Below are 44717 nucleotides of genomic sequence, written 5' to 3' on the forward strand. Positions count from 1 at the left end.
CGGTCATCGACCGCCTCGCCGGCGGCAAACCGCTTCAACCAGACATAGCCCGTCTGGCGGCTGATGCCGAAGCGCTCGCAAAGGGCCGACACGTTCGCCCCCTCAAGCCCCGCCAGCCGACAGAATTCCAAACGCTCGTCCACAACCGACCTCGCCCGCCAAGCCATCGAAACCTCCCGGATCCAAATCCGAAAAGTGTCAGGCATGTCTCCGAACATCTGTCAGGTATGTATCAAGGCTGTACAACTAAGCCCGAGGATGACGTCGGAATGTTGGCGATCGCCCGTAACCCATTGAAATGTCGCGGCTTAAGTCGCCTCGGACACCTAGCCCCGTCTACCCCTTCACCGCCACCATGAATACTCGCGGGAACCTCAGCAGCACCCGCCCATCCGACATCTTGGGATAAACCTTCTCCACCCGCCCGAGATAATCCGCCAGAAACGCCTCGCGATGCTGATCGCCGGCATGGTCGAGATAGGGCCTCAGCCCGGTACCCTTGACCCATTCGACGATCGCCGTCGCGTCCGCCATCGGGTGGTTGTAGGCGGTGTGCCAGATGTCGACGCGCTTGGCCTTGCCGATCAGGCGGGAATAGTAGGTGGAGGGCGGTGGCAGAGGGTTGCGGCGCACACTTTTGGCCTCGAAGGCGGCCTTCCAGGGACCGGCATGGGCGGTCTCTTCCATCAAGAGATGCGTCGGCTCGGTCAGGTTGTCGGGCATCTGCACGGCAAGCGCGCCACCGGGCTTCAGGCCGTCCATCAGCCGGTCGAAGATGTCGAGATGATTGGGCAGCCATTGGAAGACGGCGTTGGCGAAGAGGAGATCGACCGGCTCCTTCGGCTGCCATGTCGCAAGATCGGCCTTGAGGAAATCGGTGCCGGGCAGCCGCTTGCGGGCTGCCTCCAGCATGTTGAGATCGCTGTCGAGGCCGCTGACGCCTGAAGCGCCGTAGCGGTCGATGATCAGCTCCGTCGAATTACCAGGGCCGCAGCCGAGGTCGATGGCGCGCTCGATGCGTTCCATCGGCACCTGCGCCAGAAGATCACGCGCCGGGCGCGTCCGTTCGTCCTCGAATTTCACATATTGGCTTGCCGACCATGCCATGGCGTCTCTCTCCCTTTTTCAATCCGCGTCTTCGATACGCTTGATCCTGATCTTGTCGATGTTGCGGCCATCGAGCGATACCACCTCGAATGTCAGTTCCTCGAAGCGGATCGTCTCGCCCTGATGCGGCAGATGCCCGAGCCGCCAGAGAATGAAGCCTGCCAACGTCGAGAAGCGGTCGCCTTCGTCCACCAGATCGACATCAACAAGCTTCGAAGCGTGGCGGATGTCGATCCAGCCGTCCACCGTCAGCGAGCCGTCCTCGCCGCGCTCGATCGAAAGCTTCTCCTCGTCCTCGTCGGGAAACTCGCCGGCGATGGCCTCGAGCAGATCGGTGGGCGTCACCATGCCTTCGAGATCGCCGTACTCGTCGAGCACGATGGCGACCGCTTCGCTGGAATGGCGCAGCTGCTCCATCAGCTTCAGCGCGCTGATGCTCTCATGCACCACGAAGGGCTCGCGGATCGAGCGTTCGACGTTGATCGATCCGTCGACGATCAGATCGCGCAACAGGTCGCGGGCGCTGGCCACGCCGATGAAATTGTCGAGGCTCCCGCGCGCGACGGGAAAGCGCGAATGGCCGAGATCGACGATGCGGCGCTGCAGCTCCGCCTCCGGCGCGTCGAGGTCCAGCCAGTCGATGTCGATGCGCGGCGTCATGATCGATTTGGCTGAGCGATCGGCCAGCGTCAGCACGCCCTGGATCATGTCCTTCTCCTCGTTGGAGAACACGTCCTCTTCGGCCGCCTGTTCGGCGATATGTTCCGCTGTCGGCCCGAGCGTCACCTGCGGCCGCCTGCCGCCGAGCAGGCCGAGCACGGCGTCGGCGGTGCGTTCGCGGATGTTGGTGGGCGTGATCAGCCGCTCGCGATTGTGCCGCGCCAGCTGGTTCAGCGATTCGATGATGACCGAGAAGCCGATCGCCGCGTAGAGATAGCCCTTAGGCAGGTGAACGCCGAAGCCCTCGATGATCAGCGAGAAGCCGATCATCATCAGGAAGCCCAGGCAGAGGATGACGACCGTCGGATGCTTGTTGACGAAGCTCGTCAGCGGCTTCGACAGAAGCAGCATGACGCCGATGGCGATGACGACGGCGATCATCATCACCGGCAGGTGCTGCACCATGCCGACGGCGGTGATCACGCTGTCGAGCGAAAAGATCGCATCGAGCACGACGATCTGCACGATCACCTGCCAGAAGACGGCATGCACCACCTTCTTCTCCGATGTCTCGACGTGGCCTTCCAGCCGCTCGTGCAGCTCCATCGTGCCCTTGAAGAGCAGGAAGACGCCGCCGATCAATAGAATGATGTCACGGCCGGAGAAACTGAACTCCATGACCGAGAAGATTGGCGTCGTCAGCGTCACGATCCAGGCGATCGAGGCGAGCAGTCCCAGCCGGATGAACAGTGCCAGGCCGAGGCCGACGAGGCGCGCGCGGTCACGCTGATGCGGCGGCAGCTTGTCGGCGAGAATGGCGATAAAGACGAGATTGTCGATGCCGAGAACGATCTCGAGCACGATCAGGGTTGCGAGACCCACCCAGGCGGAGGGGTCGGACATCCAGTCGAAGAACATCAATGGTGTAACGCGGCCACGTTGACGGGACCGCTCCTTTTGCGATGAAAATATGAAAGGCGGATGACGGCGGCTGCAAGCAGCCGGCGATCGAACTCCGCGATGGATAAGAAAAGAGCCGCCTTCAAAGCGGCTATATCAGGCCTGACGCCGATGCGGCGAACAGTGCGCCATCTACAGCCATCCCCATCGCCATCAGCGGACATATCGCTGGAAGACGGGGTGGAGCTGGTACTGGAAGGGTCACTGTCAGGCATGCTTCAATTTTGAAGGGTAATGCGCCCAAGCGCAAGAGGGGAGCATGGAAATACCTCGATCACCCCTCGCAAAGCGCAGCATGTTGGACCGGGATTTCCCCGATTGCCTCGATTCTTATCCATCTTCTACAGGAAGGCTTCATTGATCCTCAGGTAGCACTCGATGAGTATTCGTGCGGGGATTGTATCGATGCGGTGCTTTTCAGTGTATCTAGGTGGGTTGGCCGGCATCAGCCTTGGGGCAGGCGTGGCCTTTGCGCAGGCGGATGGCGAGGCGACCGGGTCGCGGCCGGCCGTTCTCCTCGACGGAATGCAGAACTATCGGGAAGCCTATCTGGCGCAGCTCCTCACCCCGTTTCGCATGCAGAGCGGGCCGGACCAGGTGTTGACCGCCGATGATGTGAGCCGCGCCGATGCGTTCACCCTGGCCGCCGCACGCGCCGGCATCCTGCAGGGCTTCTTCAGCCGTGATCTGAACGGTGACGGGCGTGTCACCGGCGATGAGCTGCAATCGAGCGATATCCGGGTTCCTGGCCGCGATGCAATCACGCGCATGGATGCCGATCGCGACGGCACCGTCACCTTCGAGGAGGCGACGGCCTACGCGGCACAGACCGCCACGAAGGCCGCCATGGGCTTCGGTCGACGGGGTTCGTTGAAGATGCTGCTCGATCTCGATCCCAACAAGGACGGGCGGCTGACTGCCGATGAGCTCGAACGCCTGGGACGTGCCGCCTTCGCCGTCTATGACACCGATGGCAACGGCGCCCTGTCGGAAACAGAGGTGGTGGCGCTGAACAAGGCAAGAGCCGCGAGGACTGCCGAGCTCGCCCTGGAGCGGCAGATAATGCAGTGCGATCTTCCGAAGCCCGGCAAGGCGGATCAGGTGCTTTACCTGAACGCCTATGAGGCGGGCGCGCTGTCCGACGTCACCGTCGCCGGCCAGGATGCGGAGACGGAAACGGCCGAGCTTGCCATCGAGGCCGGCACGACGCCGCTCTTCATCCTCGCCACCTCCTATACGCCGATGATCTGGCGGATGACCGGCCATGTCGAGCGCGTCAGCCACTTCGTGACGTCGAACCGAAACGGCGTCGGCGTGACCGGTTTGCCCAAGGACAAGGTCACTACGCTTACGAACTCCCCCTGCCTGCAGTACCGCTCGTTCGACGGCCCCGGCGGCGCGCAACATACAACGATGCTCGGCAAGCTGGTTGGAAAGCAGGTGGATGGCGTGGTGCTCGCCTATTCGCTGCCGCGAGCGGTCCTGCCCGCCGATGCCACGGCGCCAAAGGACTGGAAGCCTTCGCCGCGCCAGCGTGACCAGTTCTCCTCCGTCCCACTGTCTGAGGGCGGTCTGAAGAATGTCGACCAAGCCACCTATGAGGCTTTCCTCCGCTTCAACCCGGCCGGACTTGTGAACATCAAACCGGAGGAGGTCGTCGCGGCGGGCACGGCCGAGCGCTATCAAGTCCTGCCGCAGGAAGCCGGATTGTTGCAATTGCTGATGAATGGTTCGATCGAGACACCGCGCAGGGGTGCCTACCTGATCAAGCGGCCGGTCGCGCGGTTTCCCGCCGGGCTCGCCGGGGCGCATAGCGTGACGTTTCTGCTCGCCGATGGGGTTCCGCGCCCGGCTGGAAATCCCGGACATTCGCGGCTCGTCGCTCCGGGCGAATTCACTCTCGATGGCTCGCAGCTACGGCTGCGGCAACTGCCGCTAAAATAGAGGCTGGAAGTGTGGAGAGCAGGGACGGCCCGGGCTTGGCCCGCGCCGTCGTGGCCTGATCAGGCCGCCAGGATGCGTGTGCTGTCGCTGTTGGCAACGACGGTCAGCAAATCGCGGGTGCGCGATTCGGCGGCTTCGAAGAAGTCCGACATGTCGCTGTCGATCGTCGCCGAAAACCGTGCGGTTTCAGGGCCGCGATTGGAGTAGCCATGCGCCTGATCGGCCTCGATCCGGACGATATCGCCGGCGGTGGCTTCGAATTCTTCCAGTCCCTGGTCCGTCATCCGGCGGATGATCAGACAGCCTTCGATGATGCGCAGGATCTCGGGGCTTTCGTGGCGATGCAGCGGCGTGCGGCCGCCCGCGGGCACCGTGACGTCGAAGATGTTCAGCCAGGTTCCTTCAAGCCGCGTATGCCGCTCGAGCTGGCCTTCCGGCGCAAAGCCGGCCTGTACGCCCTCGGGCGCATGGGTGTTCACAAATGAGTTGGACATGATGTCTCGCTTTTTCTTTTTCTTAGCGGCGAGCGCGATAGACCTTTAGCCGGGCAATGGCAACCCGCTAAAACGCAAGGCTCCGATGCACAGATCGGCACCCCCGCGCTATCGGCGGGTTTTCAGCCCGCCGATCACCGCATCGTGTTTGGCTGTTATTGTTTGGCCAGGATGCGTTTGGCGATTTCGTCGAGCGCCGGCGCGTTGTCCTTGATGATTTGCGCGGCGATTTTCTGGAGTTGCTCGATGTTCTTGTCCTCGGTGTCGTCCAGTGCGTCGCTCTGCTCGTTCGTCAGTTGCTGGTCGAGCCGGAAGTAATTGAGCGTCGCCGCGTTTTGTTTGGTCACGACCGTCGAGAATTTTAGCTTCGTTCCGGGCGGATTGAGCAGCTTGTTGGCCTGGTAGGATGCGGTGCTCGCCTGTCCCTGCATGAGGATCGAGATCAAGGGCGTGTGGTGCGACACCTGCATCCAGCCGACGATGCCCCACTCCTTGGCTTCCTGATAAGGAACGGCTCGGTTCTGCTGGCCGGTGCCAAGCGACAGGAAGACGAGCTCATCATCCTGCCACGCCTGCTTGCGTGCCTCGACATAGGCAGCGAGGATAGGATCGTTGGCGAAGACACCGCCATCGATAAGGGCGACGTGTCGCTTCTGGCGATCTGTCTCACCGATCCGTTCGATCAGCGCCGGCGGGAAATAGGTGGGGGCCGCCGAGGTCGCACGCGCGGCCTCCCAGAAGCGGAACTTGCTGTTTTCGGCATCGGCATTCGACATGAAGAGAGCGGCGCGGTTCTCGATGTCGTAAGCCGTGATCACCACTTTCGACAGACCCTGGTCGAGCGTGGCTTTGCCGAGCGTTTCTTGCAGCCTGTTTTCAAGCACGTCGGGCTTATATCGCGGATCGTTTATCCCGAAGGGGTTCAATATCGCCGCCCCCAATGGCTTCTTGAAAATATCGGCGCCCTCATCGACGTAGAGCTTGAGAAGGTCGGCCGGCGTGCACGCTGCCTTCTTCTTGTCATCAGGATGCGGGCATGTCAGCCCGGCGGCGATGATGCCGCCGGTAGATGTCCCGGCGATCATGTCGAACGCTTGATGCAGCGGCAGTCCCTTCAACCGCGCGGCCAAGTCGACAAGTATGGCCGCCGGGATGATCCCGCGAATGCCGCCGCCATCGATCGAAAGAATGAAACGCTTTGCCATGCTCCCCTCCACGCCGGTTCATCCGGTTGAAGGGAGTATGTGATTTAAACCAAAGATTGCAACAAACTGAAAAGCTCGCTTTGGTTGAAGGCGGTTGTGTCGGCGCGCGCCTAGAAGCTGGTGATCACGCTGATCCCCGTCGTCTCCGCCTTGTCGAGCGTCATCAGCGCCGGGATGCCTTCTTCCAGGCTGATGCGTCGCGAGATCAGCTTCTGCGGCGCGATCTTGCCGGCGGCGAGCATCGACAGCATCGCATCGTAGCGCCAGGCCTGCATGCCGTGGCTGCCGTAGATCTCGAGCTCGTGGCCGATCACCTGCGCCATCGGGATCGAGGGCGTCGAATGCTCGCCCAGCATCAGCCCCACCTGCACATGGCGCCCACGGCGACGCAGGTTCTTGATCGAGTTGAAGCAGGTGACGGGATGGCCGAGCGCGTCGATCGAGACATGCGCGCCACCCTTGGTAATCTCGCGGACCGCCTCGGGCACATCGGCAACCGTTGTCGCGTTGATCGTCGCGACAGCCCCGCATTCCCGCGCGAAGGCCAGCTTCTCGTCCGACACGTCGATGGCGATCGCATTGGCCCCAAGCGCGGTGGCGATCATGATCGCCGAAAGCCCGACGCCGCCACAGCCATGCACGGCGATCCATTCGCCCGGGCCGGTGCGCGCCTGGTCGGCGACGGCGCGAAACGAGGTGGCGAAGCGGCAGCCAAGGCTGGCGGCCGTCGCGTCGTCGACCGTCTCGGGGAGGTGCACGAGATTGGTGTCGGCATAGTCGATCGCGACATATTCGGCGAATGAGCCCCAGTGGGTGAAGCCCGGCTGGAACTGGTCGGGGCAAACCTGCTGGTTGCTGGAATGGCATTCGCTGCAGCGGCCGCAGCCGGAAACGAAGGGCACCGTCACCCGGTCGCCCACCTTGTAGCGCATCACGCCCTTGCCCGTCGCCACCACCTTGCCGGCAAGCTCATGGCCCGGCACATGCGGCAGCTTGATATCGGGATCGTGGCCCATCCAGCCATGCCAGTCGCTGCGGCAAAGCCCGGTGGCGCCGACCGCGATCACGACGCCGTCTTCGGTGGGCGTCGGATCGGGCAGCGTGGCGATCTCCGGGGCCTTTTCGAAGGCGTCGTAGAACATGGCTTTCATTGGTCTTCACTCCTGCAGGGCGCGCTCAGTGCACGGGCATCCTCGTTGCCATACATAATGACACGCGGTCACGGCCGGCTCCAACCGGATTACCCATGATTTTCCCTGATGCATCCATCGCGCATGTTTTATCAAGCACGCATGAATATTGCCCTTGGCTCCGTCACCGCATGCCGTTTCTTGCTTAGCGTTCACCGCGCCATATTTCTCCTTGACCCGGTCTGCACGCGGGGTTTTGTCTCCCTGCAATTGATTGAAGGAGAGTCCCATGGCCGTCGATACATCGCCCCGTTCCAACACCTGGACTTATGTCGAGGGAGAGTGGCTGACCGGCAACCCGCCGCTGATCGGGCCGACCTCGCATGCCATGTGGCTGGCCTCCACCGTCTTCGACGGCGCCCGCTGGTTCGACGGCATCGCGCCCGATCTCGACCTGCATTGCCAGCGCATCAACCGCTCGGCCGTCAACATGGGCCTGAAACCTGTCAAGACCGCTGAAGAGATCCAAGCGCTCGCCTGGGAAGGCATCAAGAAGTTCGACGGCAAGACGCCGATCTACATCAAGCCGATGTACTGGGGCGAGCATGGCTCCGCCGGCAGCGTCGTCACCGTCGATGGTGACAGCACCCGCTTTGCGCTCTGCCTGTTCGAAGCCCCGCTCGGCAACAACAAGCCGAACTCGCTCACCGTCTCGCCCTTCCGCCGCCCGTCGCCGGAGACCGCGATGACCGACGCCAAGGCCGGCTCGCTCTACCCGAACAGCGGCCGTGCGATTGCCGAAGCGCGAGCCCGCGGCTTCGACAATGCCCTGATGCGCGACATGAACGGCAATGTCGCCGAAACCGCATCCTCCAACGTGTTCCTCGTCAAGGACGGCATCGTCAAGACGCCGGTCGCCAACCGCACCTTCCTCGCCGGCATCACCCGCGCCCGCGTCATCGGCCTGCTTCGCCAGGCCGGCTTCGAGGTTCGCGAGGAGACGCTCTCGGTCGACGATTTCATGGCGGCTGACGAGATCTTCACCTCGGGCAACTACTCCAAGGTCGTCGGCGTCAACCGTCTCGACGGCCGCGAACTGCAGGAAGGCCCTGTGACCCGCAAGGCGCTCGAAATCTACATGAACTGGGCATTTGGTCGCAGCGCAAGCGACAGCTGATCTGCTATTGAGGGAGGAGAGCGTGGCCCCCTCATCCGACCCTTCGGGCCACCTTCTCCCCGTGGGGGAGAAGGGGAGATGCCGCAGCGTAACCGATTCTCCTCTCCCCTCGGGGAGAGGGTGGCTGAGCGTAGCGGAGGCCGGGTGAGGGGGCCACACGCACCGCGTTAAACATCGTCCTCCGTTACCTCTTCACTCCCACCCCCACCTGGTCCCCCGCATCATGATCGTGCGCCCCCGCCCAACCCTCTTCAAGCTCTTCTTCATTCTTCGCGGCTCGATCATCAAGCGTGTCCTGCCGCAGATCATCCTCACCGCCGTGCTCTCGTCGCTGGTCGTGCTCTGTCACACGCTGTGGCCGGGCGTCCTGCCGGTCTTCAACGGCGCCCCCTTCGCGCTGCTAGGCATTGCGCTGTCGATCTTCCTCGGTTTCCGCAACAACGCCTGCTACGACCGCTGGTGGGAAGCGCGCCGGCAATGGGGCGTGATCGTCTTTTCCGCCCGCCATTTCGCCCGCCAGACCCTGATCCTCGAAACGATGTCGGGCGAAGCAGGAAAGGAAGCCCGCAAACGCGTGCTGACGCTCGTCATCGCCTTCGTCCAGTCGCTTGTCCCGCACCTGCGCAGCGGCATCTCCCGCCACAAGGTCGAACGACTGCTGCCTGACGATATCAACGCCCACTACGCCGCCAGCCGCAACCCGCCCGAAGCGCTGTCGCTGGAAATTGCCCGCGAACTCGCCGATCTCCGCGCCAAGGGCATGCTGACCGACATCAACTACCAGATGCTCGACCGCACGCTTGCCGATCTGACGCTCGCCCAGGCCTCCTGCGAGCGCATCCGCTGGACGCCGGTCCCCTTCGGCTACACGCTGCTCTTGCACCGCACGGCCCACCTCTTCTGCCTGATGCTGCCCTTCGGCTTCGACGACGTGCTCGGCTGGTTCATGCCCTTCGGCACCGCACTCGTCGCCTACACCTTCTTCGGTCTCGACGCGCTCGGCGACGAACTGGAAGAACCCTTCGGCAAGCAACCCAACGCGCTTCCCATCGAGGCGATCGCCGATACCGTCGAGATCAACATCCGCGAGGCGATGGGAGAGAAGGACCTGCCGCCGCTGCCGGTGGCGGTGGATTATTTGTTGATGTAGGTGCTGACTTGGGCGTGGCGATTGTCACGTTCGGAACCGGTCTACGCCGCTCCCCCTCAGGATGTTCGCCGAGACCACCCCACACTCGACGTCATCCTCGGCCGTCGTGCCGAGGATCTAAGCACGTCTCCACGAATGCAACGGTGCGGCTTCTACGGCAAAGGTCGCCGCAAACACCAGCCCACGCCCCCGGTCGATCCACCCACGTCGAGCACGCTGCTGCGTGCTTAGATCCTCGGGACAAGCCCGAGGAAGACGCCGGGAGCGTGGGCGCGTCGCCATTCCAACGGCTTACGAGCAGGCAGTCAGCGCTCGGCCCCATCCCCCCTCGGCCGCACCATCCACGAATACGCCGCCCCGGCGATCAACAGCACGCAGGTGCCGAGAAACACCGCCCGCATGCCGATATGCCCGCCGACGAAGCCGCCGAGGATCGGACCCGCCACCTGGCCGACATATTGCGAGGAGACCGACCATCCGAGGATGCTGCCGGCGGCGCTGTCGGGGACGCTGTGGCGGATCACGGCGGAGATGCAGGGGAGCAGGCCGCCGAGCGCCACGCCCATCAGGAAACGCAAGACGATCAGCTGCCACGAAGACGTCACGAAAGCCTGCGGGATCAGGAGCAGGCCGGCGATGCCGAGCGCGCCTGCGATGACAGGCCAGTGGCCGATCCGGTCCGCCAGCTTGCCCAGCCGCGAGGCAGAAAGGATGCTGCCGAGGGCGGCTGCCGACATGACGATGCCGGCGATGATGGTCACCCGCGCCGCGTCGTCCACCAGCTGCGCGACATAGACGGTGATGATCGGCTCGATCGACATGTTGGCGAGCATCAGCAGCATGCCGGTGAAGAGCATGGCGATGACGGGCCGCTTGTCCGGTATCGAGGCCCAGCCGCCGCTCTGCTTGGCGGCCTTCTTGCGGGCAGGGGACTTCTCCTCCTTGATGAGAAACAGCGTCGCCAGAAAGGCGAGGAAGATCATCGCGCCGGCGGCGAGAAACGTGCCGCGAATGCCGATCAAGGGCGGCAGCACGCCGCCAATCAGCGGCCCGACCAGATTGCCGGCCATGATGCCTGAGGCCAGCGTTCCCAGTGCCCAGGCCGAACGGTCCTTCGGCGTCTGCGTCGCCACCAGCACCATCGAGCCGGAGGAATAGCCGCCCGCCAGCCCGACGAAGAGCCGGAGCGCCACCAGCTGCCAGACGTTCCCGGCCATGCCCATCAGCGAGATCGCCACCGTCATGCCGAGGCTGGCGCGCACCAGCATCAGCTTGCGCCCATAGATATCTCCGAGCCGTCCCCACAGCGGCGCCACGAAGGCGGCGGCGAAGAAGGTGGCGCCATAGGCGATCCCCGACCATTGCACGATCGCGGCATGATCGCTGACGCCGAGCTCCTCGACATAGAGCGGCAGGAAGGGGAGCAACAGCGTCATAGCCACGATGGTCGTGAACGAGCCGACAAGCGAAACCGCCAGATTGCGTTTCCAATGGATCGAGCCTGGTTCGGCAGCGGCTGCATCCCATTTCGTATCGGTCATTTCGTGGCCTTCGCATTGATCGTGTAGGTCAGTTCCGCCGCACCGGACGAAACGATATGGCCCTTTGCCGCGGCGAGGAAATCGGCGCGGGTGAAGGCCTTGGGAAGTGTGAGCCTGTCGGTATCGAGCGCATAGGCCGTGATGCGGTAACGGTGGATGCGCAAGTCGTTCCAGGGAGGACACGCGCCCATATAGCCCCCATGCGGCCCATCCTTCAAGAAGGCGGCGAAGCCGTTCTGCCCGCGCCGCCCGTGCTTGGTCATCTCAAGCGCAAGGCCGCCCGCCGGCATGCCGTCGCCATCCGCGCCTTCGGCAAGTTCGGTGACCGACGCGGGGATGTCGGCAAGGATCCAGTGTGTGAATTCCATGCGCGGCGCATCCTTGTCGATCTCGGTTCCTTGCCTGTTCAGCAGCGAAAGATCGGCCGGAACGTCGGCGTCGGTCATGACGACGGCATAAGAGCGGGTTCCCGCGGGACCTCTCGTCCATGAGAGGGCAGGGCTCCTGTTGCTGCCCGCGGCCGCTTTTCCGTCGTTCGCGACACAGGATGCGTTCTGCGGGAGAAGTGTGCCGCCCGGGCCGCTGTTGCCGAAGGTCACCGTGATGTCGGCGGCCATGAGCGGGGCGGAAAAAGACACGATGGCGGCGGCGGTTGCGATGGTTGCGATATGCATGAGTTCGTCCTCTCGTTCGATGGACGAGCTCTAGCAATCCCGGTCATGGCAGGATGTGCAGAAACGCTCAAAAATCGCCCACGCGCGCTCAAACGTCGGCGGGTCGCTTCTCGGCTGTTTCGGAGCGCATGCGCTCGGCAAAGCGGCGCGGCGAGCGGTATCCCGTTGCCAGCGCGGCCTCGCGAAGCGAAGCGCCATCGTCGGCCAGCATCGTGGTTGCAAGCTCGATCCGGACCTCGGCAAGCAGCGTGCGCAGCGATGTGTCTTCGCTGGCGAGCCGCCGTCTCAAGGTGGCGTTGCTGGTGCCAAGCTCGGCGGCGATCATGTCGGCGGTCCAGGCTCTGTCCGGCTGCCAGCGAACCAGCCCGCGAACGGCGTCTGCCGTCGTCCGCGCCTTGAAGGGCAGGGCGCCGCGCATGCCGAGAACCATCAACACTTCCATCACCCGGTGCTCGATCAGCGCCGCGGGCAGGTTGCCGGCAACGATGCCTTCGCCGGCATGGTGAATGGCGCTGGAAAGCGCCGCGTCGAGCGGCAGGTCGAGCTGCCCGCCCTTGCGGTGTGGCGGAAAGGCACGGCTTGCGCGGGCAACCAGTTCGTCGGGAAAATCGATGAAGATGGCGCGATAGACACCCGTTGCCGTATCAGGATCGTTGACCACGTCGCCGCGCCATCCGCCGGGCAGCACGAGCACGGTACCGGCCGCAAACCGCAAGTGCCGCCCCATCGTCACGACCTCCTTCGACCCCTCCACGATCACGACGATCGAAGCGCGTGGAAAGGAACAGCCGGCGATGCGCTCGCGCTCGCGGGTGACAAAGGAAAACAGGGCCGAGGCCCGCAAGGCGCCGTCAGGCAGCGCGGACGGGCGATTGTCCCTGGCTGCCAGTTTCAGCAGCCGCTCCAATATGTGTTCGACGTCAGACATGGGGGACCCACGCAACCACCCGCCGCGCCTGTCCGCGCGAGACGAGGAAAGCCTGCGCTAGGCTGCCCGCCGCGAATAGCACCACCCAGATCAGTAGGGCCGTCTGCACCGGCGGGGAATCCGGGCCGTTGCCGATCGGGTGCGAGGGTGGCAGGCGCGACAGCGTCTCGTTGATCCCGGGCACCCAGAGCAGGAAATAGGTGAAGGAGAAGCCGAGGTTCCTGAGATAGGGGATCAGCCGCCCGAGGAAGCCGAGCTTCGGCAGCACGAGACAGATGGCGGAGACGAGAAGAACGATGATGGCCAGCGCATGACCTGGATTGAAGCCGCCGGTGGACGACAGGCCGAAGGCGCTGATGGCGGAAAGCGCAAGCGTCGAAAGATAGACCTTGCCGACCGTCGTTTCCGGGCGAATAGCCCGGTACTTCGCGAAGCTGTAGAGGCCGGCGACGGCGGGGACGATGCTGATGGCGGTGTGGATCTCACCGAGAAGCGAAAGCGGATTGGCCATGTCTGTTTCCTTTTGTGAGCCGACTAGTCGGTCGGTCTGATGGGCAAATGGGGGCAAAGATATGCGCATGCACGTCATGTCTGAGATAGTAGCGATCTAGCCGGTAAGTCTCTGCAGCGCCGGCTCTGTAATGCTTGCATAGAGTTCGGCGTCGCCACCGGCGACCCGCGCCGCCAGCATGGCGCCATGCACGGTAGCGACGAGAATGCGGGCGCTGCGCTCCGCGTCCTCGCTACTCGCCAGCTCGCCTTTCTTCAGCCCCTCGTCGATGAAGCCGGTGAGCCTTGTGATCAGCTCGTCGAAATGCGCCTTCACCTGCTCGGCGACCTCGGGCGGCAGGCTCGGCAGTTCGGCGGCGAGCAGCGCCGCGATGCAGAACGGCGCGTTGTTGTCGCGAATGCATTGTTCCCAGAAACCGACATAGCCGGCAAGCCGCCTGTCGGCGCGCGGTTCATGCGCCGCCATCGCCCCCATCCCATCCTCGGTCGCTTGCCGGTAGCGGGCGATCACCGCGACCGCCAGATCGGCCTTGCCGGGAAAATGATGATGGATCGTCGCCTTGCCGACGCCGACCACCGCGGAGATATCCGCGTAGCTGAAGGCGTTGTAGCCGCGTGTGACGATCAGCGCCTGCGCGGTTTCGAGAATGCGTGTGTATGTATCCGAAGCCATGAGTGGATATCTACCGACTAGTTGGTCGGTCGTCAACGGGGCGCACGGAAACGTGACTGGCACGGCGTGGTGGCCGAGGAGCGTGTCGCATCCGCGGCAATCTCGCGCCGGCGCCGTTCAGGCGAACTTCTATAAGAGGAACACGCAGCCGCTGGCCTGCCAAACGGCATAATCAGACATCATTGGCGAACGACCCGGCACGCCTTGCGCCGGGTCGCCGCAAAGATCTTACTCCGCAGGGAGAATGTGTGTGGTCTCGCCCGTGTCGGAACCGCCGCTCGTCCTCGTCTGTAGCAGCGATGTCTCCGAAATGTCGATCAGCGGGGAATAGGTCGCGGCCGGCATCCGGATTTCATTCATCCGCACCTCGCTTGTCTTGTCGTCCCGCGCATCGATGGCGATCGCGCCGCCGCGTTCGCTGCGGGCGGCTTCAAGCTGTCCGTTCATGATGGCGCGTTCGGCACGCAGCTGCCGGATTTCGGACTTGGCGATCTCAAGGCTGGTGCGCAGCTGGCTGATTTCGTGGCGGTCGGAATCGATCCGCGTGTCCATGTCGCGGCGCAGCGCATCGGCGTCCCGGTCGCGGCGAATGCGCAGGCTGTCGATTTCGCGCAGCTTCATCGTCAGCTCGTTGTTTTCGCCGGCAAGCTCGCGCCGCGCCGTCTCGCTTTCGCTGCCCGTGGCGCGTGCCCGCTGCAGCTCTTCGTCCAGCCGCTCGGCGTGCGAAAGGGCCGTGGCAAGCTCGGATTTCACGCGCTTGGTTTCGTTGCGTGCCGCCTGCAGCTCTTCGTCGGTCATCCGGTTGCGGCCGTTTGCCGTCACCAGCAGCTTTTCCACGAGCTCGGCCTTGGAGCCGATGGCGTCATGGCGCGTGGTCAGATGCGCGATCTCCAGCGCCGAGGAGGATTGCAGCGTCTCGAACTCGACCTCGAGCCGCTTATGGCGTTCCTCGATCAGCGAGAGTTCCTGCTTCATGCCTGACGATGCGGCCTGCAGGTTGCGCACCAGAGCTTCCTGCTCCGTCAGGCTGCGTTTCAGGTGACCGCGCTCTTCGGTCAGCCGCGCCATCTCGCGGCTGTGGACGCCGTTGTCGCGGCGGGAGGTTTCGATCAGCAGTTCATGCGCGGTCGTCTCGTTGTCGAGGCGCGCTTTGGTCGCCGCCAGCTCGCGGCTGCGTTGCTCCAGCTCCTGCTGCGCCCGCTTCAGCAAGGTCGATGCCTCGTCGAACTGGATCGTCCGGTCGTTGAGTTCGCGTTCGGCGTCGAGCAGCCGCGTCTCGATGATGGTGAATTCCTCGAGCGCGATCTCGTGCAGCCCTTGCAGGGTGGTGAGTTCCTCGCGCAGGGTGGCGCTTTCCGAGCGCAGTTGCGCATTGTCGTTGCGGAATGTCTTGTTCTCGCCCGTCAGCCGCGCATTGTCGTGGTCGGCCTTCTCGCGGGCGCTGCTTTCATAGTTCAGCAGCGAAGCGATGCGCGCGCATTCGGCGCGAAGCGCGCCGGTCTCGCTGAGCGACTGGCTATGCGTGCCGATCAGCGTCGCCACGCGCGTCTGCAGCGACGTCAGGCTGGACAAGAGCTCGTCCGAATTGCGCTGGTTGTCCTCGATCGCCGAGCCGAAGGCCGACAGGTCCCTGACATCGGGCATCGCATAGCCCGGCCGCTCCACCGTATTTGGCCTGCTATCGGCGATCGACGCCTGCTGTTGTTGCCCGGCGGCCGGCAGCAACCGGCCGTCTTCCGCGCGACGAAAAAAACTCATGACCATATCTCGTGTCCCCAAACACCACACCACGGACGCATTCGAAATATGCCTCCCGACTAATCAAGTAACATGTATTTAAGATTGAGTCGGACTCATTAAAACGATGCCAATAGTTGCATCGTGAAAGGCCTATGTGTCTTTGTCAAAAGACGAATGATGACAATCAACAGCCTTCTCGCGCTGTCAAATCTTTGCCCGATGTCATGTGGGATTTGCGCCACAGGGGAGGCGGCGCGGCATTTGTCGACCATGTGGCCCGGCCGCATGGTATATCCGTAGGCCAGCAACGGCGACGTCAATCCTCGTAAAGCTTCGATTTCTTCGACCATTTGCGCCAGGGGTGCAGTTCGAAGTGCGGCATGTCCCAGCCGTCCCTGATATCGCCGTTCATGTCCCAATCGCCGCCCCAGCGCAGCTTCAACGGCTTTCCGTCAAGACCTTCGAGCCCAAGCTTTTCGGGCAGCGGCAGGATGACCTTGGAGAGCCGGATGAAAGCCTGCTTGTTCTTCCAGTCATAGGGTGCAGGAAACAGATCGAAGGCGATCGCCGGCACGTAGTTATGGGCCGAGTCGCCGAAATGCACTTTCGAGAAACCGCCATTGAAGGCCCGCTCCTGCGCATCGCGCCCACGCGTCGAATCGAGCACCTTGAAATCGATCTCCCGGATCGCCGCCTGGGCGATGGCCTGCAGATGCGGATGGCATTTCGCAAGGGCGGCAAGCGATGCGCTGCTGAAATGAAACATGACATCCTCCCATGCCGCGCCATCGATCGGCCGGCGTCGGAAGGTTAGCGAAAGGGAGGTTGCGCGTACACAAATCGAGTGCAATCGGTAATTGTGAACGGCGCGTCGATGTAGGCTGAAGACAATCGCGTGCGCGGCGCCTCACTCGTCCGGCAGGATCCCCATCCGCTCGGTCTCGAGTTCCGTCCCGAGCTCCACCGCCTTGGTCTTCTTGTCGTAAATGCAGAAGTAGCTGACGAAGCCGTTGGCGCCCTTCGGCTTGCCCGTCACCAGCGCCATGCCGAAATTCTCGCTGCCGAAGGGATCGACGACCGCATGCGGCAGTTCCACCTGCGCGCGCGCCGCCATCTCGCATTTTCCCTGCACCTCGGCTGCAAAATCTTGCCAGGCGTCACCCGAGGAGGCCAAAGCGGTGCCGCCCGCAGCCAGAAAAGCCGCGATGAAGGCGGCCGCAAAGCCGATCGGGTGGAGCATTGGGTGCCCTGTAACGCCAAGCCTCATACTGAGCCCTCGCACATTTTTGGCCCTCGCGCCCACGCTTGGAAGGCCATGCCATAAAGCACTGTCATCATGATTGATTTGCGCCTTGCATGCCAAGCCCTTAGCGCGGCTAAATTTTCTTCCGCAGCGGTCTTTTTTGACATTTCGCAGGTTGCCTCACCAAGCTTGCGCTCCTATGTTCCCGCACACCTGCCGATTACGCAAACTATTGCCAAAAGGAGACGACCATGGCTTTTGAATTGCCTGAACTTCCCTACGATTACGAAGCGCTGCAGCCTTTCATGTCGAAGGAAACCCTGGAGTTCCACCACGACAAGCACCACAAGGCTTATGTCGACAACGGCAACAAGCTTGCGGCGGAAGCCGGTCTCGCCGACCTCTCGCTCGAAGACGTCGTCAAGAAGTCCTTCGGCACCAATGCCGGCCTCTTCAACAACGCTGCCCAGCACTACAACCACGTCCATTTCTGGAAGTGGATGAAGAAGGGCGGCGGCGGCAACAAGCTGCCTTCCAAGCTCGAAGCGGCCATCAACTCCGATCTCGGCGGCTATGACAAGTTCAAGGCCGATTTCGTCGCTGCCGGCACCACCCAGTTCGGCTCCGGCTGGGCTTGGGTTTCCGTCAAGAACGGCAAGCTCGAAATCTCCAAGACCCCGAACGGCGAAAACCCGCTCGTCCACGGCGCCACCCCGATCCTCGGCGTCGACGTCTGGGAGCACTCCTACTACATCGACTACCGCAACGCCCGTCCGAAGTACCTCGAAGCCTTCGTCGACAGCCTGATCAACTGGGACTACGTCCTGGAACGCTACGAAGCCGCAACCAAGTAAGCCGGTTTTGAGAGAGTGACGAGAGCACCCGGTGGAGACGCCGGGTGTTTTTGTTTGTGTCACATCCCTGTCACCCACCCCACCTAATCCGGCACCATGACCCAATCGCTCCCCCTGTTCCGCTTCGGCATCGTCGCCGACCCGCAATATGCCGCCCGCGAGCCGCATACCGGCATGGACCGCTATTACGAAAACAGCCCCGCCAAGCTGAAAGCCGCGATCGAGGTCTTCAACGCGGAGGATCTGAGCTTCGTCATCACGCTGGGCGACATCATCGACCGCGATTTCAAAAGCTTCGACGCCATCCTTCCTGTCTATGACGCCCTGGAGCACGACAATCTCTTCCTGCTGGGCAACCACGACTTCGCCGTCGCACCCGAGCACCTGGAAGACGTCGCCGCCCGCCTCGGCATGCCGGCGCCCTATTACAGCCTCGCCACTCACGGCTGGCGCTTCATCATGCTCGATGGCAACGAAGTCAGCACCTTCGGCCCGCCGGAGGGCCACCCCTATCGCGAGATCGCGGCGGAAAAGCTCGCCGAACTCCGCGCCGCCGGCGCCATCAACGCCGAAGTCTGGAACGCCATGGTCAGCGACCGCCAGTTCGACTGGTTGAAATCGGAGATCGCCGACGCATCCGAGCGCGGCGAACGCGTCATCGTCATGAACCACTACCCGGTCTATCCGCCCAACCAGCACGACTGCTGGGACCGCGAACGCATGATCGAACTGCTGACAAAAAGCCCCAACGTCATGGCCTATTTCAACGGCCACAACCACGTCGGCAATTACGGCGCGGTCGACGACTGCCACTTCGTCAACTTCAAGGGCATGGTCGACACCGAGAAAGAAAACACCTTCGCCATCGTCGACGTCCACGCCGACCGCATCGAGATCCGCGGCTTCGGCCGCGAGGAGAGCAGGGTGCTGGCGCTGAGGGGCTAGGCAGCCCCTAAGCCGCTGCGGTCTCCATCGGCAAACCCCGGATCTCGCTCACATCCCGCTTCGGCGGCGTGCCGAACATGCGGGCGTATTCGCGGCTGAACTGCGAGGCGCTTTCATAGCCCACCTGATAGGCGGCGCTTGCCACGTTGGCGCCGTCGGTGACCATCAGCCGGCGGGCTTCGAGCAGGCGCATGTGCTTCTGGTATTGCAGCGGCGTCATCGAGGTCAGCGTCTTGAAATGCTGGTGAAACGAGGAGGGGCTCATGCGCGCCACGGCCGCCAGTTCCTCGATCCTGATGGGTTCAGCGAAATTGTCGCGCAGCCGGTAGATCGCATCGCTCATCCGCCGCGCATGGCTGCCGGGAAGCGCCAGCTTGCAGATCTCGCGGCCGTTCGGCCCTGTCAGCAGCCAGTAGCAGATCTCCCGCATGATCGAGCGCGCCAGCACGGGGATGGCCTTCGGCGTCTCCATGAGGTTGAGCAGCCGGCGCACGCAGTCCTGCAGCGCTTCGTCGAAATCCTGCACGAAGACGCAGGCGATGCCGTCGCCGGATGGCTTCGGCGGGTTTTCGAGATCATCCATCATCTCGCGCATCAGCGCAGGATCGAAATCGATGTTGAGGCCGAGATAGGGCTGCTCGGGGCTCGCCTCGACGATCTGGCCGGAGGCGGGGAGTTCGACGGTGACGATCAGCAGCTGGTTCTCGCCATAGTCCAGCACCCGGTCGCCGCTCAGGATCCGCTTGGCGCCCTGCAGCACCACGCAGATGGTCGGCCGATAGATGCGGTGATGCGGTATCACCGGCTGGCTGACGCGCGAGATCGCCAGCCCCGGCACGGGCACCGGCATGGCAAACGACCCGTCGCCGCCACCGACCGCATCTATATAGCGCGACACCATGTCCTTCAGCGCTTCCGCCATGCTGCTCTCCATCAAAACCACCGGGAGTGATCTTAGATCACTGGCTTCAGGCCGCAAGCCGATTGGAGGAATAGGCAAGAAATTCGAGAGTTCCGGCATTCAGCAAAGAGGGTGTGCGGGCGTAGCATCAGGCCATCGAATGAGCCCCAAGGAGCCTGTCATGCCGAGTGAAAATCAAGCAAATTCAAAGAACAAGATCGCCATCGTCACTGGCGGTGGTCGCGGCCTCGGCCGCAACACGGTGGTCAGCCTCGCCAGGCGCGGCGTCAATGTCATCCTGACCTACAACACGAATAAGGCAGAAGCCGAAAGCGCTGTCGCCGAGATCGAGGCCGCAGGCGCCAAGGCCATCGGCCTCCAGCTCGACACCGGCAATGCCGGTTCATTCGACGCTTTCGTTGCAAGCGTCCGCCAGGCGCTGGAAGCCTTCGGAGCCAAGGATTTCGACTATCTCGTCAACAACGCCGGCACCAGCTACCACGCCCCGATCGCCGAAACGACCGAGGAAGCCTTCGACGGCCTCGTCAACGTCCACCTGAAGGGCGTCTTCTTCCTGACCCAGAAGCTCCTGCCGCTGATGGCCGATGGCGGCCGCATCATCAACATCTCGAGCGGCCTTGCCCGCTTCAGCGTTCCCGGCAGCTCGGCCTATGCGGCCATGAAGGGCGCGATCGAGGTCTTGACCCGCTACCTCGCCAAGGAACTCGGCGCCCGCGGCATCACCGCCAACACGGTGGCACCAGGCGCCGTGATGACTGATTTCAGCGGCGGCATCGTCCGCGACAATCCCGTGGTCAACAAGATGGTGTCAGACATGACGGCCCTCGGCCGCCCCGGCGTCGCCGACGATATCGGCCCGATGATCGCCTCGCTGCTGTCTGATGACAATCGCTGGGTCAACGGCCAGCGCATCGAAGTCTCCGGCGGCGCCGCCCTCTGAGGATGAACACCAGCCGTCCCCATGATTCCAGTCGCGGGGACGGTGTCAGATCGCCGAAACGGCGGCCGGCGTCTGTGTCCACCCCGAGGTCCAGAGCGTCCGCAAGCCGTCGCCTTCACCCTTGAAGAAGCCCTCGGCCTGCACGCAGCGCTCGACCCGGTCGCTGCGGAAATTGCGGATCGCCTCGCGCAACTCGCACCAGGCAACGATGTTCGAGCTCTGCGAGTAATAAATGAGCGCGATCGGCCGGATCGTGCGCTGGCTGGCCCTGCCGAGCTCGTCGCGATAATCGAGCCTCAGCTTCCGTTCGTCGCGGATGGCACCGCGCACCAGCGAAAGGTCCAGCCCTTCCGGCGAAGGCGCGATCGTGCCCCAGGCGTAGAGCGCCTTTCCCTCCATCGCCTCTCTGAGCGGGGCCGGCACGGCGCCCGCGATTTTCTGGTTCACTCTCTTGGTCGCCTGCTTCAGCGCCGCGTCGCCGGTCCGCTCCACCAGCGCCAGCGACAGCACGATCGCCTCCATCTCCTCGATCGTGAACATCAGCGGCGGCAGGTCGAAGCCGGGTCTCAGTATATAGCCGATGCCGCGCCCGCCCTCGATCGGCACGCGCATCGCCTGCAGCGCCGCGATGTCGCGGTAGATCGAGCGAACGGTCACCTCCAGCGCTTCGGCCATGACGGCGGCCGTCACCGGCCGCTTCGCCAGCCGCAACAGCTGGATGATCTCGAAAAGCCGGGACGCCTTGCGCATATCCTCTCCTCCGCCAAACGCTACTGACACTACACTGTCAGTTGGGCCGTCGTACAGATCATCCTATCGAATTGAAATTCAACGCTATCCGCAAGCTCTGCATCGCGGATCGACGATGGACAACTGACATGACCTACAGCGAAAACCTCTGGCTTTATTTCACTCTTCTCTTCGGCATCATCATCGTCCCGGGCATGGACATGCTCTTCGTGCTCGCCAATTCGCTGACGTCTGGCCGGCGCGCCGGAATGGCGGCGACGGCGGGCATCATGGCGGGCGGGGCAGTGCATTCGCTTTATGGCGCGATCGGCGTCGGCCTTCTGGCGACGCTGCTCCCGGCGCTGTTCAACCCGCTGCTCTTCATCGGCGCCGCCTACATGGCCTGGATCGGCTACACCCTGATCGCAAGCTCCATCACGGTCTCATCAGTCGAAGGCGGCACGAGCTCAGGCTGGCGCGCATTCCGCCAGGGCGCCATCACCTGCCTCATCAATCCCAAGGCCTATCTCTTCATGCTGGCGGTCTATCCGCAGTTCCTGAAGCCAATCTATGGACCGATCTGGCTGCAGGGCATCGTCATGGGGCTGATGACCATGGCGACCCAGGCGGCGATCTACGGCACCGTCGCCGTCACCGCCTCGCGCAGCCGCACGCTGCTGATCTCCAACCCCAGTGCCACCATCCTCGTCGGCCGCATCGCCGGCGGCCTTTTGGTGGCGATTGCGATCCTTACCGCCTGGCACGGCTGGCGGACGCCGGCATGAAAGTGAGAAAACCGCAAATTCCTGAATTTATTACGCTCTCACCCACTTGTTACTTTTTAGCTGAGATTAATTTGCAATCATGCCCGCGTAAAAGCGAAGCGCCGGGCTTCGAAAATCTCGGTATCGAAGAGGAGTGGAGACATGAGACTAAAAGCAATCGTCGCGGCCGTGCTGGTCGCCGGCATGGGGGTTACGTCGGTGCTTGCGGCTGGAGAGGGCACGCATGAGGCACGTGAAGCCATGATGAAGAAGATCGGCGGCGCTACGGGCGCGCTTGCGGGTATCGCCAAGGGCGAAAAGCCCTACGACGCCGAAGCGGTGAAGACCGCGCTGTCGACCATCTCGGAAACCGCCAAGGCCTTCCCCGATCAGTTCAAGGCTGGCACGGAAAACGCATCCGCCGATTCCGAGGCGAGCCCGAAGATCTGGGAAAACATGGATGACTTCAAGGCGCGCGCGGCCAAGCTCGGCTCCGATGCCGATACGCTGCTTGCCCAGGTTCCGGCCGATGCCGCAGGCGTCGGCGCCGGCCTGAAGACCCTTGGCGCGAACTGCGGCGGCTGTCATCAGAACTACCGCATCAAGAAGGAATAGTTCTCGCCCTTCCGTTCGTCTGGGGTGATCCTGCCTCGGCGATCCGCATCTACGATCCGTCCGGCCTTGCCCGTCGGGCGGATCGCTTTATGTCCAGTAAGCGTCAAGGACGATGGGAGAGCAGTGCATGTTTCGCAGGTTTATCAGGTTTGTCCTCTGTCTCGTCGGCGTCGCCGTGGTCGGTGGCGCCGTCTTCTACCTGGTAACCGCGCCCAATCCGCTGCCTGAGAGCCATTGGGCCAATCTCGGCGCGCCCGATGTCAAGAACGGCGAAATGGTCTTCTGGGCCGGCGGCTGCGTCAGCTGTCACGCGGCGCCCGGTGCTGAAGGCGATGCCAAGCTGACGCTGTCTGGCGGGCTGGCGCTGAAGAGCCCCTTCGGCACCTTCCACGTTCCCAACATCTCGCCCGACGAGCAGGCCGGCATCGGCAACTGGACGCTCGGGCAATTCGGCAACGCCATGAAGCGCGGCGTGGCGCCCAATGGCGCGCATCTCTATCCGTCCTTCCCCTATGCTTCCTATACGCGGATGAGCGACAAGGACGTCAACGACCTCTATGCCTACATGAAGACCCTGCCGAAGAGCAGCAACGTCGCGCCGCCGCATGAGCTGCCATTCCCGTTCAACATCCGGCTGGCGCTCGGCGGCTGGAAGTTCCTCTATTTCAACGACAGCCCGCGCGTCGTCCTTGCCAATGCCGACGACAAGGTCAAACGCGGCCAGTATCTGGTCGAGGGCCTCGGCCATTGCGGCGAATGTCACACCCCGCGCGATGCGCTGGGCGGCCTGAAGCCGGACCTGTGGCTCGCCGGCGCGCCCAATCCCGAGGGTGAGGGCACCATCCCCAACATCACGCCGGGCTCGAAGGCCATCGGCGAATGGAGCGAGGCCGACATCGCTAATTACCTCGAAACCGGCTTCACGCCCGATTTCGATTCGGCCGGCGGATCGATGACCGAGGTGCAGCAGAACGTCGCTCACCTACCCAAGGCTGATCTGGAGGCGATTGCCGCCTACCTGAAGGCGGTGCCTGGTCATTGAGGGTAGAAATACCCCAAAATTGCCGCATTGCAGCATTTATTAGCAATTTCGACTGAATGCCCCGCAGTGGCACGAAAGGCCAGCTGAAATGCACAGCTCATCAGTATCTCCCGCCAGTGGTGCGGCCTCGAACGCCTCCGCCAATGATCTCGAAGCGGTGGCGCGCAAGGGCGGCAAGCTCAAGCGCATGGCGGTCCGCATCCCCACCTACATGGCCGATATCCGCGAGAACCCGGCCTGGCTGCCGATGTTCCTCCTCGCCCGCACCATTCCCGGCCGCCGCGCCCATTGGCTGACGGCCAAGAAGAGCAACGGCGCGATCGACAACCTGCCGACGATCTTCCAGGGCGTCAACGCCGAAACCGCCGTCGATGCCCTGAACCGAGACGGCATCTTCCCCGATTTGCAGCTGCCGGCTGATATCACGCAGGAGATATCCGCCTTCGGCCACGCCACCCCGTGCTTCGGCAATTTCGACCGCAGAATAGAATTCACCGCATCGGACCACCGCGCCACCGAAGACAGGCTCGGCCGCCCGATCCTCTCCGGCCACCATTTCGAGCGGGCGCTGGATTGCCCGGCGGTTCTGACCGTGCAGCGCGATCCGCTATTGTCGGAGATCGCCCGCCGCTATCTCGGCGCCCAGGCGCAACTGATCACCACCCGCACATGGTGGAGCTTCCCCACCAAGGCCAGCGAAGCCGACCGCAGCCTTGCCTCGCTCGACAAGTATCACTTCGATCTCGATGACTGGCGGATGCTGAAGTTCTTCTTCTATCTCGTGGATGTGGATCAAGGCACCGGCCCGCACGTCTTCGTCCGTGGCAGCCACAACAAGCGCCGCATGAAGCACCAGCTGACCCTGCTGGTCGGCCACCCCGCAGACGAGATCATTGATTACTACGGCAAGGACAGCCCTATCACGCTCACAGGCAAGGCCGGCTCCGGCTTCGTCGAAGACCCCTTCGGCTTCCACATGGGAACCGTCGCCACCGAAAAGCCGCGGCTGATGATGGAAATCGGCTTCGGCGTCTCCAAACCCTCCCGCCGCCGCTTCCACGGCGAACCGGTGCTGCGCTAGGGAGCGCAGCCAATCTGGCGGACATTGCAGACTATACGGAAATCCCGTATGGTCTAGTCATGACGACAGACAGGTTCGATCCCAGGAAGGACGCGGCCAATCTCGAAAAGCACAAGCTGTCGCTGGCCTTTGGCGACAGGATCTTTGCTGAGGACGAGAACCATTTGATCATTCCGTCAATTCGCGAGGTCGATGGCGAGGAACGGTTCAAGGTGGTCGGGCTTGTCGAGCAGAAACTGTTCACCGGCGTCTTCGTCTGGCGGGGCAATCTGCCCCGCTTCATGTCGGTGAGAAGGAGCAATGAGAGTGAAGAACGAGCCTATCGTGCTGCCGGCTGATCCTGCTGACGCCGACGATTTCGGCGTAACGGCCGAAGCGCTGGATCGCGCCCAGCGCGCCCGCCTCATCCGCCGGACGAGAACCCAGCTCGGCCTCTCGCAATCCGAATTCGCGCGCCGTTTCCATGTGCCCGTCGGCACCTTGCGCGATTGGGAGCAGGCTCGCGCGACGGCACCGGAATTCGCCGTCGCTTATATGCGGGTGATCGAGCAGTTTCCCGAGATCGTCGCGAAGGCCGTTGCCTGACCAAGCCTACGGACAGGTCGGCCTAACAGACCTCTACGCCAGCGCCTGCAGATAGCGCATGCCGGTGACCGGGCGCGGGATGAAGTCCATGTGTTCGTAGAAGCGGTGCGCCTGGATATTGCCCGTCGCGGCGCTCACCGAGAGGTAGCCGCAGCCGGCATTGCGGGCGGTATCGCGGGCGCGGTTGACGAGATGCTGGCCGACCCCGTGGCCGCGATGGCCGTCACGCACGAAGAGATGGTGCAGATCCATGCCGCGCGCGCCTTCCTGTGCGCGGTAGAGCGGCACGAGGATGGCGTAGCCGATCAGGCCTTCGTCGGTTTCCGCAACGAGAGCGGTAATCCAGGGCAGGGGGCCGAACAGGTCGCGCTCGAGCTGCTCCGGCGTCGAGCCGGCGGCGTCGCCATGGTGCTTGGCGAGAAGCGCGATCATGTCGTTGAGTTCGGGAAGGTCGCGCGGCTTGGCGGCGCGGATATTGATCACCGGCGGGCGGATCAATGAGATTTCGCTGTCTTCGATGTCGGTCATGTCTTTGCGTCCCAGTCTGGCGTTTCGTGGTGTTCTGCCGTCAGGACGCTTGAGATACAACAAAGCCGCCTGACGGCGGCTTGTTGACAATAAGATCTGTCCAGCCGCCCTTTACAGGTACAGCCAAAAATACGAGCAGGAGATGTGCGCGTTCTTGATCATGGAAAGATGAATCATCCAGAACGCGCTTTTTGTCAATGGGCTCTTTTGCGTTGGGTTGTTCGGGGCAGTCAAAGACCCTCTCTGGCCTGCCGGCCATCTCCCCCACAAGGGGGGAGAAGACCTGTGGCACCCGTCTGCCTCAATTGGGCTCGGCCGATGTGGCTGGGTTAAGCCCTCCCCCTTGTGGGGAGGGTTGGGGAGGGGTCTTTTGTTCATGCGATTCTCTGCCCGCCCTTACGCGCCCGTCTCGCCAATCGCTCAACGCCCACCCTCGCAACCCTCTCCCACCACTTTGTCGACAGAGCCGAGCAGGCTTCTCAAACGCCTTCTCTTCTGATAGGGTACCCCCCTATCCTATATCGAGAAGTTCATGTCCCACACCCAGCACAACAAGAAAAAGCTGATCGCCCGCATCAACAGGCTGAAGGGCCAGATGGATGCCGTGGAGCGGGCGCTCGAGGCCGAAAAGCCCTGCGGCGAGATCCTGCAGCTGCTCTCTTCCATCCGCGGCGCGCTGAACGGGCTGACTGGCGAGGTGCTGGATGATCACCTGCACGAGCATGTCCTGCATGCTGCCGACGAGAAGGCGCGCAGCGAGGCCGTCGAGGAAATTTCCGAGGTTCTGAGAACCTACATCCGCTGATGCGCTTGAGGGCGCGAGACTGTCCAAGAAGGAGCGTGCGATGAGCGCACAGACAAATAACCTGCAGCATGAGCACGTCTTCCTCGGCGAGGACCATGACCGCAACACCCGCCGCATCTGGCTCGTCATCGCGCTGACCACCTCGATGATGGTGGCCGAGATCGCCGCCGGTACATGGTATGGCTCGATGGCGCTGGTCGCCGATGGCTGGCACATGTCGACCCACGCGAGCGCCATGCTGATCTCGGCGGTCGCCTATCTCTACGCCCGCCGCCAGGCCCACAATCCGCGCTTCACCTTCGGCACCGGCAAGCTCGGCGATCTCGCCGGTTTCGCCAGCGCCATCATCCTCGCGCTGATCGCGCTGCTGATGGCCTATGAAAGCGTGCTGCGTATCGCCAACCCGGTTCCGATCAGCTTTTCGCAGGCCATTGGCGTCGCCGTCCTCGGCCTTGCCGTCAATGTCTTGAGCGCCTGGCTGCTGAAGGACGACCACCATCACCACGGCCACGCGCATGGCCACGGACATGGGAGCCACGCGCCCCATGGCGATCACGCACATCACGGCTCCCATGCGCATCACGGAGATCATGCGCATCATGGCTCCCACGCTCATCACGGCGATCACGCCAGCCACGCCCCGCGCGCCACCGACAACAACATGCGCGCCGCCTATGTCCACGTCATCGCCGACGCGCTGACATCCGTGCTCGCCATCGCAGCCCTTCTGCTCGGCAGCCTCTATGGCTGGCTCTGGCTCGATCCGCTGATGGGCATCGTCGGCGGCATCATCATCGCGCAATGGGCCTGGGGCCTGATGAAGGCGTCGGGCGCCGTCCTGCTCGACACATTGCCGGCGGCGGGTGATCTGCCCAAGGCGATCCGCAAGGTGGTCGAGACCGATGGCGACGAGATCACCGACCTGCACGTCTGGCAGGTCGGCCCCGGCCACCATGCGGCGATCGTCGCCGTCGCCACATCGGCCCCGCGCGCGCCGTCCTTCTACAAAGAGAAGCTCGCGGCGCTCGGCCAATTGTCGCATGTGACGGTCGAGGTCACGCAGATGGCGACCAAGAAGGCCGCCTGACGCTCGTGATGCCAGAGAAGGGCTTGATGCCGGGAATGCGAATCTGAAAGATCAACGCATTCCGATGGCGAAGGCGCGGGCGACGCAAGCGGGCCACAATCCCGCTTTAACCCCGTACTCATTGATGCCTTCATCGATTCTGGCAGAGGTCTTTTCATGCATCCCTTTTCGATCCGCCGCCGCACGCTGCTCGGCTCCGCATTGCTCGCCCCGGCGCTGTTCCTGCCGGGGATCGTTCGCGCCGAAGACAGCGACGACGAGATCGACCGCCGCATCGGCGCGCTGGAAAAGCAGATCGGCGGGCGCATCGGCGTATCTGTTATCGATACCGAGACCAACATTTCCTTCGGCTATCGCGAAACCGAGACCTTCCCGATGTTCTCCACCTTCAAGGTGCTCGCCGCCGCCATGGTGCTGTCGCGTGTCGACAAGGGCGAGGAAAACCTCGAGCGCCGCGTGGTCTACGAGAAGGAGCAACTCATCGCCTACTCGCCCGAGACCGAGAAGCATGTCGGCGGCGAGGGCATGAGCGTCGGCGATCTCTGCAAGGCGGCGATCACGCTGAGCGACAACACCGCGGCCAATCTCATCCTCGAAAGCCTCGGCGGTCCGAAGGAGCTAACCAACTGGCTGCGCACGCTCGGCGACGGCTCCACCCGTCTCGACCGTATCGAGCCCGATCTCAACGACATCGCCAAGGACGACCCGCGCGACACCACGACGCCCGATGCCATGCTCGACACACTCGGCAACATCGCGCTCGGCTCGGTCTTGTCGGAGCCCTCGCAGAAGACGCTGATCGAATGGATGGTCGCCAACACCACGGGCAACGAACGACTGCGCACCGGCCTGCCGGAAACCTGGAAGATCGGCGACAAGACCGGCACCGGCAAGAGCGGCTCCGCCGCCGACATCGCCATCTGCTGGCCCCCTGGCCACGGCCCCATCCTGATCGCCGTCTACGTCACCAACGCCACGGTTGCGACCGCCGAGATCAACCCGGTGTTCGGCGAGGTGGGGCGGATCGTGGCGGAGATGGTATGAGGGGCCGCTCGTCGCTTGCTGAGCTGCGACGCCGGCATTAAACTGAAACCCTGACGGAGAAGCCAGATGGCGCGCGACGAGACGGGTGCTGGCAAAGGCCAGAAGGAGCCGGAGGCTCCGCAAGATCAATCCGACGACACGTTGGTCGAGCGCGGACTTGCGTACGGTCGCGTACTGCGGGCTCGCGCCGGAAACGATCGCGGTCCGGCTGCGGACAAGGCGTTCATTGACAGTCTCTACGAGGGCTGACTTGGTCCCCGGCAAGTTCTATTTTTGATCGGCAGGAGAGGTCAAAGATGATCGTGGGTCGACAGCCTAGAGCTTTTGGGATCTGCTTTGGAGCCGTTGTAGTCGCCTATTTCGCGGCAAATATAATCGGGTTTTGCTACAAGGATTTCCGCTTATACACGGACAGTGATCTAATCGAACGGTTCATTGATGTGGAAATTGCCACCCACCGTGCGGCGATTGCGAACACTGTTCAAACGCCGAAGGATTTTATCGCTAACTATCCGGATTGCTGTAAAGTTGCAGCGGGGCAGCAAGCTCTTAACTGGCTCATGGTTGTTTTAGGAGCTGGTATGCGCGACGTCTATCTGACGTATCCGCTTCTTATAGATGAGAACCTACGGCAATATACGGTGATCTATTCCACTGATTGTTGCGCGGGGGTTTGGGCAAAAAGAACTGACTATTGAACGTTGAGACTTTGCGCGGAAACGGTGTAGCCGGCTGAGTTTCGAATGCGCTGATGTCGACCGGCCTGTAGTTTCATGGCGCTAGAAATATGCCAGTAAATTCAAAGCTATACGGTGGAGACATGAATCTTGCTCGCATCTGCTTGAATCAATCTCTCAACCTCAAGCGCCACCGCTGACCATCAATCGAAGCGCCCCCATCCTCTCCGTCATTCTCGCCCTTGTGGCGGGAATCCAGCCGACGCGCGTCGCGCGGCGAGGAGACTCTTCTTCGGCCAAATGCTGGGAGCAGGTCATTCACGGCGCAGACGCGCCGTGGCTGGATTCCTGTCACAAGGACAGGAATGAGGGTGGAGTTTGTGGCGCCGGGAAAGCCCTATCGCAGCGGCAGCAAGCATTGGCCGCGATCATCGCGTCCCATCAGCTTTCACGGCAACACTCCTCACACCGCGCCAATATCCGCCGCAGCACTCTCGCCCTTGTCGTCATTCCCCGTCAGTTGCCGCTTCACCTCGTCGGCGATCTGCTTTTCGATCGCCGCGCGGTCGTCCATCGACATGCCCTTCAGGCTGTCTTCGGTCATCCCGAGGCTGTCGAGCACCTGCTTGCGGATGCGTTCGGCGAGCGTCATGTTGGCGAGGTCGCTGAATTCGCTGACGATGGCGTCGTGGCGGGCTTTGGCCTCGTCTTCCACACCTGACATCGTCTGGCTTTCGTCGGTCGCCTGCAGCGCCCACATGGTGCTGGAGATGGAGGGCGGCGTCGTGCTGGGCGCAAGCGATGCGCCGCTCTGGCGAACGCTGTCTTCTATCGTCATCGGCTGCTGCTTGTTGCGCTGGCCGGATTGCTGGAAAAGACTGCTCAAGCCATAGGTGCTCGAGATGCTGTCGCCGATCTTCATGAAAATTCCCCCTGAGACAATGCACGGAAGAATTGCGTCGAAAGCCTGCGCCAGCCTTTCGTTGTCATAATCGCGAGTGTGCCATCAGAGGCCCAAACGCAAAATGGCCGCCCGGAGGCGGCCATTTCGGTGGTCGTTGAAGGCGCTTACGGCAGCGTGTAAGCGATGACGTAGTCGCCCGGCTTGGTGCCGATCGATCCGTGTCCGCCGGCCACCATCACGACATACTGCTTGTTGTCTGAGGTCGTGTAGGTCATCGGCGTCGACTGGCCGCCGGCCGGCAGGCGGGCCTGCCACAGCTGCTTGCCGTTGGTCACGTCGTAGGCGCGCAGGTAATCGTCGACCGCGGCACCGAGGAAGGCAACGCCGCCCTTGGTGATGATCGGACCGCCGATGCCGGGAACGCCGAGCTTGAAGGGCATCGGCAGCGGGCTCATGTCGCGAACCGTACCGTTCACCAGCTTGTAGACGGTCTTGCCCGTGGTGAGATCGGCACCGGCGACATAACCCCATGGCGGTGCCTGGCAGGGGATGCCGAGCGGGCCGAGGAACGGACCCATGACCACACCATAAGGCGCGCCGTCATTGCGGTTCAGGCCCTGTTCGCTGCCCTTTTCGCCTGCACCCTTCGGCGGGATGTCGGCTGCCGGCACCAGACGCGAGGTGAAGGCCAGATAAGTCGGCATGCCGAACATGATCTGCCGTTCCGGATCGACCGCGACCGAGCCCCAGTTGAAGGTGCCGAAATTGCCGGGATAGACGATCGTGCCTTCCAGCGACGGCGGCGTATAGCGGCCTTCATACTTGTAGCGGTGGAACTCGATGCGGCACGCGAGCTGGTCGAACAGCGACACGCCCCACATGTTCTTCTCCTGCAGCGGTGGCGGCGAGAAGGTCAGGTCGGAGATCGGCTGCGTCGGGGAAGCATGGTCCTCGGGGATAGTGCCCTGTGGCGCGGGGATCTCCTTGAACGGAATGATCGCCTCGCCGGTGCGGCGGTCGAGCACGTAGAGGTCGCCCTGCTTGGTGGGCGCCACGAGTGCCGGAACGACCGTGCCGTCAGCCTTCTTCATGTCGAAGAGCACGGGCTGTGCCGGAACGTCCATGTCCCACAGGTCGTGATGCACGAACTGCTGGACCCAGCGCAACTGGCCGGTCTTCATGTCCAGGGCCACGACCGACGACGAGAATTTCTCGACATTGGCGCTTCTGTTCATGCCGAGCTGGTCGGGCACCTGGTTGCCGAGCGGCACGTAGATCAGGCCGAGACCTTCGTCAGCCGACAGAACCGACCAGCTGTTGGGCGAGTTGGTCGTGTAAGTCTGTCCCTCGGGCAGCGGCGTCGTGACGTCGGGGTTGCCCGAATCCCAGTTCCAGACCAGCGCGCCGGTGTGGATGTCGAAGGCGCGGATGACGCCCGACTGCTCCTGGGTGGAGTAGTTGTCATTGACGGCACCGCCGATGATCAGCTTGCCGTCGATCGCCACCGGCGGCGAGGTCGAGTAGTAATAGCCGGCGGGGTTGTACTTCATGCCCTTTTCGAGGTGCAGCGTGCCCTGGTCGGCGAAATCGGTGCAGACCTTACCGTCGAGCGCGTCGAGGGCGATCAGGCGGGCATCGGCGGTCGGCAGGTAGACGCGGTCGACGCAGGGAGCGCCGGCAGCCGCTGCTGTGTCGTGGTAGTAGGTCACGCCACGGCACGTCTGGTGCTGTCGGTCCGGGTTCATGCCGGAATTGGCGTCGAACTTCCACTTTTCCTTGCCGGTCTTGGCATCGAGCGCGATGGCAAGGTTGTGTGGCGTGCAGATGTAGAGCGTATCGCCAACCTTGAGCGGCGTGACCTGGTAGGTCGTCTCGCCGACGTCATCCGGCCGCTTCACGTCGCCGGTCTGGTAGCGCCAAACCTCTTTCAGGTCCTTGACGTTGCTGACGTTCACCTGCTCCAGCGGCGAATAGCGCTGGCCGAAGGGCGTGCGGCCATACTGGTGCCACTCGCCGTCGGTCACCGTGCCGCCGAATGTCGTGGTGCCGGTCATGGCCGTCGGCAGGCTGCCGTTCTGGTCATGCGGGTCCGTCGTCATCGAATAGCCGGCAACCACGATCGCGATCAGAACCGGAATGGCGAGCGGCCAGGGGCTCGCCGGGTAGGGCGCGCCGGTCGTGCCGGAAAAGCCGAGCGGACGGCGGATCCAGGGCGTAAGCAGCCACAGGCCGAGCAGGATGATCAGGCCGCCGCGCGGTCCGAGCTGCCACCAGTCGAAGCCGACTTCGTTGATCGCCCAGACGAGCGAAACGACGACGAGCACGGCATAGACCCAAAGGGCCGACGCCTTGCGCTTCAAAAGCAGCGCAGCGGTCAGCAGGAACATGATGCCTGCGAAGAGATAGAAGAAGTTACCACCGAGCAGCACGAGCCAGAGCCCGCCTCCGCCGAGTGCCAATCCTATCAGAATGAAGAGGATGGATGTTAAGACGATCGCCATCAGGCCGGTCTCCAACTGAAATGCATAAAGCTCCCGAGGGGGATCGGGAGTGGTCAGGAATGCACGCAAACGGCGAACAAGACATTTTGCCGCAAGCGTCATCAGCGGAGATAGAGCGGCCCGATCTGCCTTTCAACCGCCACAATATGGGGGGCTGAGAAGTGGCTAAAATATGCGACAGAATCCGGATTTACGGGTGGGCGTTGAATCTGGGTTTCGGCTGCTGTCACGAAAAAGCCATGAAACCCAAGCGTTTGGCCGCGTCGAAACGTCACGACAGACGCTAGCGTACAGGTAGAGGAAATCGGCCGGTCACGTCCCGCAGAATGTCTGCAGCACGCGCTCCTCGGGCTTGGGCGGCTGCATGTAGGCGGTAAACTCCGCGTGATCCTCATAGGGCTTGGCGAGAACGTCGAGCAGCGCTTCGAACAGCGAGAAATCCGCATCCTCGACGGCGGCTACGATCGCCTGCTCGATGCGGTGATTGCGCGGGATGAAGGCGGGGTTGACTGCAAGCATCGCCACGCCGCGTTCGTTCGGTGTTGTCGTCTCGCGCGCAAGCCGCTCCCGCCAGCGCACCAGCCATTCCTTCGCCGCCATGCTGTCGCTGAACGTATCGAGGAACGCGTCTTCGGCGCCGTCGTCGGCGGCCAGATGCGACAGGCGCCGGAAGGTCAGCGTGAAATCCGCCTGTCCCGCCTGCATTGTCGAAAGCAGCGACTGGATCAGCGAGAGATCGTCGTCCTCTACATCAGCAAGACCGATCTTCTCGCGCATACCCCGCATCCAGTGCAGCTGGAAGCGTTCGCCATAATCCTTGATGACGACATTGGCGATCTCCACCGCCTTGTCCTGATCGGCGTCGATCAGCGGCAGCAGCGTTTCCCCGAGCCGCGCCAGGTTCCATTGCCCGATACCGGGCTGGCTGGCATAGGCGTAGCGGCCATTCTGGTCGATCGAGGAAAACACCGTGCCGGGATCATAGGCATCCATGAACGCGCACGGGCCGAAATCGATCGTCTCGCCCGAGACGGTCATGTTGTCGGTGTTCATCACGCCGTGGATGAAGCCGACATGCAGCCACTTGGCGATCAGCGCCGCCTGCCGTTCGGCAATAGCCTCGAACAGCGCGATATAGGGATTGGCTCCGTCCTTCAGCTCGGGGTAGTGCCGGTCGATGACGTAATCGGCGAGCGCCCGAACGCCCTCGGTATCGCCGCGCGCTGCGAAGAACTGGAAGGTGCCGACCCGGATATGGCTCGCCGCCACGCGGGTGAAGACGGCACCCGGCAGGATTTGCTCGCGATAGACGGGCTGCCCCGTCGAAACCGCCGCCAGCGCTCGCGTTGCCGGCACGCCGAGCGCATGCATGGCCTCGCTGACGATATATTCACGCAGCACTGGCCCGAGCGCCGCGCGCCCGTCACCCCGCCGCGAAAACGGTGTGGCGCCCGCGCCCTTCAGCTGGATATCGCGGCGCCGGCCTTTGACGTCGATCACCTCGCCAAGCAGGATCGCCCGCCCGTCACCCAACTGCGGCACGAAGCTGCCGAACTGATGCCCGGCATAGGCCATGGCCAACGGATCGGCGCCCTCAGGCACGAGATTGCCGGAAAAGATCGCGGCCCCATCGCGCTTCAGAACCTCTATGTCGAGCCCCAGCTCTTCCGCCAGCGGCTCGTTGAGCTTGATCAGCCACGGCTCGGCGGCCGCGGACGGCGTCTGCCGGGCGAAGAAGTTCTGCGGCAACCGCGCATAGCTGTTGTCGAAGGGGAAGGGGCGTGACGTCTGCGCGGGTGCAATGGTCATAGGCTTTAGGTAGGGCTCAGTCCCTGCCGGCGCAAGCGCCCAAGCGCCGTGTATTGGCCGGAAATTCACCGGTTGCGCCCGCCACCGCCGCCGCCCCCACCTCCGCCATGGCCACCGCCTCCTCCGCCACCTCCACCGCCATGGCCGCCGCCGCCCTTGCCACCCCCACCACCGCCGCCATTGCCACGGCCATTGCGGGAAGACGCCTGCGTGCCTTTGCCGGTGTCGTCAGGGAATTCGACCTCCGCCGTGGATTTGACGACCGTGTTGGCCCGGTATGGAACGATGCTGACCGCGCCCAATTCACCCTCGGTCTTCTGGCACGTATAGTGCGTGCTGCCGCCATTGCGGATCAGGACGTCGTTGCCGCCCTTGCTTTTGACGAACGTCATGTCGTGGCCGACGAGCCGCGCACTCTTCTTGCCAAGCTTTTGGCTCTTCATCTGGTAGAAGGTGCCGTTGACGCTGAGGACCGATTTTTCCCAGTAGACATCGACAGAAGGGCTGCCGCCGCATTTCTGATAGGCCTCGGCACTCTCCGACACGAGAACGGTCGCGGCCGCCACGATGAGATGTAGACGCATCTGCCCCTCTCTCCCATTTTCGCCGACGGCCAAGGCGCCCCGGCGCTCCTCGGGTGAAAGCTTGAGCCTGTTGGCTGAGAAAGCAATTCGGAAATAGGACGTAGCGCCTGCGCCGATTGCTGCGGCCTGGCCGCAGTGGTAGGATTAAATCGCACCTCCAGACGCCAACGCGGGAGCCACACATGGAAAAGCTCAGCATCACGCTGCCAACGGAAATGGTCGATGTGATCAATGCCGAGATCGATGCCGGTGCCTTCGCCTCCACCAGCGAAGTCATCCGCGCCGCCATGCGCGCCTGGATGCGCCAGGAGGAAGAGCACAAGGAACGCATCGCCGCCATAAGGGCGCGCGTGCAGGAATCGCTCGATGATCCCCGGCCGAGCCTGAGCCTCGAGGAAATCGATGACTGGCTGGAGACGCTTGCGGTCGAGCCGAGCCGGCAATGAAGTCTTACGGTGTCACGTTCCGCGGAGCGGCGCAGCGAGACCTGAAAGCGATCTTCGACTATGTTCTCGAGCGAAGCGGCAGTCGGCAAACGGCCGTTTTGTATCTCAAGCGATTGCGGGATCGCTGCAGCCGCATAGGCGACGCCCCATTTGGCGGCGTTGCGCGACCTGATCTTGGTGCCGATTTGCGCCTAGCCGTTTTCGAGCGCAGCATCGTCATACTCTACCGCGTCGAGGCCGACACCGTCCTCATCACCAACATCTTTTCCGGCGGTCGCGACTACGAAACGCTGATGCGCGATCATCGCTGATACACCCATACGCTGAGCTCACATCAGCCTTGCCATTTCAGCATAACCCCGCCACATTTGCGGGCGTATATAAAAACTTCATTCACCCTTGGCGCTTTGCCATTTCATGCCCGCGGCAATTGCCTTCGCGCTTGAGCCGCGTCTTCGCGAGCGATCCCTGACGATGTCGGATCAGATCTACCAGGCGGCTGTCGTTGGACGCCCGCAACTCAATTTCCGCTTGATTGCGATGATCGTCGCCAGCGCCATGTTCATGGAGCAGCTGGACGCCACGGTTCTGGCCACCGCGCTGCCTACCATGGCGCGCGATTTCGGAGTCAGCGCACCGTCGATGAGCATCGCGCTCACGTCCTATCTGCTCAGCCTCGCCATCTTCATTCCGGCAAGCGGCCTGATCGCAGACCGCTTCGGCTCGCGCACCGTCTTTCGCTGGGCCATCGTCGTTTTCGTTCTCGGCTCCATCTGTTGCGCGCTCTCGCCCAATCTCTGGTGTCTGGTGTTTGCCCGCCTGCTGCAGGGTCTCGGCGGCGCCATGATGATGCCGGTCGGCCGGCTCGTGCTTTTGCGCAGCGTCGCCCGCAAGGACATGGTCAATGCCATGTCGTGGCTGCTGGTGCCGGCGCTGATCGGCCCGATCCTCGGCCCACCCGTTGGCGGCATGATCGTCACCTATCTCGACTGGCGCTGGATCTTCTACATCAACGTTCCCATCGGCATCCTCGGCTTCGTCCTGGTCTCGATCTTCATCGAGAATTTCAAGGGCGAGACGAAGAAGCGCTTCGACACCGTCGGCTTCATCCTCTCCGGCATCGCGCTCGGCTCGCTGCTCTTCGGCTTCGAGAGCTCCAGCCGTCCGGGCGAGGGGATGTTCGCGCTGTTCCTGATCGCGATCGGCCTGCTTTTCGGCATCGCCTATCTCAAGCACGCGCGAAAGCATCCCGCGCCGATCATGGATTTCTCGCTGATGAAGGTGCCGAGCTTCGGCACCTCTGTCATCGCCGGGTCGCTCACCCGCATCACGCAGGGCGCGCAACCCTTCCTGCTGCCGCTCTATTTCCAGCTCGGCTTCGGTCTTTCAGCCGCCAAGGCCGGCCAGCTGGTGACGGCAGCGGCCATCGGCTCCATGGCGATGAAGGCCTTCGCGCCGAGGATCCTTCGCCGCTTCGGCTTCCGCAACGCGCTGGTCTTCAACGGTTTTACAGCCACCTTCGGCTACGCGCTCTGCGCCTTCTTCAGGCCTGACTGGCCGCTCGGCCTGATCTTCGCGGTGCTCGTCATGTGCGGCTTCTTCATGTCGTTCCAGTTCACCGCCTACAACACGGTCGCCTATGACGCGATCGAGCGCGACCGCATGAGCGCCGCCACCAGCTTTTACGTGACCTTCCAGCAGCTGATGCTGTCGCTCGGCATCTGCGTCGGCGCCTTCGTGCTGCATGTCTCGATGTCGGCAACCGGCAGCGGCGACACGCCGCAACTGCACGACTTCTCGGCCGCCTTCCTGTTCGTGACCGCCGTCTCGCTCACTGCCACCTTCTGGAACCTGCGCTTCTCGCGCACGGCCGGCGCCGATATCAGCGGCCACGGCGGCAACAAGGCGGCAGCCCACGCCGAGCATTGAGGGCGGTCAGCGATCTTCCATCTCGGCCGCCATTTCGGCGAGCTTGCGAACGGTATTGATGTTGCGCGATGTGCCGACGTTAAGCGCCGGCAGCTTCAGCTTCGATTTTCCGGAACCGATGGGATAGTGCACATAGATCTCCCGCCCATCGGCAACAGCCTCCTCTCCATCCGGCGCCACCATCCTGTCGAGCGCATCCTTCGGCGCATTCTCGGATAGGAAGCTGACGAGCAGGAAACTCGGCTTGGCATCGGGGAAGGGCGCCTTGGCGACGATCGCGTCGAGCTCCTTGCGGCTGCGCACCATCACGCCGGGCTTCCTGCCCAGTCGCTCGCCGAGTGCGTCATCCAATGCGCGCGCGACATCGGCTTCGTTGGCGTCGGCGCGGAACAGCACGTTGCCGCTCTGGATGTAGGTCTTGACGTCGGTGAAGCCGAGCTTCTCGCAGATCGCCTTCAGCTCCGTCATGGCGAGCTTGCCGGTGCCGCCGACATTGATGGCGCGCAGCAGGGCGATGTAGACGGGCATGGGGGGCTCCTTCCGTTGGCGGGGGAGCAAGAATTACCCCCCTCTGTCCTGCCGGACATCTCCCCCACAAGGGGGGAGATCGGCCAGCGGGTAGGTTCACGCCAAACAATGAGAGTGGAGTGAGCGGCTGCCCCCCAGCCAATCTCCCCACCTGTGGGGGAGATGCCCGGCAGGGCAGAGGGGGGTATCACACGGCACCTCGCCAGCGGATTACATCTTCCCCGCCACCTTCACCGCAAACGCATACTCAAACGCAACCTCTTCCAGCCGCTGGAAGCGCCCGGACGCCCCGCCATGCCCCGCGTCCATGTTGGTCTTCAGCAACACCGGCGCGCCGCTGGTCGATTTGTCGCGCAGCTTCGCTACCCATTTGGTCGGCTCCCAATAGGTCACGCGCGGGTCCGTCAGGCCGCTCAGCGCCAGGATCGGCGGGTAGGGTTTCGCTTCCACATTGTCGTAGGGCGAATAGGCGGCGATCTGGTCGTACTCTTCGCGGCTGTCGATCGGGTTGCCCCATTCCGGCCATTCCGGCGGGGTCAGCGGCAGCGTGTCGTCGAGCATGGTGTTCAATACGTCGACGAAGGGAACGGCGGCGATGACGCCGGCGAATTTTTCCGGCGCCATGTTCGAGATCGCCCCCATCAGCATGCCGCCGGCCGAGCCGCCCTCGGCGATGATGTTGGCGTAGGAGGTGAACTTCTGTTGATTCAGATGGTCGGCCGCCGCGATGAAGTCCTTGAAGGTGTTGGTCTTCTTCTCCATCTTGCCGTCTTCGTACCACGCAAAACCCTTGTCCTTGCCGCCGCGGATGTGGGCGATGGCATAGACGAAGCCGCGGTCGACGAGCGACAGGCAGTTGGTGTTGAAGCTCGCCGGAATGGTCACGCCATAGGCGCCGTAGCCGTAGAGCAGGCAAGGGGCGGAGCCGTCGAGCGGCGTGTCTTTGCGATAGAGCAGCGTCACCGGCACCTCGACGCCGTCCCAACCAGGCGCGAAGACGCGGCGGGTGACATAGTCGTCGATGTTGTGGCCCGAGGGCACTTCCTGCGTCTTCAACAGCGTGCGCTCGCGCGTCACCATGTTGTAGTCGTAGAGCTGCGATGGCGTCGTCATCGAGGAGTAGGAGAAGCGGATCACGTAGCTGTCATATTCGGCGGCACCCTGCAGACCGAGCGAATAGGCTTCTTCCGCAAAGCCGATCGCGTGTTCCTCGCCGGTCGCCCGGTCACGGATCATGATCTGCGGCAGGCCGTCCTTGCGCTCCAGCCAGAGCAGGTGGCGGGCATAGGCCATGTGGCTGATGATGAGCGTGCCCGGCTTGTGCGGCACCACTTCGCGCCAATTCTCCTTGCCGGGATTATCGACCGGCGCTTCCATGATCTTGAAATCCTTGGCGTCGCCGTCATTGGTCAGGATGTAGAACACATCGCCGCCCTCGGTCAGCGTGTATTCGATACCCTCCTCGCGCTCCGCCACCATCTTCGGCTTGGCGGAGAGGTCGCTGGTCGGGATCAGCAGGTATTCCGAGGTCTCGTGGTCGTGAATGTCGATGAAGATGAAGTCGTCGAGCAGCGAGCCGCCGACGCCCATGAAGAAGCCCGCATCCTCTTCCTCGTAGACCAGACGGTCTTCCGATTGCGGCGTGCCGATGATGTGGTGGAACACCTTCGAGGGCCGGTGGTTCTCGTCGAGCGCCGAATAGAAGAAGCTCTTGCCGTCGGGCGCCCAGGCGCCGCCGCCGCCGGTGTTCTCGATGAGATCGGGCAGGTCCTCGCCGGTCTTGAGGTCGCGAACCTTCAGCGTGTAGAACTCCGAGCCCTTGTCGTCATAGCCCCAGATACCGCGATCGTGATCGGTGGAGTGGTCGATGCCGGCCAGCCGGAAATAGGCCTTGCCCTCGGCTTCCTTGTCGCCGTCGAGCAGCACGGTGCGCTGGCTCTCATCCTTGATGTCGGCGTCGCGCGGGATGCGGAAATAGCGCGGCTGCTCGCCGCCGGTCACGAAGAAGGTGCCGTAGGCAAACGGCCCGTCCTTCATCGGGATCGAGCTGTCGTCTTCCTTGATACGCCCGCGCATCTCGGCAAACAGCGTCTTCTGCAGCGGCTTGGTGTCCTCCATCGCCGCGTTCATATAGGCGTTTTCCGCCTCCAGATGCTTGCGGATCTCGGGGTCGAGGATCGAGGGATCCTTGAACATCGCCTGCCAGTTGTCGGCGCGCAGCCAGGCGTAATCGTCCGTGCGGGTGATGCCATGGCGCGTATCGGAATGCGGCTTCTTGGGCGCAACGGGCGGGTTCGGCAGGTTCTTGAAGACGGACAAGGGGAGCTCCGGGGTCGGCATTTCAGGTTGTGAAGAGATAGAGACGCAAGCGCTGTCGATCAAGCGGCAAAAGCCACGCGCAAGAGTGCCATGCGACGCTCGCTAAATGGTGACTGTGCAAAACCCAAGCAATCCTCACCTTGCCTTGATGTGACCACAATATTTAAGAAAGTCCGCTCCCATCGTGCGGAATTCTGCCATGGCCGGGCGGCCCTCAAAGCTGCCCTTACTGAGCCGGCCGCGCAGCATTCCGGAATGAGCTTGCAAAGGATTTCTTCAGTAATGCCGAAACGTATCGCCCTCGTTCTGACCGCTCTCAGCCTTGCCGCCTCCGCCTTTGCACCCACCGCATTCGCCGTCGACCCCGCTATCAAGAAGCAGCTCGAAAAGCTCGACCCCGCGACGCGCCTCGAACAGAGCTGTGACACCGAGGCGATGAGCCGCATCAACAAGGACGCCACCGGCTACAAGCCGGACAAGGTGATCGCCTACACCTTCAAGGACCCGGTCCCGAGCGACGACCGCCTGGAAGCCCCGGGCGCGGTCTTCCGTAGCAAGGGCGATTGGTATCACCTGTCCTACAGCTGCATCACCGGTCCGCAGCACATCAATGTGCGCGAACTGAGCTACCAGATCGGCGACAAGGTTCCGCGCGACAAGTGGACCAAATATTACCTCTACGACTGAGCGGCCTAAGAGCCTCTCCTCCAGACCCAAAGCAAAACGGCGGCCCTGATGGAGCCGCCGTTTCGCCTTCGTGTCGCTGGAGAGCTTAGACCAGCTCGCCGAAGGCGGCTGCCGTGAACGGACGCATGTTCTCGTTGTCGCCGGTGCGCACCTTGGTCACCCATTGCGGGTCACTCAGGATCGCGCGGCCGACGGCGATCAGGTCGAACTCCTCGCGCTCCATGCGGCGCACCAGATTGTCGAGCCCGACGACGCTCGAGCTCTCGCCGCCGAAGGCCGCCATGAAATCGCCGGAAAGGCCGACCGAGCCGACGCTGATGGTCGCGGCACCCGTCAACTTTTTCGCCCAGCCGGCGAAATTCAGCCCCTGTTCGCCGTCGATCTCGGGGAACTCAGGCTCCCAGAAGCGGCGCTGCGAGCAGTGCAGCACATCCACGCCCGCCTCGACCAGCGGCATCAGCCAGTCGGTCATTGCATCAGGCGTTTCGGCAAGCCGCGCCTTGTAGTCCTGCTGCTTCCACTGGCTGAGACGCAGGATGATCGGATAGTCGGGGCCGACGGCCTCGCGCATCGCCTTCACCACCTCGGCGGCGAAGCGGGCGCGTTCCTTCAGCGTCGCGCCGCCGTAGCGGTCGGTGCGCTTGTTGGTGCCGGCCCAGAAGAACTGGTCGATCAGATAACCATGCGCGCCGTGGATTTCGAACGTGTCGAAGCCGAGCCGCTTGGCGTCGGCGGCGGCCCGCGCATAGGCTGCGATCGTGTCGGCGATGTCTTCCTCGCTCATCGCTTCGCCGCGCGGCGTTTCCGGCGCAAGCAGGCCGGACGGGCTTTCGACGCCGCTTGCCGGCCAGTCGCCGGCCGGATGCGCGACCGAGCCGACATGCCAGATCTGCGGCCCCATCTTGCCGCCCTTGTCGTGGACCGTCTTGATCACCTTGCTCCAGCCGGCAAGCGACTTCTCGCCGTGGAAGAAGGGGATGCGCTCATGGTTGCTGGCCGCCGGCCGGTCGATGACGGTGCCTTCCGAAAGGATCAGCCCGACGCCGTCTTCGGCGCGGCGGCGATAATAGGCCTCGACATCGGCCCCCGGAACGCCTTCCGGCGCGAAGGTCCGCGTCATCGGCGCCATGACGATACGGTTCTTGAGGTCGAGCGATTTGATCTTGAACGGCGCAAACAGCGCGTTGACGTCAGGTGAACTCATTGCGGGCAACTCCTGTAGAAAGGTGGCGCGCCTTAAGTATATTCTATATACCTAGTGTCAATGAGGCACTGCGAAGCGCCTAGGTAGCATCGAGGAAACCGCCATGAACGAACATCGGCCGATCGCAGCCCCCGTCAATTGCCGCGCGAACCGCCCCGACGCCATCGAGCAGAGCTTCGTTGTCGATTGCCCGAGCCGGCTGTTGTTCGAGCAGATCGCCGACAAATGGTCGATGATGATCCTGACGGTGCTCGATCGCGGCCCGCTGCGCTTCAACGCCATCAAGCGCCAGCTCGGCGGCATCACCCAGAAGGCGCTGACCCAGACGCTGCGCCGCCTGGAGCGCAACGGGCTGGTGACGCGCGAGGTCATTCCGGTTTCGCCTGTTGCGGTCGAATACCGCATCAGCCCGCTCGGCCGTTCGCTGCAGACGCCGTTCAAGGCGCTCTATGCCTGGACCGTCGACTACCTGCCGGATGTGGAAAAGGCCCGCACCGCCTTCGACGAGCGTTCGGCCGGCTGATCGCACCTTGCCGCGCGGCAGCTACTTATTTATCGACTGATGCAGCAATGCGCCGAACCGGCCGTAAATTTGCCGTGGAAGCGGCCGATGCGATCACTATACGGCTGCTGCCATCTGAACTCGGTTTGAACTCCACGGTCCCGGCACAATGAAAAAACTCGTCCTCGCCTCGGCGCTGCTCCTTGCCCCGGTCGCAATTGCCGCTGCCGGGCAAACGGCGACGATCCAGCCCGTCGTTGCGGCCACCATGCCGGCGCCCATTGTCCCGCTATCGTCGGACCCGGGGACCGCGAACACGGCACCGAAGTCCACCCCGAAGGTCGTGCCCAAGGCTCCTGCTCCCAGGCAGACGCCGCCCAGGCAGACATCATCCACGAAGCTCGTCGAGCCGCACCTGCGCGTCGCCCGCTCCGATATCAAGGGCCATGCCCGCGTGGCGCTCACCTTCGACGCCTGCATGGGCAAGGCCGACGAGCGTATCCTCTCGGTGCTGGTGTCTGAACGCATCCCGGCAACGATCTTCGTCACCGCCCGCTGGCTGAAGCACAACCCGCAAGCGCTGCAGGTCATGCTCGCCAATCCCGATCTGTTCGAACTGGAAAATCACGGCCAGAACCATATCCCCGCCGTCGACAAGCCGGTGTCGATCTACGGCATCGCGTCCGCCGGTTCGCCCGAGGCTGTGCGCATCGAAGTCCAGGGCGGCGCCGACGCCATGCTCGCCTCCGGCATCCCGGCCCCCCGCTGGTTCCGCGGCTCGACCGCCAAATACGACCTCTCTTCGATCGCCCAGATCCGCGCCATGGGCTACCGCATCGCCGGCTACTCGGTAAACGGCGACGGCGGCTCGCTTCTTGGTGCTGCGATCACGGAAAAGCGCATCTCCTCCGCCAAGGACGGCGACGTCGTCATCTCCCACATCAACCAGCCGACGCATGCGGCCGGCGAGGGGGTGGCGAAGGCGATCCTCGATCTGAAGGCCAAGGGCACGGAGTTCGTGCGGCTGCAGGATGTCGAGGATCGTGGGGATGATGATACGACGGAGTAGGGGATTATTGAGTGAGAACTGAGACTGCGGCCCCCCTCATCCGACCCTTCGGGCCACCTTCTCCCCGCTGGGGCGAAGGGGAGGTTGGAGCGAGCGGCCCACCCCGAGTCTCTTCTCCCCAGCGGGGAGCAACCATGTCTCATCCATTCACATATTTCGGCGTCCATTCGGTCTTTCGGGTAAGGATTGTGTTGGCGAGAATGACGAGTTTTCTGGCCACCGCGATGACCGCGCACAGGTGCTCCTTGCCGTTGCCGCGCAACCGCTTATAGAAGGCCGCCAGATCCGGATTGTGCCGGCTGGCGGTGAAGGCGCACATGAACAGGCTCTTGCGCAGCCTTTCACGACCGCCCTGGATCCTGCGCCTGCCGCGATGCTTGCCGCTGTCGTCATCATAGGGTGCGACACCGGCAAGGGCGGCGACCTCGTTGCGGCCGGCATGGCCGAGCTCGGGCATGCGGATGACGAGGCACAGCGCGCT

The 44717-nt window shown here is 63.0% G+C and carries 48 protein-coding genes; 23 read left to right on the plus strand and 25 right to left on the minus strand.

From position 1 onward, the window contains the following. The 3 genes from D460_RS34210 to D460_RS0130845 all read right to left on the minus strand — a co-directional run. A partial coding sequence (locus tag D460_RS34210) for a helix-turn-helix domain-containing protein (protein WP_155947893.1) occupies window positions 1-167 on the minus strand: 167 nt, incomplete at its 3' end. A 169-nt stretch (window positions 168-336) separates the two neighbouring features. Then, window positions 337-1107, minus strand: coding sequence for a trans-aconitate 2-methyltransferase (gene tam / locus D460_RS0130840; RefSeq protein WP_018902478.1), 771 nt, complete (start codon window positions 1105-1107; stop codon window positions 337-339). An 18-nt stretch (window positions 1108-1125) separates the two neighbouring features. Beyond that, window positions 1126-2685 carry a TerC family protein gene (locus tag D460_RS0130845; protein WP_018902479.1) on the minus strand — a complete coding sequence of 520 codons (1560 nt, stop codon included), beginning with the start codon at window positions 2683-2685 and terminating at the stop codon, window positions 1126-1128. 447 nt (window positions 2686-3132) lie between these two features. Between D460_RS0130845 and D460_RS0130850 the strand changes: the two genes are divergently transcribed. Then, a complete protein-coding gene (locus D460_RS0130850; RefSeq protein WP_196809394.1) occupies window positions 3133-4671 on the plus strand; it encodes a hypothetical protein in 1539 nt (512 codons plus the stop codon). 59 nt (window positions 4672-4730) lie between these two features. Here the strand turns inward: D460_RS0130850 and D460_RS0130855 are convergent, their stop codons facing one another. From D460_RS0130855 to D460_RS0130865, 3 genes are all read right to left on the minus strand, one after another. Further along, window positions 4731-5165 (minus strand): cupin domain-containing protein, encoded by a 435-nt coding sequence (locus tag D460_RS0130855; protein WP_018902481.1) that lies wholly within the window; start codon window positions 5163-5165, stop codon window positions 4731-4733. 155 nt (window positions 5166-5320) lie between these two features. Then, on the minus strand, window positions 5321-6370 hold the full coding sequence (locus D460_RS0130860) for a patatin-like phospholipase family protein (RefSeq protein WP_018902482.1): 1050 nt from the start codon (window positions 6368-6370) through the stop codon (window positions 5321-5323). A 110-nt stretch (window positions 6371-6480) separates the two neighbouring features. Next, the gene (locus tag D460_RS0130865) at window positions 6481-7521 is read right to left on the minus strand and encodes a zinc-dependent alcohol dehydrogenase family protein (RefSeq protein WP_018902483.1); all 1041 of its coding nucleotides are present in this window, start codon (window positions 7519-7521) and stop codon (window positions 6481-6483) included. Window positions 7522-7789: 268 nt separating this feature from the next. On the opposite strand from D460_RS0130865, the gene D460_RS0130870 reads away from it, so the two are divergent. Then, on the plus strand, window positions 7790-8677 hold the full coding sequence (locus D460_RS0130870) for a branched-chain amino acid aminotransferase (protein WP_018902484.1): 888 nt from the start codon (window positions 7790-7792) through the stop codon (window positions 8675-8677). 223 nt (window positions 8678-8900) lie between these two features. Next, on the plus strand, window positions 8901-9827 hold the full coding sequence (locus D460_RS0130875; RefSeq protein ID WP_018902485.1) for a bestrophin family protein: 927 nt from the start codon (window positions 8901-8903) through the stop codon (window positions 9825-9827). Between the two features lie 305 nt (window positions 9828-10132). On the opposite strand, the gene D460_RS0130880 is transcribed toward D460_RS0130875, so the two are convergent. The 8 genes from D460_RS0130880 to D460_RS0130920 all read right to left on the minus strand — a co-directional run bounded on the left by D460_RS0130880 (window position 10133) and on the right by D460_RS0130920 (window position 17133). Further along, window positions 10133-11368, minus strand: coding sequence for a multidrug efflux MFS transporter (locus D460_RS0130880; RefSeq protein WP_018902486.1), 1236 nt, complete (start codon window positions 11366-11368; stop codon window positions 10133-10135). Beyond that, a complete protein-coding gene (locus D460_RS0130885; protein ID WP_018902487.1) occupies window positions 11365-12042 on the minus strand; it encodes a YbhB/YbcL family Raf kinase inhibitor-like protein in 678 nt (225 codons plus the stop codon). The genes D460_RS0130880 and D460_RS0130885 overlap by 4 nt, the downstream gene beginning before the upstream one ends. A gap of 88 nt (window positions 12043-12130) precedes the next feature. Further along, window positions 12131-12970 (minus strand): helix-turn-helix domain-containing protein, encoded by an 840-nt coding sequence (locus tag D460_RS0130890; RefSeq protein ID WP_018902488.1) that lies wholly within the window; start codon window positions 12968-12970, stop codon window positions 12131-12133. Then, window positions 12963-13481 carry a hypothetical protein gene (locus D460_RS0130895; protein ID WP_018902489.1) on the minus strand — a complete coding sequence of 173 codons (519 nt, stop codon included), beginning with the start codon at window positions 13479-13481 and terminating at the stop codon, window positions 12963-12965. Before D460_RS0130895 ends, D460_RS0130890 begins: the two co-directional genes overlap by 8 nt. Window positions 13482-13577: 96 nt before the next feature. Beyond that, a complete protein-coding gene (locus D460_RS0130900; RefSeq protein ID WP_018902490.1) occupies window positions 13578-14153 on the minus strand; it encodes a TetR/AcrR family transcriptional regulator in 576 nt (191 codons plus the stop codon). A 228-nt stretch (window positions 14154-14381) separates the two neighbouring features. Next, window positions 14382-15911, minus strand: a complete 1530-nt coding sequence (locus D460_RS0130905) for a hypothetical protein (protein ID WP_245267848.1) — start codon at window positions 15909-15911, stop codon at window positions 14382-14384. A 298-nt stretch (window positions 15912-16209) separates the two neighbouring features. Continuing rightward, on the minus strand, window positions 16210-16659 hold the full coding sequence (locus D460_RS0130915) for a hypothetical protein (protein ID WP_018902492.1): 450 nt from the start codon (window positions 16657-16659) through the stop codon (window positions 16210-16212). A gap of 141 nt (window positions 16660-16800) precedes the next feature. Then, on the minus strand, window positions 16801-17133 hold the full coding sequence (locus D460_RS0130920) for a hypothetical protein (protein WP_018902493.1): 333 nt from the start codon (window positions 17131-17133) through the stop codon (window positions 16801-16803). Between the two features lie 254 nt (window positions 17134-17387). Here D460_RS0130920 and D460_RS0130925 point away from each other — a divergent pair, with 254 nt between their 5' ends. Next, entirely contained in the window at window positions 17388-17990 is a 603-nt protein-coding gene (locus tag D460_RS0130925; protein ID WP_018902494.1) for a superoxide dismutase, read from the plus strand. A 96-nt stretch (window positions 17991-18086) separates the two neighbouring features. Next, window positions 18087-18935, plus strand: a complete 849-nt coding sequence (locus tag D460_RS0130930) for a metallophosphoesterase (protein ID WP_018902495.1) — start codon at window positions 18087-18089, stop codon at window positions 18933-18935. 7 nt (window positions 18936-18942) lie between these two features. On the opposite strand, the gene D460_RS0130935 is transcribed toward D460_RS0130930, so the two are convergent. After that, window positions 18943-19857, minus strand: a complete 915-nt coding sequence (locus D460_RS0130935; protein WP_018902496.1) for an AraC family transcriptional regulator — start codon at window positions 19855-19857, stop codon at window positions 18943-18945. 160 nt (window positions 19858-20017) lie between these two features. Here D460_RS0130935 and D460_RS0130940 point away from each other — a divergent pair, with 160 nt between their 5' ends. After that, complete coding sequence (locus D460_RS0130940) at window positions 20018-20797, plus strand: SDR family oxidoreductase (RefSeq protein WP_018902497.1); 780 nt, start codon at window positions 20018-20020, stop codon at window positions 20795-20797. A 45-nt stretch (window positions 20798-20842) separates the two neighbouring features. Here the strand turns inward: D460_RS0130940 and D460_RS0130945 are convergent, their stop codons facing one another. Further along, complete coding sequence (locus D460_RS0130945) at window positions 20843-21547, minus strand: YafY family protein (RefSeq protein WP_018902498.1); 705 nt, start codon at window positions 21545-21547, stop codon at window positions 20843-20845. A gap of 128 nt (window positions 21548-21675) precedes the next feature. Between D460_RS0130945 and D460_RS0130950 the strand changes: the two genes are divergently transcribed. From D460_RS0130950 to D460_RS0130975, 6 genes are all read left to right on the plus strand, one after another. After that, window positions 21676-22311: a LysE family translocator gene (locus D460_RS0130950; RefSeq protein ID WP_018902499.1), complete on the plus strand. Its 636-nt coding sequence runs from the start codon at window positions 21676-21678 to the stop codon at window positions 22309-22311. Window positions 22312-22452: 141 nt separating this feature from the next. Next, entirely contained in the window at window positions 22453-22905 is a 453-nt protein-coding gene (locus D460_RS0130955; RefSeq protein WP_018902500.1) for a cytochrome c, read from the plus strand. A gap of 127 nt (window positions 22906-23032) precedes the next feature. Then, window positions 23033-23947 carry a cytochrome c gene (locus D460_RS0130960; protein ID WP_018902501.1) on the plus strand — a complete coding sequence of 305 codons (915 nt, stop codon included), beginning with the start codon at window positions 23033-23035 and terminating at the stop codon, window positions 23945-23947. 88 nt (window positions 23948-24035) lie between these two features. Beyond that, window positions 24036-25028, plus strand: a complete 993-nt coding sequence (locus D460_RS0130965; RefSeq protein ID WP_018902502.1) for a phytanoyl-CoA dioxygenase family protein — start codon at window positions 24036-24038, stop codon at window positions 25026-25028. A gap of 59 nt (window positions 25029-25087) precedes the next feature. Beyond that, a complete protein-coding gene (locus tag D460_RS0130970) occupies window positions 25088-25366 on the plus strand; it encodes a BrnT family toxin (RefSeq protein ID WP_018902503.1) in 279 nt (92 codons plus the stop codon). After that, window positions 25329-25613 carry a helix-turn-helix domain-containing protein gene (locus tag D460_RS0130975; protein ID WP_196809395.1) on the plus strand — a complete coding sequence of 95 codons (285 nt, stop codon included), beginning with the start codon at window positions 25329-25331 and terminating at the stop codon, window positions 25611-25613. Before D460_RS0130970 ends, D460_RS0130975 begins: the two co-directional genes overlap by 38 nt. A 33-nt stretch (window positions 25614-25646) precedes the next feature. Here D460_RS0130975 and D460_RS0130980 read toward each other — a convergent pair whose 3' ends face one another. Beyond that, entirely contained in the window at window positions 25647-26141 is a 495-nt protein-coding gene (locus D460_RS0130980) for a GNAT family N-acetyltransferase (protein WP_018902505.1), read from the minus strand. 532 nt (window positions 26142-26673) lie between these two features. Between D460_RS0130980 and dmeR the strand changes: the two genes are divergently transcribed. The 5 genes from dmeR to D460_RS0131005 all read left to right on the plus strand — a co-directional run bounded on the left by dmeR (window position 26674) and on the right by D460_RS0131005 (window position 29775). Next, window positions 26674-26946 carry a Ni(II)/Co(II)-sensing transcriptional repressor DmeR gene (gene dmeR / locus D460_RS0130985; protein WP_018902506.1) on the plus strand — a complete coding sequence of 91 codons (273 nt, stop codon included), beginning with the start codon at window positions 26674-26676 and terminating at the stop codon, window positions 26944-26946. A gap of 40 nt (window positions 26947-26986) precedes the next feature. Then, window positions 26987-28033 (plus strand): CDF family Co(II)/Ni(II) efflux transporter DmeF, encoded by a 1047-nt coding sequence (dmeF, locus tag D460_RS0130990; protein ID WP_018902507.1) that lies wholly within the window; start codon window positions 26987-26989, stop codon window positions 28031-28033. Window positions 28034-28189: 156 nt separating this feature from the next. Then, window positions 28190-29077: a class A beta-lactamase gene (gene bla, locus D460_RS0130995; protein WP_018902508.1), complete on the plus strand. Its 888-nt coding sequence runs from the start codon at window positions 28190-28192 to the stop codon at window positions 29075-29077. Between the two features lie 66 nt (window positions 29078-29143). After that, window positions 29144-29326, plus strand: a complete 183-nt coding sequence (locus D460_RS34215; RefSeq protein WP_018902509.1) for a hypothetical protein — start codon at window positions 29144-29146, stop codon at window positions 29324-29326. Window positions 29327-29373: 47 nt separating this feature from the next. Continuing rightward, window positions 29374-29775 carry a hypothetical protein gene (locus D460_RS0131005; RefSeq protein WP_018902510.1) on the plus strand — a complete coding sequence of 134 codons (402 nt, stop codon included), beginning with the start codon at window positions 29374-29376 and terminating at the stop codon, window positions 29773-29775. A gap of 442 nt (window positions 29776-30217) precedes the next feature. Here D460_RS0131005 and D460_RS0131010 read toward each other — a convergent pair whose 3' ends face one another. The 4 genes from D460_RS0131010 to D460_RS36615 form a co-directional block, all read right to left on the minus strand. Continuing rightward, window positions 30218-30676, minus strand: a complete 459-nt coding sequence (locus D460_RS0131010) for a hypothetical protein (protein WP_018902511.1) — start codon at window positions 30674-30676, stop codon at window positions 30218-30220. A 146-nt stretch (window positions 30677-30822) separates the two neighbouring features. Beyond that, window positions 30823-33159, minus strand: a complete 2337-nt coding sequence (locus D460_RS0131015) for a glucose/quinate/shikimate family membrane-bound PQQ-dependent dehydrogenase (RefSeq protein ID WP_018902512.1) — start codon at window positions 33157-33159, stop codon at window positions 30823-30825. Between the two features lie 312 nt (window positions 33160-33471). Next, on the minus strand, window positions 33472-34968 hold the full coding sequence (locus tag D460_RS0131020; RefSeq protein ID WP_018902513.1) for a protein adenylyltransferase SelO: 1497 nt from the start codon (window positions 34966-34968) through the stop codon (window positions 33472-33474). Window positions 34969-35033: 65 nt separating this feature from the next. Next, window positions 35034-35552 (minus strand): hypothetical protein, encoded by a 519-nt coding sequence (locus tag D460_RS36615; protein ID WP_018902514.1) that lies wholly within the window; start codon window positions 35550-35552, stop codon window positions 35034-35036. A gap of 182 nt (window positions 35553-35734) precedes the next feature. Between D460_RS36615 and D460_RS0131035 the strand changes: the two genes are divergently transcribed. From D460_RS0131035 to D460_RS0131045, 3 genes are all read left to right on the plus strand, one after another. Then, window positions 35735-35998, plus strand: a complete 264-nt coding sequence (locus D460_RS0131035; protein ID WP_018902515.1) for a type II toxin-antitoxin system ParD family antitoxin — start codon at window positions 35735-35737, stop codon at window positions 35996-35998. Next, the gene (locus D460_RS0131040; RefSeq protein WP_018902516.1) at window positions 35995-36309 is read left to right on the plus strand and encodes a type II toxin-antitoxin system RelE/ParE family toxin; all 315 of its coding nucleotides are present in this window, start codon (window positions 35995-35997) and stop codon (window positions 36307-36309) included. The genes D460_RS0131035 and D460_RS0131040 overlap by 4 nt, the downstream gene beginning before the upstream one ends. A 163-nt stretch (window positions 36310-36472) precedes the next feature. Next, on the plus strand, window positions 36473-37927 hold the full coding sequence (locus tag D460_RS0131045; protein ID WP_026283725.1) for a DHA2 family efflux MFS transporter permease subunit: 1455 nt from the start codon (window positions 36473-36475) through the stop codon (window positions 37925-37927). A gap of 6 nt (window positions 37928-37933) precedes the next feature. On the opposite strand, the gene D460_RS0131050 is transcribed toward D460_RS0131045, so the two are convergent. Next, window positions 37934-38455: a DUF1697 domain-containing protein gene (locus D460_RS0131050; protein ID WP_018902518.1), complete on the minus strand. Its 522-nt coding sequence runs from the start codon at window positions 38453-38455 to the stop codon at window positions 37934-37936. 210 nt (window positions 38456-38665) lie between these two features. Further along, window positions 38666-40774, minus strand: a complete 2109-nt coding sequence (locus D460_RS0131055; protein ID WP_018902519.1) for a S9 family peptidase — start codon at window positions 40772-40774, stop codon at window positions 38666-38668. 282 nt (window positions 40775-41056) lie between these two features. On the opposite strand from D460_RS0131055, the gene D460_RS0131060 reads away from it, so the two are divergent. Further along, a complete protein-coding gene (locus D460_RS0131060) occupies window positions 41057-41461 on the plus strand; it encodes a DUF930 domain-containing protein (protein ID WP_018902520.1) in 405 nt (134 codons plus the stop codon). Window positions 41462-41546: 85 nt separating this feature from the next. Here D460_RS0131060 and D460_RS0131065 read toward each other — a convergent pair whose 3' ends face one another. Next, the gene (locus tag D460_RS0131065; RefSeq protein WP_018902521.1) at window positions 41547-42665 is read right to left on the minus strand and encodes an NADH:flavin oxidoreductase; all 1119 of its coding nucleotides are present in this window, start codon (window positions 42663-42665) and stop codon (window positions 41547-41549) included. Window positions 42666-42768: 103 nt separating this feature from the next. Between D460_RS0131065 and D460_RS0131070 the strand changes: the two genes are divergently transcribed. After that, a complete protein-coding gene (locus D460_RS0131070) occupies window positions 42769-43188 on the plus strand; it encodes a helix-turn-helix domain-containing protein (RefSeq protein ID WP_018902522.1) in 420 nt (139 codons plus the stop codon). 148 nt (window positions 43189-43336) lie between these two features. Beyond that, window positions 43337-44236, plus strand: coding sequence for a polysaccharide deacetylase family protein (locus D460_RS0131075; RefSeq protein WP_018902523.1), 900 nt, complete (start codon window positions 43337-43339; stop codon window positions 44234-44236). Window positions 44237-44375: 139 nt separating this feature from the next. Here the strand turns inward: D460_RS0131075 and D460_RS0131080 are convergent. Next, window positions 44376-44717 (minus strand): transposase (locus D460_RS0131080; protein WP_018902524.1); only part of this gene is annotated, 342 nt, incomplete at its 5' end.

The organism is Rhizobium sp. 2MFCol3.1 (assembly GCF_000377565.1).
Taxonomy (GTDB): domain Bacteria; phylum Pseudomonadota; class Alphaproteobacteria; order Rhizobiales; family Rhizobiaceae; genus Rhizobium.

What these genes read in the sequence shown, in the direction of transcription:
- D460_RS0130880 (WP_018902486.1), bottom strand. Translation starts at nt 11,368, where the DNA reads ATGACCGATACGAAATGGGATGCAGCCGCTGCCGAACCAGGCTCGATC.
- D460_RS0131065 (WP_018902521.1), bottom strand. Translation starts at nt 42,665, where the DNA reads ATGAGTTCACCTGACGTCAACGCGCTGTTTGCGCCGTTCAAGATCAAA.
- D460_RS0130970 (WP_018902503.1), top strand. Translation starts at nt 25,088, where the DNA reads ATGACGACAGACAGGTTCGATCCCAGGAAGGACGCGGCCAATCTCGAA.
- D460_RS0130875 (WP_018902485.1), top strand. Translation starts at nt 8,901, where the DNA reads ATGATCGTGCGCCCCCGCCCAACCCTCTTCAAGCTCTTCTTCATTCTT.
- D460_RS36615 (WP_018902514.1), bottom strand. Translation starts at nt 35,552, where the DNA reads ATGCGTCTACATCTCATCGTGGCGGCCGCGACCGTTCTCGTGTCGGAG.
- tam (WP_018902478.1), bottom strand. Translation starts at nt 1,107, where the DNA reads ATGGCATGGTCGGCAAGCCAATATGTGAAATTCGAGGACGAACGGACG.
- D460_RS0130915 (WP_018902492.1), bottom strand. Translation starts at nt 16,659, where the DNA reads ATGTTTCATTTCAGCAGCGCATCGCTTGCCGCCCTTGCGAAATGCCAT.
- D460_RS0131075 (WP_018902523.1), top strand. Translation starts at nt 43,337, where the DNA reads ATGAAAAAACTCGTCCTCGCCTCGGCGCTGCTCCTTGCCCCGGTCGCA.
- D460_RS0131050 (WP_018902518.1), bottom strand. Translation starts at nt 38,455, where the DNA reads ATGCCCGTCTACATCGCCCTGCTGCGCGCCATCAATGTCGGCGGCACC.
- D460_RS0130860 (WP_018902482.1), bottom strand. Translation starts at nt 6,370, where the DNA reads ATGGCAAAGCGTTTCATTCTTTCGATCGATGGCGGCGGCATTCGCGGG.
- D460_RS0130975 (WP_196809395.1), top strand. Translation starts at nt 25,329, where the DNA reads ATGAGAGTGAAGAACGAGCCTATCGTGCTGCCGGCTGATCCTGCTGAC.
- D460_RS0130900 (WP_018902490.1), bottom strand. Translation starts at nt 14,153, where the DNA reads ATGGCTTCGGATACATACACACGCATTCTCGAAACCGCGCAGGCGCTG.
- D460_RS0131035 (WP_018902515.1), top strand. Translation starts at nt 35,735, where the DNA reads ATGGAAAAGCTCAGCATCACGCTGCCAACGGAAATGGTCGATGTGATC.
- dmeF (WP_018902507.1), top strand. Translation starts at nt 26,987, where the DNA reads ATGAGCGCACAGACAAATAACCTGCAGCATGAGCACGTCTTCCTCGGC.
- D460_RS0131070 (WP_018902522.1), top strand. Translation starts at nt 42,769, where the DNA reads ATGAACGAACATCGGCCGATCGCAGCCCCCGTCAATTGCCGCGCGAAC.
- D460_RS0130940 (WP_018902497.1), top strand. Translation starts at nt 20,018, where the DNA reads ATGCCGAGTGAAAATCAAGCAAATTCAAAGAACAAGATCGCCATCGTC.
- dmeR (WP_018902506.1), top strand. Translation starts at nt 26,674, where the DNA reads ATGTCCCACACCCAGCACAACAAGAAAAAGCTGATCGCCCGCATCAAC.
- D460_RS0130905 (WP_245267848.1), bottom strand. Translation starts at nt 15,911, where the DNA reads ATGAGTTTTTTTCGTCGCGCGGAAGACGGCCGGTTGCTGCCGGCCGCC.
- D460_RS0131060 (WP_018902520.1), top strand. Translation starts at nt 41,057, where the DNA reads ATGCCGAAACGTATCGCCCTCGTTCTGACCGCTCTCAGCCTTGCCGCC.
- D460_RS0130870 (WP_018902484.1), top strand. Translation starts at nt 7,790, where the DNA reads ATGGCCGTCGATACATCGCCCCGTTCCAACACCTGGACTTATGTCGAG.
- D460_RS0130885 (WP_018902487.1), bottom strand. Translation starts at nt 12,042, where the DNA reads ATGCATATCGCAACCATCGCAACCGCCGCCGCCATCGTGTCTTTTTCC.
- bla (WP_018902508.1), top strand. Translation starts at nt 28,190, where the DNA reads ATGCATCCCTTTTCGATCCGCCGCCGCACGCTGCTCGGCTCCGCATTG.
- D460_RS0131040 (WP_018902516.1), top strand. Translation starts at nt 35,995, where the DNA reads ATGAAGTCTTACGGTGTCACGTTCCGCGGAGCGGCGCAGCGAGACCTG.
- D460_RS0130955 (WP_018902500.1), top strand. Translation starts at nt 22,453, where the DNA reads ATGAGACTAAAAGCAATCGTCGCGGCCGTGCTGGTCGCCGGCATGGGG.
- D460_RS0130845 (WP_018902479.1), bottom strand. Translation starts at nt 2,685, where the DNA reads ATGTTCTTCGACTGGATGTCCGACCCCTCCGCCTGGGTGGGTCTCGCA.
- D460_RS0130855 (WP_018902481.1), bottom strand. Translation starts at nt 5,165, where the DNA reads ATGTCCAACTCATTTGTGAACACCCATGCGCCCGAGGGCGTACAGGCC.
- D460_RS0130895 (WP_018902489.1), bottom strand. Translation starts at nt 13,481, where the DNA reads ATGGCCAATCCGCTTTCGCTTCTCGGTGAGATCCACACCGCCATCAGC.
- D460_RS0131010 (WP_018902511.1), bottom strand. Translation starts at nt 30,676, where the DNA reads ATGAAGATCGGCGACAGCATCTCGAGCACCTATGGCTTGAGCAGTCTT.
- D460_RS0131015 (WP_018902512.1), bottom strand. Translation starts at nt 33,159, where the DNA reads ATGGCGATCGTCTTAACATCCATCCTCTTCATTCTGATAGGATTGGCA.
- D460_RS0130965 (WP_018902502.1), top strand. Translation starts at nt 24,036, where the DNA reads ATGCACAGCTCATCAGTATCTCCCGCCAGTGGTGCGGCCTCGAACGCC.
- D460_RS0131045 (WP_026283725.1), top strand. Translation starts at nt 36,473, where the DNA reads ATGTCGGATCAGATCTACCAGGCGGCTGTCGTTGGACGCCCGCAACTC.
- D460_RS0130865 (WP_018902483.1), bottom strand. Translation starts at nt 7,521, where the DNA reads ATGAAAGCCATGTTCTACGACGCCTTCGAAAAGGCCCCGGAGATCGCC.
- D460_RS0130960 (WP_018902501.1), top strand. Translation starts at nt 23,033, where the DNA reads ATGTTTCGCAGGTTTATCAGGTTTGTCCTCTGTCTCGTCGGCGTCGCC.
- D460_RS0130980 (WP_018902505.1), bottom strand. Translation starts at nt 26,141, where the DNA reads ATGACCGACATCGAAGACAGCGAAATCTCATTGATCCGCCCGCCGGTG.
- D460_RS0130925 (WP_018902494.1), top strand. Translation starts at nt 17,388, where the DNA reads ATGGCTTTTGAATTGCCTGAACTTCCCTACGATTACGAAGCGCTGCAG.
- D460_RS0130945 (WP_018902498.1), bottom strand. Translation starts at nt 21,547, where the DNA reads ATGCGCAAGGCGTCCCGGCTTTTCGAGATCATCCAGCTGTTGCGGCTG.
- D460_RS0130950 (WP_018902499.1), top strand. Translation starts at nt 21,676, where the DNA reads ATGACCTACAGCGAAAACCTCTGGCTTTATTTCACTCTTCTCTTCGGC.
- D460_RS0131005 (WP_018902510.1), top strand. Translation starts at nt 29,374, where the DNA reads ATGATCGTGGGTCGACAGCCTAGAGCTTTTGGGATCTGCTTTGGAGCC.
- D460_RS0130935 (WP_018902496.1), bottom strand. Translation starts at nt 19,857, where the DNA reads ATGGCGGAAGCGCTGAAGGACATGGTGTCGCGCTATATAGATGCGGTC.
- D460_RS0130920 (WP_018902493.1), bottom strand. Translation starts at nt 17,133, where the DNA reads ATGCTCCACCCGATCGGCTTTGCGGCCGCCTTCATCGCGGCTTTTCTG.
- D460_RS34215 (WP_018902509.1), top strand. Translation starts at nt 29,144, where the DNA reads ATGGCGCGCGACGAGACGGGTGCTGGCAAAGGCCAGAAGGAGCCGGAG.
- D460_RS0130930 (WP_018902495.1), top strand. Translation starts at nt 18,087, where the DNA reads ATGACCCAATCGCTCCCCCTGTTCCGCTTCGGCATCGTCGCCGACCCG.
- D460_RS0131020 (WP_018902513.1), bottom strand. Translation starts at nt 34,968, where the DNA reads ATGACCATTGCACCCGCGCAGACGTCACGCCCCTTCCCCTTCGACAAC.
- D460_RS0130890 (WP_018902488.1), bottom strand. Translation starts at nt 12,970, where the DNA reads ATGTCTGACGTCGAACACATATTGGAGCGGCTGCTGAAACTGGCAGCC.
- D460_RS0130850 (WP_196809394.1), top strand. Translation starts at nt 3,133, where the DNA reads ATGCGGTGCTTTTCAGTGTATCTAGGTGGGTTGGCCGGCATCAGCCTT.